Source organism: Mitsuaria sp. WAJ17 (assembly GCF_014174515.1).
Classification (GTDB): domain Bacteria; phylum Pseudomonadota; class Gammaproteobacteria; order Burkholderiales; family Burkholderiaceae_C; genus Roseateles_B.
On the sequence record NZ_JACJUG010000011.1, the window covers coordinates 115,344 to 167,669 of the forward strand.

The window sequence follows — 52,326 nt, forward strand, 5'->3', positions numbered from 1 at the left end:
TGAAAGTCCTCGCCCGGCAGGGTCTCGCCCGGACGCGGCAGACGGCGCGCATGGGCCACCATGTCCATGTTGATGCTGCCGACGACGACGACACGCGCTGTGCTCATGCGCTCTTTCCCGCCTTGGCGGTCTTGGCGGCCAGGGACTTGGCGGCCGGCGCTGCGGTGCTCTCGCGCCGCACCAACTGCGGCTTCATCAGCACCTCGCGCAGGCTGGCCTGCGGCTGCTCGATGCGCGCCAACAGGGCCCGCCCCGCCTCGCGGCCCAGCTCCTTGATGGAGCAGCCCACGGTGGTCAGCGAAGGATAGGCATAGGCCGAGAGCTCGATGTCGTCGAAGCCCACCACAGACAGGCTGGCCGGCACCGGGCGCGCGGCCTCGGCCGAGGCCCGCATGAGGCCCAGGGCCATCAGGTCATTGCTGGCGAAGACGGCACTCAGCTCGGGCGCGGTGGCCAGCAGGCGCTTGCCGGCTTCATAGCCGCCGTGCGAGCTGAAGTCGCTGTGGACCAGCCAATGAGCCTGGGGCTCGATGCCCGCGGCCTCCAGGGTCTCGCGCCAGCCGGCGATGCGCTCCTGCGCCACCTCGAACTCGACGGGCCCGCTGATGCAGCCAATGGCACGATGGCCCAGCTCCAGCAGGTGACGCACCGCGGCGGCGGCGCCCTCGCGGTTGTTGACGCTCACACGGTCGGCTCGGGCGCCCGGCACCAGGCGGTCCACGGTGACCGAGGGCACGCGGGCCATCTGGAACATCTGGGCCAGGGCCTCGTCATCGCCCGCGGAACTCAGCAGCAGGCCGTCGATGCGCTTCTCCAGCAAGGTGCGCATGTACTGCTGCTGGCGCTTGGGGTCGTTGTCGGAGTTGCAGAGGAAGACGGAGTAGCCGGCCAGGCGGCAGGTCTCCTCGACGCCGCAGACCAGCTCCGCGAAGAAGGGGTTCTGCACATTGGGCACGAGCACGCCGATGATGCGAGTCTCGCTCTTGCGCAGGGAGCGAGCCACCGCGCTGGGCAGGTAGCCGATCTCCTCTACTGCGGCCAGCACGCGCCTTCGCGCCTCGGCACTGACCGGGCGCGTTTCGTTCAGGACATGGGAGACGGTGGTGAAGGACACCCCGGCAAGGGCAGCAACGTCTTTGATCGTGCTCACGGTGAGGCAGGTCTTGGCAGGATGGAAGAAGCGGGCAGCCGGACCTTCCACAAGGAGGGAGCTGGACGCTCGCGAAACTGCACTGGGGCAAACGTTTGCCGCAGCATACCCGAAATGGCGCCTCCCGCGGCAGGCGCCACGTCGCCAAGGGCGGTGACGGGCTTCGCCCCCTGCGAACCATGCGGGACCATGAAAAAAGCCGCCGGGGTCTTTCGACCCGGGCGGCTTTCGAGGATCGGCCCAGAGGCCCACCCACGACCGGCCATCAGGCCAGCTTTTCCTTGATTCGAGCGGACTTGCCCGAACGCTGACGCAGGTAGTACAGCTTGGCGCGGCGCACATCGCCACGACGCTTGACTTCGATGGACGAAATCAGCGGGCTGTACAGCTGGAAGGTACGCTCCACGCCTTCGCCGCTCGAAATCTTGCGGACGATGAAGCTGGAGTTCAGGCCGCGGTTGCGCTTGGCAATCACGACGCCTTCATAGGCCTGCACACGCTTGCGGGTACCTTCGACCACGTTCACGCTGACGATCACCGTGTCGCCAGGGGCGAAAGCGGGAATGGTCTTGTTCAGGCGAGCAATTTCTTCTTGCTCAAGGGTTTGGATCAGATTCACATCGATCTCCTGACGATCGTACCGGCGCACCTGAAATTGACTGGAACCGGCCCGAACTGGCCTGCATTCCTGGAGCGGCTGTCAGTCAGACACACTGACGTGACGCTGGGCTCCGCCCGATAGAGGATCGCGAAAAGCCCACGATTGTAGCTGAAAAGCTCAATCAATCAAAGACTTGAGGAAGGCCTCGTCCTTTTTGCTGAGCTTGCCGGCCGCGCGGGCGGCATCGATCAGCTCGGGGCGGCGGCGCCAGGTCAGCGCCAGCGACTGCTCGCGGCGCCAGCGGGCGATCTGGGCATGGTGGCCCGACAGCAGTACCGGCGGCACCGGCAGCGGCGCCGTCTGACCGGGCAGGCCCTCCAACACCTCGGGACGGCTGTAGTGCGGGCAGTCCAGCAGGCCGTCGGAGAAACTGTCCTGCTCGTGCGAGGCGGCATCGTTCAGCACCCCGGGCTGCAGCCGCGCGACGGCGTCGAGCAGGGCCAGCGCCGGCAGTTCGCCGCCACTCAGCACGAAGTCGCCCAGGCTCACCTCCAGGGTGACATGGCGGTCCAGGAAGCGCTGGTCCATGCCCTCGTAGCGGCCGCACAGCAGCACGGCGCCCGGCCCTTGGGCGATCTCCTGCACCAGGGCCTGGTCCATGCGGCGGCCCGTGGGGCTGAAATGGATGATCTGCGGCGCTGCGCCCGCATCGGCGCCACCGGCCTGCCGCGACGCCAGCACCGCCGCCAGTGCGCGCTCCAGGGGCTCGACCAGCATGACCATGCCCGGGCCGCCGCCATAAGGGCGGTCATCGACACGACGGTAGTTGTCCTCGGCATAGTCGCGCAGCTGCCAGAGCTGGACATCCACCTGGCGGCTCTCGAAGGCACGGCGTGTCACACCTACCGACAGATGCGGGGCGAAGAGCTCAGGAAACAGGGTGATGAGGTCGAAGCGCATGCGGCAGGCGCCACGGCAAGGGGGGGACTCAGAAGTCCAGGCCCCAGTCCACCGCGATGCGGCGCTCTTGCAGGCTCACATCATCGACAAAGGCGGAGACAAAGGGAATCAGGCGCTCCTGCTCCGGCTTGACCGGGGCAGTGAGCCCGGCGGGCTGGATGCGCAGCACGGCGTGCGGGCCGGTGTCGAGCAGGCCGATCACCTCGCCAAGCGTCTCGCCTTGGCGGTTCACCACGGTGAGACCCACCAGGTCCACCCAGTAGAACTCGTCCGGATCGGCCTTGGGGAAGTGCGTGCGGGAGACGAAGACGCGGGCCCCGCGCAGGGCCTCGGCCCCGTTGCGGTCAGACACGCCCTCGGCGCTGGCCACCAGGCCATCGCCATGCTCACGCAGGGAAAGAATCTTGAGCAGGCCGGGCACTGCACCCTTGCCTGGGATCGCGTTCTCGGCCGGCTTCAGGAACCAGCGCCGAGTCGCGAAGATCGCCTGGGGATCAGCGGAATGGGCATGGACCTTGAACCAGCCCTTGATGCCCCAGGCATCGGCAATGCGCGCGACTTCGATGGCGTCATCCGGCCAAGCTGCCTCGGCAGCTTCAGCGGGGGAACGGGTCTCAGGGGCAGTCACGCGCAAGGCTCGATATCAGCTGAGCGGATGCTCAGGCAGCCTTCTTGGCCTGATCGACCAGACGGGCCACGGTGGGCGACAGCTGGGCGCCGACGCCGACCCAGTAGGCCACGCGGTCTTGGACCACGCGCAGGCTTTCGGCAGCGCCGGAAGCCACCGGGTTGTAGAAGCCCACACGCTCGATGAAGCGGCCGTCACGACGCTCCTGGCTGTTGGCGACGACGATGTTGTAGAAGGGGCGCTTCTTAGAGCCGCCGCGTGCGAGTCGAATCACGACCATGATGAGTCCTTTGAGTTGAAGCGTTCTACCGCACCAGGAGACACTCAGGGCAAGCAGATCAGTGGGCGCCCCGGCATGCCATCTCCAGGCTTCCAGGGTGCACCGGTTGTTGGTGCCGTAGATACGCCGCGAGTCTCACGCGACCAGCACCAAAACCCGGCATTATAAACTCGTAAATTCAATTGCGACAGTGCGCCGCAGTAGAGAATCTCCAGGCTTCGTTTCAAAACCTTCTTTTCTGCCCTGCTCCGGGGCTTCACCATGTCCCAGAATCCCTCACTGCTGTTGCGTCCGAGCCAGGACGGCGACCTGCCGGCCATTCAGGCCATCTACCAACACGCCGTGCTGCACGGCACCGGCACCTTCGAGACGGACGTGCCCGACCTGGCCGAAATGGCCCGGCGCCGTACCGAGGTGCTGTCGCGCGGCCTGCCCTACCTGGTGGCCCAGCGCGGTGAGCAGATCCTGGGCTACGCCTATGCCAACTATTTTCGTCCCCGCATGGCCTACCGCTTCTGCGTGGAAGACTCGATCTACCTGGCTCCGAGCGCCCAGGGCCAGGGCGTAGGCCGGCTGCTGCTGGCCGAGCTGATCGCCCGCTGCGAGCGCGCGGGGGCGCGCCAGATGCTGGCCGTGATCGGCGACTCCCAGAACCACGGCTCCGTGGGCGTGCACCGCGCCCTGGGCTTCGAGCCCACGGGGCTGCTCAAGTCCTCAGGCTGGAAGTTTGGCCGCTGGCTGGACGTGGTGCTGATGCAGCGCCAGCTCGGCCATGGTGACAACACTCCGGCGGAGAACACATGAACCAGGCCCCTGCCCTCGCCTATCGCTCCAAGACCCTCGCCACCTGGCTGGCTCTGGGCCTGGGCGCCTTCGGCCTGCATCGAGTCTACGTTTACGGCTTCAAGGACAAGCTGGCCTGGCTCTTCCCCTGGCCCAGCCTGGCCGGTCTCTATGGCATCCACCGCATGGACATCCTGGGCCAGGACGACCGCCTGGCCTGGGTGCTGATGCCGCTGCTGGGCCTGATGCTGTCCATCGCCATGCTGCAGGGCATTGTCTGGGGGCTGACGCCGGACGAGCGCTGGAACCAGACCCACAACGGCGGCCGCAGCGGCCGCGCCAGCGGCTGGGGCGCCATCATCGGCGTCGTGGCCTGCCTCATGGTGGGCGGCGCCTGCCTGATGACCACCATCGCCTTCTCGGCTCAGCGCTACTTTGAGAGCCAGACCGAGGCGGCCCAGGAATTGAGCCAGTAAGGCACGCCCATGGCGCCCGCCTCGCCATGCGAGCGCCGGGCCGGCGGCCAGCACTGGTGGCTCGGATCCGCACTCAAGAGACCAAGCCTGGCGCAGACGGCGCCATGCAAAAAAAAAGGCCCGGCTGCTGCGGCAGCCGGGCCTTTGTTCTCGAGAACCTGAAGCGTCGGGCTCAGAACAGCTTGAAGCTCACCCAATAGCACAGGCCTGCCACGAAGGCGGAGGCCGGGATGGTGAAGATCCAGGCCCAGACGATATTGCCCGCCACGCCCCAGCGCACGGCCGATGCCCGCTGCGTGGAGCCCACGCCGACGATGGCACCCGTGATGGTGTGCGTGGTCGAAACCGGCACGCCCAGCGCCGTCGCCAGGAACAGGGTCAGCGCGCCTCCGGTCTCGGCGCAGAAGCCGCCCACCGGCTTGAGCTTGGTGATCTTCTGGCCCATGGTCTGCACGATGCGCCAGCCGCCGAACATGGTGCCGGCGCCGATGGCCAGGTAGCAGACCCAGATGACCCAGGTCGGGGGCAGCTTGGCACCCGCCTCGGCATAGCCCGCCGCCATCAGCAGCATCCAGATGATGCCGATGGTTTTCTGCGCGTCATTGCCCCCATGACCCAGGCTGTACAGGCCAGCAGACACCAGCTGCAAACGGCGGAACCAGTTGTCCACGCGCAGCGGCGAGGAGCGGCGGAACAGCCAGGCCACAGCCACCATGAGCAAGGAACCCAGCACGAAGCCCAGCACCGGCGAGACGAAGATGAACAGCACCGTGATGCCGATCTTCTTGGCCACCAGCCCCTGCACGCCGACCTTGGCGATCACCGCACCCACGATGCCGCCGATCAGCGCATGCGAGGAGCTCGAAGGGATGCCGTAGTACCAGGTGATCAGGTTCCAGGTGATGGCCCCGATCAGCGCGCCGAAGACAATATGGTGGTCCACAACCCCCGGCTCGACGATGCCCTTGCCGATGGTGGCGGCCACATTGAGCTGGAAGAAGGCGATGGCGATGACGTTGAAAAAGGCCGCGAACAGCACCGCCTGCTGCGGCTTCAGCACGCCGGTGGACACCACCGTGGCGATCGAGTTCGCAGCGTCATGAAAACCGTTCATGAAGTCGAACAGCACGGCCAGCACGACCAGCAGCACGACGACCCAGAACGCAACGTTGATGGCTTCCATGAATCGAGGCGCGTCAGGAGTTCTCGAGGACGATGCCCTCGATCAGGTTGGCGACGTCCTCGCAACGGTCGGAGATGGACTCCAGCTGCTCGTAGATGGCTTTGAGCTTGATCAGCTCGCGCACGTCTTCCTGCTCACGGAACAGGCGGGACATGGCCGAGCGCATGACGCGGTCAGCGTCGGACTCGAGCTTGTCGATCTCTTCACAGGTCTTGATCGCGGCCTCGGCCGTCTGCGGCTGGCTCAGCTTGGGCAGCAGGGTCACGGCATGCTGCACACGCTCGCAGCACTTGGCCGAGAGCTCGGCCAGGCGCAGCACGTCCTCGGGAATGGAGCGCACATCGTAGAGCTGCATGGTCTCACTGGAGTCCTGCAGCAGGTCCAGGATGTCGTCCATGGCATTGATCAGGCTGTGGATCTGCTCGCGGTCGATCGGGGTGATGAAGGTGCGGTGCAGCAGGCGGTTCACCTCGGCGGTGACGCGGTCGGCGTGATGCTCATAGGCATCGACTTCCGCCGCGTACTTCTCGCGCAGCGTGATGTCGCTGTAGTTTTCGCACATGGCCATGAAGGCCCGGGCACCTTCGGCGATCTTGGCGCCGTGCTCGTTGAAGAGCTCAAAAAAATTGCCCTCTTTGGGCAGCAGCTTGCCAAACAGCATGGGTTCTCCTGGCAGAAAAGGCAGGCGGGTGAGCCGACCTCCGTCCACAGTGAGTCAATCGGGGTGAAATTTAAAGAAATGGTCATCACCGCGTCACAAGAACGCGGCAAAACCGGGAGTGTAATGGCGAGTAGCGCACGAACTGTGACAGTTCCGTGACGCTTGATGGCGGTCAGCTTGGCGCACAGACGAGCGCACGCTACAGCTCAGGCGCCGCGGAAAATGAAGTAGACAGCCCCCAACAGGCACAGGCCGGCCCAGAGGTAATCGGTCTTGAAGGGCTGCCCCATGAAAAACACCGAGAAGGGCACGAAGACCGCCAGGGTCAGGACTTCCTGTGTGATCTTGAGTTGAGCCAGGCTGATGCCGCCGGCATAGCCGATGCGGTTGGCCGGCACCTGAAGCAGGTACTCAAACAACGCGATGGACCAGCTCACGAGGGCAGCGATCCACCAGGGCCTGGCGGCAAGGTTCTTCAGGTGCCCGTACCAGGCGAAGGTCATGAAGACGTTGGAGAGCAGCAGCAGACCGACGGTCTGCCAGTAAGCGGCGGCAGACGCAGAGCCCGCCCAGCTGAGAAATGGCATGGAAATGCTCCAGGAGTCAGCCGGGGCGCTGTCCGTTCCCAGCCTGGGGCCAGAGGACCCCATCAAAATGCAGGCGCTGCCCGGCCACCGCCGGCAGCTGCGCGTCCAGCCGGCCAATGCCAGGCAGGGACAGGCCCGGGTCCAGCTCCAGCAGGGGCCTGAGCACAAACGCTCGCTGATGCAGGCGCGGATGCGGGAGGCTCAGGCGGGCGTGGGACAAGACCTGACCCTCCATGAGCAGCAAGTCCAGGTCCAGGGTGCGGGGCGCGTGGCGGTAGGGCCGCTCGCGGCCATGGGCCTGCTCGATGGCCTGCAGGGCGTCCAACAGGTCCAGCGGCGCCAGGGCCGTCTCCAGGCAGGCGACTGCATTGAGGAAATCGGGGCCGCCGGCATCGACCGGTGCGCTGCGCCAGCCCGAGGACACCGCGAGCAGGCGCGATTGCGGCAGCGCATCCAGCGCCTGCAGGGCCGCCTGCAAGGTCGCGGACAGGTCACCGAGGTTGGCGCCCAGCCCGATGTAGGCCTTCATGCGGGATTCCGTGGCAGGCGAACGTCAGCCGGCATCGACGGGAGCCGCACCATCAGCGCCTGCGCCACCGCCACCGCCGGTGCGTGGCTTGCGACGGCGACGGCGCTTGCGCGCGGGAGCCGCCGCTGCGCCCTCCTCGTCCGGAGCGTCGCCGCTGTCGGCCCTCTCGTCGCTGTCCTCGTCATGCCCTTCTTCGGCAGGCTTGCGGGCCGCTGCGGCCGGGCGGGCCTCGCCGCTGACGGCGCCCTTGGCCACCTGGCGCACACGACCGCCGCCACCGCTCTTGCGCTGCTGACGCTCGCTCTCGCGGGCCTGCTCGATCAAGGCACGGCGCTCTTCGTCGCTGCCCAGGGCGAAGTCTTCCCACCAGTCGACCAGGGCCATGTCCACGTCGCCCACCTCGGCGCGAAGCAGCAGGAAGTCAAAGCCGGCACGGTAGCGCGGCTGCTCGACCAGGCTGTAGGGGCCATTGCCGCTGCGGCGCTCGAAGCGCGGCTGCATCATCCAGATCTCGCGCATGTCGGCGGCCAGCTTGCCGCGGCCGGAGATGTCACCGACGCGGGCATCAAAGACCAGGTCGATGGCCTGCTGCAGGGCCGGCACGGCCGGCTCGCCGCCATCGCGCAGGCGCTGCCAGCGGCCCTGCACCTCGTGCCACAGCATGCACGCCAGCATGAAGCTGGGCGCCACGCTGCGGCCCTCGGCCACGCGGCGGTCGGTGTCTTCCAGGGCTCGGCGCACGAACTGGCCCCGGGCCTCATCCGGCAGAGCGCCCTTCTCGTCCAGCACCGCATCCAGGATGGAGAACACGCCGCGGCCCAGGCCCTGCTTGCGCAGCTCGTCCAGGCTGGCCAGGGAATGGCCGGTCTGCAGCAGCTTGATCATCTCGTCGAACATGCGCGAGATGGGCACGTTCTGCAGCAGGGGGATCGTGGCCTTGACCGGCGCGCGGGTCTTGGGCTCCAGCTCGAAGCCCAGCTTGGCGGCGAAGCGCACGGCACGCAGGATGCGGACCGGGTCCTCGCGGTAGCGGGTCTCCGGGTCGCCGATCATGCGCAGCACGCGCTTCTTCACATCGGCAAAGCCGCCGTGGTAATCGACCACCAGCTCGCGCTGGGGGTCGTAATACATGGCGTTGATGGTGAAGTCACGGCGGGCGGCATCTTCGACCTGAGGGCCCCAGACGTTGTCGCGCAACACGCGGCCGCTGGCATCGACCACATGGCTCTTGCCGGCCAGCTCGTCCTTGGAGGTCTTCTCATTGCCGCTGACCTGCTCGGCGGCCTCGTTGGCCAGCAGGGCACGGAAGGTGGAAACTTCGATCACCTCGTGCTCACGTCCGCGGCCGTAGACCACATGCACGATGCGGAAACGGCGGCCGATGATGAAGGCGCGGCGGAACAGGGCCTTGACTTGCTCGGGCGTGGCGTTGGTCGCGACATCGAAGTCCTTGGGACGGCGCCCCAGCAGCAGGTCCCGCACGGCGCCGCCGACGATGTAGGCCTCGAAGCCGGCTTCGCTGAGCGTGCGCACCACCTTGACGGCGCGGTCGTCCAGCAGATCGGGGTCGATGCCGTGCTCGGCCACGCCGATCTCGAACCGTTTGCCCAGGGCATGCGCCCCGGACGAGGCCTTGGCCTTGGGCTTGGCATCGGGTTTGCCGGGCTTGCCCAGCAGTTTGTCAATCAGGTTCTTGATCATGCAAAGAGATTCAGGATGGGCCAGCCCCGGGCCTGGGCAATCTGTGCCAGCGCTGCCGACGGGTTGGTCGCGATGGGATGGCTGACTCGCTCCATCAGGGGCAGGTCGTTCACCGAATCGCTGTAGAAATGCACTTGCTCGAAATCCTTCAGCGCCCGCCCCTGCCCGGCCAGCCATTGCTCGACGCGCGTGATCTTGCCGGACTGGAAAGACGGCACGCCATGGATGGCCCCGTTGTAGTGGCCGGTGGCGGCATCACGCTCCAGTTGCACCGCGATCAGATCAGGCACGCCGAAGGCCTCGGCGATGGGAGCAGTCACGAATTCGTTGGTGGCGGTCACGATGGCCACCAGGTCACCGCGCTCCTGGTGCTCGCGCACCAGGGCTCGCGCATTGTCGCGCATCATGGGCAGCATCACCTCGGCCATGAAGCGCTGACGCACCGCCAGAGCCTCGTCCAGGGGACGCGAGCGCCACACCGAGGTCGCGAAGGCGATGTACTCGGGCAGGTTCAGCTGCCCGGCCTGGTATTGGGCAAAGAAGGCATCGTTGCGACGGGACCATTCGCCGCCGTCGGCCCACCCGATCCGGACCATGAAGTCGCCGAAGGCGTGGTCGGAATCACCCGGGATGAGGGTGCCGTCGAGGTCGAAGAGGGTGAGGTTCATCAGCTTCCTTGGTCGAGCAGCATCTGGCGCAGCAGGGGCACCGTCACGGCCCGCTTATTGGCCAGGGCGAATTCATCCAGCCGGTCCAGCAGGCCCATCAGGTGCTTGAGGTCGCGGGCGAAACGGGTAAGAAGATAGTCCATGACCTCGTCACTGAGCACGATACCCCTGCGGTCGGCTTCACGACGCAGGGCGGCGCGCATCTCGCCTTCCGGCAAGGGCTGCAGGGCATAGGTCGGGCCCCAGCCCAAGCGAGTGCGCAGGTCCTCGCGCAGTTCGAGGTCGATGGGCGGCGCCACGCCGGTGGACACCACGGCCAGGCCCAGAGTGGCCGCCTCGACGAAGAGCGTGAAGGCGGCATGCTGCTGGCCGGGATCGAAGCGGTCGCAATCATCCAGCAGCAGCAGGCTCGGATGCGCGGGCAGCTCCCAGGGCAGGGGCGTGTCGGCGTCGTACCAGCCCACCTGGGCACCCGCCGCCTGCCAGGACTGGGCCAGGGCGCGCAGCACATGGGTCTTGCCACAGCCGGCCTGCCCCCACAGGAACACGGGCGGCTCACCCGGCCGCAGGGATTGCAGGTGCGCGAGCGCCGCCTCGTTGGCGCCAGGCAGGAGGTTGTCGAAGGAGTAATGCGGCTCGGGACCGAGCGCCAGCGGGATCTGCTTCAAGAACGGGGACTCTGGTACAGGGCGCTGGTCAGGTAGGCCTCGCGCAGGCGGCGCGCGGCAACCACCCCCAGGGCGGACACGGGCAAGGCGATCAGCACGCCGACAAAGCCGAACAGATGGCCGAAAGCCAGCAGAGCGAAGATCACCATCAGCGGCGACAGGCCGATGCGCTCGCCCACCAGGCGCGGCGTCAGCACAAAGCTCTCCAGCAACTGGCCCAGGCTGAACACCACGGCAACGGCCAGCAGGCCGTACAGATTGGCGAACTGCAGCAGCGCAGCCATCAAGGCCAGCAGCAGGCCCAGGCCGAAGCCCAGGTAGGGAATGAAGACCGCCAGGCCGGTGAAGATGCCCACCGGCAGCGCCAGGTCGAAGCCCGCCAGCAGCAGGGCCAGGCTGTAGTAGACAGCCAGCAGCAGCATCACCAGCAGCTGGCCGCGTAGGTACTGACCCAGCATGGTGTCGCACTCCCTCAGGAAGTGCCCCACCGGCGGGCGCAGGCGCGGCGGCACCAGCTCCCAGGCTCGGCCGAGCAGGAGGTGCCAGTCATGCAGCAGGTAGAACAGGACCACCGGCAGCAGCACGGCATTGCCTACGATGGCCAGCACAAAGCTGCCGCCGATGCGCGCCGAGCTCAAGGCCGTGGCCAACCAGTCCTCGATGTTGGCATCCAGGTACTTGAGCACGAAGGCCTTGATGCTGGCCGTATCCAGGGCCACGTTCAGGCCATGCTGGGAGAGCCAGGGCGCAACATGCTTGTTCAGGGCATTGGCCAGCACGGGGATCTGCTCGCGCAGCTGTGGCAGCTCGCGACTGAGGATGGGCAACAGGAGCAGGAACAGTGACAGCAGGGCCACAACCGCCGCCAACTCCACCAGGACCACGGCCAGCAGGCGGGGCACGCGACGCCGCGTGAGCGCATCCACCGCCGGACTCAGGGCATAGGCCAGGATGCCAGCCGTGAGGAATGGCGCCAGCACGGGCGAGAGCAGCCACACCAGGCCCAGGCACAGCAGAGCCAGGGCCGTCCAGGCCAGCGCGTAGCGTTGGGTCTTGCTCAGGGTCATGCGGATGTGTTGCAGATGAAGGCCGGCGGGAGCACTGCGCGGCATGCGAGGCCGCGGGAAGCAGGCCCGGATTCTAGGGTCTGTTGCAGGGCCCTGCCGCAGGTCCGGAGCCGGCCGGACGCCCGCCGCTCAATGCAACAGACGCCCGCCCGGCGACTGGCGCAGCTGTTCCAGCCGCTCCCGGGCCTGCTGGGCCAGCTCCACGGGGGGATGCAGGCTCAGCAACTGCTCGTAATCCGCCACGGCTTCGGGCCATTGCATCAGGCGCTCCAGGGTATGGGCGCGGTCCAGCAACTCCTCGGCATCCCCCGGCAGCAGGATCAGCAGTCGGTGCTGGACCTGCAGCAGCAAAGCCCAGGCGGCGGCCCGCCGGTGGATCTCCTTCAGGTTGCGCAACATGCGCGCCAGCCACTGCCGCGGACTGCAGGGCTGCAGGAAGAGCTCCAGGGGCAGGTCCGCCGGGTCACTGACGCCGGCCCGCTCGCGCAAGGGATGCAGCAACTCCTCCAGGGCATCGCGCGAGAGAGAGCGGCCGTGAAAGACATCCATCACCACCTCGCCCGCCGGCAACTTCAGGCAGACCAGGAAATGGCCCGGAAAGGAAATGCCCCGAGCCCTCAAGCCCAGTTGCAGGGCCAGCTCGGCATACAGCAGGCTCAGGCTGATGGGGATGCCGCGCCGGGTCTTCATCACCTCGTGCAGGTAGGAATTGCCGGAGGCGTAGTAGTCATTGACATTGCCCGCGAACCCCAACTCCTGGAAGAAGTACTGATTCAGCAGCCGCAGACGCTGGCTGGCCACGGCATCGGCCGGCACGCGGCGCTTGAGTCGCAGGGCCAGTTCATCGACATCCGCCAGTAGCTGCTGCACATCGAGCTGCGGCCATTCGTCCTGGGCCAGCGTGGCGGCAGCCTCCAGGAGATTCAGGCTGTCGTCCTCGGCCACCAGGCGGGCGAAATAGTCCAGCGGGTCCACCGCTGCGAGGTCCAGAAAGGCGCTCATGGGTACATCATCCACGCCTCAATGGCGGCGCGCAAATTCACGCAGCTTCAGGCCCGACAGCAGCAACACGGCGAAATACACCACCGCCGATCCGGTCAGGCTCAGGGCCATCCAGGCCGCACGCTGGAGTTCATGGCGCCCCAGGGCGACCCAGTCCAGCGCCTGGGCCAACCACCACTGCAACGCCCCCATGGTCAGGCAGGCCAGCAGCACACGCACCGTGAAGGCCGTCCAGCCCGGGGCCGGGGTGTAGGCACCGCGCTGGCGCAGGCCGCGCAGCAGCACCGCGGCATTGACCAGGGCCGCCAGCCCGATGGACAGCGCCAGCCCCGCCACCCCGATGGTGGGCACGAGGAAGAGGTTGAATACCTGGGTCAGCAGCAGGACAGCGATGGCGATGCGAGCCGGGGTGGCGCTGTCCTGCCGGGCATAGAAACCTGGCGCCAGCACCTTGATCGCCACCAGGCCCAGCAGGCCGACGCCCCAGCCCATGACAGCCTGCGCGGTCCGCGTGACGTCGCCAGCGTGAAAGGCGCCGCGGTGGTAGAGCGTCGCCACCAGGGGTTCGGCAAAGACCAGCAGGGCCACGGCGCACGGCAGGGCCAGCAGCATCACCATGCGCAGCCCCCAGTCCAGCAGGGCCGAGTAGCGCTCACCCTCGTCGCTCGCCTGTGCCGCAGCCAGCTGCGGCGTCAGCACGGCGCTGAGGGCCACGCCAAGCAGGCCGATGGGGAATTCCATCAGCCGGTCCGCGTAATTGAGCCAGGAGGTCGCACCCTCGGCAATGTGGCTGGAGATCTGGGTATTGATCAGCAAGGAGACCTGGGACACACCCACGCCCAGCAGCGCAGGTCCCATCTGCTTGAGGATCTGCAGCACGCCCCCGTGATGACGCGCCCGCCGCAAGGCCTCCCAGCTCATGCCGATGCGCGGCAGCATGCCGATGCGGCGCAGCGCTGGCACCTGCACCGCCAGTTGCAGCAAGCCCCCCACCATCACGCCCAGTGCCATCGAATAGATGCCCGGATAACCCCAGAGCGGCAGTTGCTTCGCCAGCAGATAGCCCACAACGATGCAGCTGAGGTTCAGCAGCACCGGTGTCACGGCCGGCACCATGAAGCGCTTCCAGGTATTGAGCACGCCGGCCGACAGTGCCACCAGCGACATGCAGCCGATGTAGGGGAAGGTCCAGCGCGTCATCACGACCGCCGCCTCATGCCCTTCTCTAGGCATGCCAGAGCCCAGGGCCCAGACCAGCAGCGGCGCGGCCACCACGCCCAGCACGCAGGTTGCCAGCAGGGCCCAGGTGAGCACGGTGGCCACGGCGTCCACCAGCTCACGGGTGGCCTCGTCGCCATGCTTGGCCCGCGTCGCCGCCAGGGCCGGCACGAAGGCTTGTGAAAAAGCACCTTCGGCGAACAGGCGACGCAGGAGATTGGGGATGCGGAAGGACACCAGGAAGGCGTCGGTCATGGCATTCGCGCCGAACAAGCCGGCCACCATCTGCTCCCGCACAAGCCCCGTCACACGAGAAGCCAGGGTCAGCACGGAGATCAGGGACGCGGAACGCAGCAGGCTCATCGGGAATATCGGCTTTCTTGTCTCTCGACGCCTGGCCGGGACGGCGTTGGCCCGCCCCTCCAGGGGCAGGCCCGCCCAGTCAATCCACAGCAGACGGCCGGCGATTATGAGCGAAGGCCTTGCCCTAGAATCCGGCTCTTCGTCCGCGAGAGGGCCTAATTTGCATGCCGGGCCTATGAAACTCCATTTGCAAGTGCTATACTCGCGGTCTTTGCACCAACTGGATTAACAAAGAACATGGCAAGCTCTTCCAAAGCCAAGAAGAAAACCGTCCGTTTGGCATCGGGCCGCAAGCGCGCTCGCCAGGACGTCAAGCTGAACGCCGCCAACACGGCTCTGCGCTCCAAATTCCGCACGGTCGTCAAGAACGTGCAAAAGGCCGTGGTCGCTGGCGACAAGACCAAGGCTGCTGAACTGTTCAAGACTGCCCAGGCCGTGATCGATTCGGTCGCCGACAAGGGCATCTTCCACAAGAACAAGGCTGCTCGCCACAAGAGCCGCCTGTCCGCCAAGATCAAGGCCCTGGCTGCCTGAAACACCAGTCCTGGTGCAAAGAAATGAAAGGCCCGCCTCTGGCGGGCCTTTTTCATGGGCCGCCGGGTCCTTCGCGTCTTTGTCCAGGATGGATAGACACAGGCCGGCAGCCGGCTCCGCAGCTTCGGGCCGGGTCAGGCCTGGTGCAAAGGCACCGTTTCCAGGTCCACGGGCGGCGTACTCGCGCTGCTCATCAGCTCGCGCTTGGCCAGCCAGTCACTCACGGCACGCACCACCCAGTCAGGGTCATCCAGCGGGATGTCGTGCCCGGCCCGGGTGTGCATGCGCAGGGGCAGCCCCCAGCCGCGGCTCACCGCCTGGGAGCAGCGCCAATCCACCAGCATGTCGCCCTGCCCGCACAGCAGCAGCATGGGTACCCGCGGCCGCGCACGGCTGGCCCGGTAGTTCATGGCCGCCCACAGCTGGCGCAGCACATTCAAGCCGCTGACCGGGTGCCGCCGGTGCAGCGCCACCCAGGCGTCCAGCACCTCCTGCGAGTGGCACATCAGCTGAGAGGTCAGCTGCAGCACATGGCGTTCGCGCCAGCCCGCCGCAAAGCGCGCCAGACTCATGGCGACCAGGGTCAGGTAGTTCGTCGGCCGCAGGCGCCTGAAGAAGGGGCTGAAGGGCTTCATGCTGGTGCTCACCAGCACGGCGGCCGCCAGCTCCTCGGGATGGCGTTGAGCCCACTCGGCCGCCACCATGCCGCCCAGGCTGAGGGCCAGCAAATGGACCGGCCCTTGAACGCCCGCCTGGCGCAGCTGCTCACGCAGGTCTTCCACCATCGTAGCGATGTCGGTGGGGCTTCTTTCACGAAACCTGTTGCCATTGCCGGCCAGGTCCAGCGTCAGCACGCGGACCGAGCCCTGCGTGCCTCGCAGGCCCTGGGCCATCTGCAGGGGGAAGCCGCCCCAATGGCCGGACTCGCGCGTCAGGCCGCGCAGCAGTACCCAGGTCGCCCCGACTTCCGCGCTCATGCCCGCACCCCGCGATACCAGCGATCCAGCGCACGCTCCTGCGCCCGCACCCGCCCTACCCCGGTCGGCAACCAGCGCGGCAGGCTGAAGGCGGCCCGAGCACAGAAATCCAGCCAACCCAGGTGGCGCCGCAGCACCCGCTGCTGGCGATGGCTCACCTTGGGATTGAAGATGCCGTCCCGAGAAAAGAGCTGGCGGGGATTCTTCTTGACCCACATCCAGGAGCCCATCTCCAAGGTCAGCGGAAGAAAAACGCGATCGGGCATGTGAGAGGATTCCAGGTACAGGTAATCCCACAGGTCCCCATGTGTCAGGTATTGCCGGCTCTGCGGCTCAAACACATAGCGGTGCTGGGCGTGGGTCTGGTCCAGCAATTCACTGAGCGCCAGCATCTCCGGCAGATGCATGATGGGCTTTGTGCTGCAAGCGAACGGAAACCAGATTCTGTCATCCAGGCCGAAGCCTGAATGGCAGTCAATGGACAGCGCGGCGCGATGACACAACAGTTCGTCACACACCACCTGACAAAGGGCTTGCGCTTCGGGCTGCATCTTGGCACCCGCCCGCCCCCGATACCAAGGCAGGCTGGCGCTGAGGCGCTGGCCTCCCACCAGAAAGGGCACCGGGCGTTCAGCCTCCACCGGCGCATTGCGCATCAGGTCCACCCCCGCCGGATTGGCCCGCGTGCCCAGCAGCAGGCCGCCCGGATTCACCAGCGGCATGAACACCATGCGCAGGCCCTGCAGTTGCTGGTGCAGCAGCTCGTCCCAGCGCAGCCGTGCCACCAGGCTGGCCAGATAGGACAGCACCACCTGGCTGCCGATGCGCTCCAGCCCATGCACACCGCCGAAGAAGCCGATGGCCGGCACCTCAGGCGCCTGGCTGCCCAGGCTCAGCACCGGCACAGGCAAGGACTGCCCGGCCACCTCCACCACGGCCACGTCACGGCGCTCCAGGAGGCCGCGGGACTGCGATTGCAGCCTGTCGAGCAGGGTCAGGGATTCCAGCAAGGGTGTCGGGCGGCAGGCGTGCAGCAGGCCTGAGCAGGCCGGCGGATCCCCTGGCGGGGCCAGAGTCGTGGCATCGGCCGGGGCTGGCAGGACAAGCGGTCAGCATAGCCAGCACAGGCGACGCCCGCCATGCGCCAAACGGACCAGACAGCCGCCACGCCATCGTCATGGCTGGCAGCTAGGCTGACGGGCATCTCAAGCGACGACGCCCCGGAAGGCGGCTGCCCCATGGACCACGCTCCGCACAAGGCCTCCCTGCGACTCGGGCAACGCCTGAGAGTTGCCGCCAGCCTGATTCTCTGGGGTGGCGCCGAATGCGTGGCCCTGTGGCGCAGCCGGCGCAGGCGGCTGCAGGGCAGCTGAAGGCTGGACGATGCCGGCGGGGGATGCGCTCTGCTCAGCGCTCGCCGCGCTCGGGCAGCAGGCAGGCCTCGGCGACCTGCAGGTGGTTGTCACGGGCGAAGTTCATGACGAAATCCCAGGCCATGGGCTCCACGGACTTCAGTTCCTCGTTGACGATCACGCACTTGATGCCGTTGATCACCCGGGGCACGCAGTAGGGCGAGTAGCCGATGTGCGCCCCGATGCCAGCCTTGGCGCCGCCCGGGCGGAAGCAGGACATGGCCCCCGCCAGCCGCTCCGCCCAGTCGCTGGGACGGAAGGTGCGCCCTTCCAGGGTGACACCTTGGATGAACACTTCACGGGGCTTGGGGACTTGGGTCATGGATGGAAACGGCGGCCGCCCGGACAACGGAATGAACGGCAAACCGATATTGTGCCTTGGATGTGTTGCGCCGCAGCACGGCTGAGTTACAAGGGTTCATTTTTTGCCTGGCACTTCTTGGCGAAAACCCGCAGCTGCCCAGGGCGCAACCTTAGAATCATCGGCTCCCGGCCTGACGCTGGATTGACGCAGCACAGGGGCCGGACTGCTTTTCCCCACCCATCCGACATGGAGAGTTGATGAACGCCTCTGCGCCTTCCGTCCCGTCCGAACCGCATGTGATGCAAACCTATGGCCGCCTGCCGATCGCGCTGTCGCACGGCCAGGGCGTCTGGGTCTGGGACGTGAACGGGCGACGATACCTGGATGCGCTGGGCGGCATCGCTGTGAACACCCTGGGTCATGCACACCCCAAGCTGGTCCCTGCCCTGCAGGAACAGATCGGCAAGATGATCCACTGCAGCAACTACTACCACGTGCCGCTGCAGGAAGAGCTGGCGGCGAAGCTCGTTGAGCTCTCGGGCCTGACCAACGCCTTCTTCTGCAACTCGGGCCTGGAGGCCAACGAGGCCGCGATCAAGATCGCCCGCAAGTTCGGCACCGACCGCGGCAACAACAGTCCCGAGATCCTGGTCTTCGAGGGCGCCTTTCATGGCCGCTCGCTGGCGACGCTGTCGGCCACGGCCAATCCCAAGATCCACGCCGGCTTCGGCCCGCTGGTGCCAGGTTTTGTCCGCGTGCCGCTGAACGACATCGCGGCGGTCGAGCAGGCCCTGGACGCCCACCCCAACATCACCGCCATCTTCCTGGAGACCATCCAGGGCGAAGGCGGCGTGAACCCAGCCCGCATCGACTTCCTCCAGCAACTGCGCGCGACCTGTGATCGCCGTGACCTGCTGCTGATGCTGGACGAGGTGCAGTGCGGCATCGGCCGCACGGGCAAGTGGTTCGCGCACCAGTGGGCAGGCATCCTGCCCGACGTCATGCCTCTGGCCAAGGGCCTGGGCTCAGGCGTGCCGGTGGGCGCGGTGGTCTGTGGTCCACGTGCGGCCAAGGTCATGCAGCCGGGCAACCACGGCACCACCTTCGGCGGCAATCCGCTGGCCATGCGCGCAGGCGTGGAAACCCTGCGCCTGATGGTCGAGGAAGACCTGCTGGCCAACGCGGCCCAGGTGGGCGCCGAGCTGAAGGCCGGCCTGGAGCGCGAGCTGGCCGGCGTGGCCGGCGTGCGCGAGGTGCGTGGCCAGGGCCTGATGCTGGGCATCGAGCTGGACCGCCCCGCCGGCGCCCTGCTGGGCCGCTGCGCCGAGGCCGGCCTGATGATCAGCGTTACCGCCGATCGCGTGATCCGCCTGGTGCCCGCCCTCATCCTTTCCAGCGACGAGGCCGCGCAGGTCGTGAACCGGCTCGTGCCCGTGGTCAAGCAATTCCTCTCGGAGACCCAGGCATGAAGCCCGGGGACAGCCTCATGCGCCATTACCTTCAGTTCAAGGACTTCCGCGCCGAAGAGTACGCCCACCTGTTCGAGCGGGCCTCCATCATCAAGCGCCGCTTCAAGAACTACGAGAAATACCAGCCCCTGCAGGACCGCACCCTGGCCATGATCTTCGAGAAGGCCAGCACCCGCACCCGTGTGAGCTTCGAGGCCGGCATGTATCAGATGGGCGGCTCCGTGGTGCACCTCACCACCGGCGACAGCCAGTTGGGCCGCGCCGAGCCCGTGGAGGACAGCGCCCGCGTCATCAGCCGCATGGTCGATCTGGTGATGATCCGCACCTTCGAGCAAAGCAAGATCGAACGCTTCGCCGCGCACTCGCGCGTGCCGGTGATCAACGGTCTGACCAACGAGTTCCACCCCTGCCAGATCGTCGCGGACCTCTTCACCTTCCTCGAAGCCCGCGGCATGGACCGCCGTGGCGGCATCGACATGGACTGCCTCAAGGGCCGCGTGGTGGCCTGGGTGGGCGACGGCAACAACATGGCCAACACCTGGCTGCAAGCCGCCGAGATCCTGGGCTTCACCGTGCACGTGAGCACGCCCAGCGGCTATGAGATCGACCCCAAGGTGGCGGGCATCAGCAATCCCGGGTGCTACAAGGTCTTCGCCGACCCCATGGAAGCCTGCCGCGACGCCGACCTGGTCACGACCGACGTCTGGACCAGCATGGGCTACGAAGCCGAAAACGAGGCCCGCCGCACCGCCTTCGCCGACTGGTGCGTGGACGCAGAGATGATGGCCGCCGCCAAGCCCGACGCCCTCTTCATGCACTGCCTCCCCGCCCACCGCGGCGAGGAGGTCTCGGCCGAGGTGATCGACGGGCCGCAGTCCGTGGTCTGGGACGAGGCGGAGAACCGCATGCACGTGCAGAAGGCGCTGATGGAGTACCTGCTGCTGGGCCGCATCGGATGAAGCTCGCACCTGGCCCTCGCAAGGGCTGAGGGGCGCCGAGGGCCCAGGGCCGGGTCTTGCCTCCCGGCGCGGGGCCTGGCGATGAAACCACAGTTGCCGCCACCTGGCGCCATCCGTGACACCTCTGCCCCCCGCTGCCCAGGTTGACGAGTGTTCGATCCAGATGCTTAGCGCATGGATTGCCGAGCAAGGTGTTCACTGCAGGCTGAACACTGGCTTCCTTGATGGACAGGGCCATCAAGAGGCCGGTGCCCGGGGGTCTTCCTCGCCGGCATGGTCCGGCTTATCGGCAATACCTGGGCGCAGGAGGGTGGCATACCCGCCGCTGAAACAGTAGCCGCCATGATGGCAACCCTCAACAGCGAACTGGATCAGCCGACGTCAGGCGTCGTGGGCGAGTTTCATCCCGGCCACGCCTGAGGCCCACATGGGCCGTGTGGGCACCTGGCCGCCGGACCGCGATGTCGATGCGGGGTGTGCCATTCACCGCTCGCGGGCAGCCGTTCCTGGCTGGCGCTCCATCAAGCCAGGACTGCAGTTGATCGCATTCGCCGGACTGGATGCACGCGATCGACGACAGTCCGGGGACGCCCACATCCCACGGAAAACCTCACGATGACGCCAGACAAGTGCGAGCGCTCCAGGGTTCAGAGCACGTCCGGCCTCTTGCCGGCCGGCAAGCCATGCATCAAGTTCCTTGCCCACTCACTGCTCGCGTTTGCGTGCGCGCTGCCAGTGGCAGCCTCGGCCCAGCTGGCGCCAGACACTGCACGCGCAATCGACGCCATCGTTGCCAGGGCCTTGGATGATCGATCGGTCCCCAGCATTTCGATTGCCATAGTTCAGGGCGGCAAGCTGGCCTACGCCCAGGCCTATGGATTGGCGCGCATCGCCCCGGCAGTCCGGGCCACGCCGCAGATGCGCTACAAGATCGGCTCCAACACCAAGCAGTTTGTGGCCGCCTCGATCCTGCTGTTGGCCGAGGATGGCAGGCTCTCGCTCGACGACAAAGTCAGCCGCTTCCTGCCGGCCCTGACGAGAGCGGATCAGATCACGATACGTCAGCTGCTCGCGCATACGTCTGGCTATCCCGACTACTACCCGCTCGACTACGTGGCGCCGTTCATGGAGGCGCCGACGACCGTCGATGCCATCATCGACGGCTGGGGGACCCAGCCGCTCAGCTTCGAGCCTGGATCGAGATGGGAGTACAGCAACACCGGCTACGTGATCGCCGGTCGAATCATCGAACGGGTCAGCGGGGTTTCCCTCGGCGCCTTCATCCGCAGTCGAATCACGGACAAGCTTGGCATGCGCTCCACGATGGACACCAACGAGTCCGCCTGGGACGCCAGAGATCCCATCGGGTATGAAGTGACCGCACTCGGCCCGCCGCGACCTGCCAAGCCTGAAGGCAGGTACTGGATCTGGGCTGCAGGCAACCTGGCCATGACGGCCAGCGATTTGGCGCGCTGGGACATCGCGCTGATGCATGACAGCGTCCTCAGCGGAGCCTCCCGCAGGATCATGGCCACCGAGCACTTGCTGAACGGCGGCACGGGCACGAACTATGCCTTGGGACTGTTCGTGCGGATGACGCCCGAGGGGCGGCTGCGGTGGGACCATGGCGGCGAGACCTCGGGCTTTCGCTCGCAGAACTCGGTGTTCCCCGACGATGACACGGCCATCGTCGTGCTGACGAACGGCGGCGGCGCGGCCAGCGACAAGGTCAGCACCGAGATCGAGGCGCTGCTGTTCGCGCCTGCGGCGGATGACTCTGCTGCTCAGGCGCTGAGCCAGGTCCGCGCGCTCTTCACACAATTGCAGGCCGGCGCACCCGACCGCGGCCTGATGAGCGAAGGATTGAGCGCCCATTTCGACCGCCAGGCCGTCGCCGACTTCGCTGAATCGATGGGCCCGCTGGGCAAGCTGGAAAGCTTGGCCCAGATGCGCTCCGAGCGCCGGGGTGGTTTGGTTCGCCGCATGTTCCGGGCCAAGCTGGCCGGAAGAAGCGTGCGCGTTTCGACCTACTTTACCCCGGACGGTAAGGTGGACCAGTTGATCGTCTATCCGTGAGCGCGGCGCTGCGCCGGCACCAGGCGGGCGTTTGCGGATGACAGGCCAGCGTTGCTCAGTCCAGAAACTGCCAGCTCTGCGCCCCGTCAAACCGCCTCACCACCACCGACTCCAGCAGCCGGGGATCGAAGTTGCGCAGATTCACGCCGTGCCGGGCGCCGTGCTCGCCCTCCAGCGGTTCCCAGTGGGTGGCGACGCCGCATGTCCGGCAGCGCAGGTTCCTCAGGGTGCGATCGCCCCAGATGTAGGACTCCGTGTGCTCCGGGTGCCCCTCGATCGCGACGGACCCGAGGGCATAGAAGGCCCAGATCCCGCCGGTGCGGCGGCAGAGGGAGCAGTTGCAGCTCGTGGCCGTCTCCGGCGTATAAGGCAGGGTCAGGCGCACGGCACCGCAATGGCAGGCGCCCCGGAGCATCGCTGGGCTGGCGGGATCACTCATCTGATTTCGCGGGTTGGCCCGCCCTCCTCTTCAGTACTTGGGCCTCAGGCTGCCTTCCATGCTGCCGGCCGGATAGAACTGCTTGAACAGCTTCCAGACCAGGCCGCTGCGGGCGGCCTTGTCCAGGGACTCCTGCAGATGGCGCCTGTCGGCTTCGCTCAGCGCCGCGCGGGAGAGGTAGATGCCGCTGTCATTCCAGCCCAGTTCCTCGACGGCATCCAGGCGCAAGCGGCCCAGCAGATGGCTGACACGCTCGTCCGAATGAAGGGCACTGACCAGGATGGAGGGCGCCATCAGGGTCAGGTCAGCACCACCCGCATCCAGCACGCGCGCGACGGAGACGGGATCCACCTCCAGGCGCAGGCGGCCCTGCCGCCCGAGTTCCCTGAGCAGCCCCTGGTAGGCGTCCCCGTAGTCAAAGCCGCGGACCAGGGCCACGCGCAAATCGCTGGCCTGCGCGAGCGCCCGAAGGCTGGCCGGCAGGGGGCGGTCCGAGCGCAATGAGATCAGCATGGCCCGGGCCTGGATCAGGGGCACGAAATCGCCGAATTCATCGCGCCGCGACGTGCGGCTGGCCGGCACCAGGACATCGCCGCGGCCGCTCTCGAACATCAGCTCCTGCCGCGCCCGAGGCACTGCGTTCATCACGAAGAGGCAGCCCTCGGCCTCGCCCACCTGACGCAGCAGTTCCGGATAGACCCCCGTTGCCGCCCCCTGCGGCGGCAGCAGCACGCTGAGGCCTACCGGCGCCAGCGGCACCTGGATGGGTCGGCTGCAGGCGGCCTGCGCAAGGCCTGCCGTGATACTGCCCAGGGCCAGAACCCCCATCCGCATCCAACACCCGACGACCATCCGTGATACTCCTAGCCAGGGACATCGAGCATGCCATGAAAGCATCAGCATGCCGTCAGAGTCCCAGGAGAAACTCCCGATATGAAGCTTGCCCTGATTTCCGACCTGCATGCCAATCGCGAGGCCTTCAGCGCCGTGCTCGACCATGCACGAATCAACGGCGCAGGGGAATTTGCGCTGCTGGGCGACCTCGTCGGCTACGGCGGCGACCCGGCCTGGGTGGTCGACCAAGTGCGGGAATTGGTCAGCCAGGGCGCCATCGCTGTCATGGGCAACCATGACAGCGCCATCGTCACCGGTCCCCTGTCCACCATGCGCGAGGACGCACGCGACGCCATTCTCTGGACCCGAGCGCAGCTGGATGATTCGCAGCTGGATTTCCTCGCCCGGCTGCCCATGCACCTTGAGCGCGACGACTGCCTCTTCGTCCACGCCAACGCCTTCGACCCGGCGGGCTACGAATACATCCAGGGCCGCCTGGAAGCCATGCGCAGCCTGCACGCCACCCATTGCCGCTACACCTTCTGCGGCCATATGCACGAGCCCAAGCTCTACCACCTGTCCAGCACCGGCAAGGCCGGCGAGTTCGTGCCCTCGCCGGGCGTGGACATCCCCCTGCTGCCCAACCGGCAGTGGCTGGTCATCCCTGGTTCCTGTGGCCAGCCGCGCGATGCAAACCCGGCCGCCTGCTACGCATTGTTTGACATGGCCACGGGTCTGCTGAGCTTCCAGCGCGTACCGTACGACGTGGACGCTGCGGCTGCGCGCGTCCGTCAATCCGGCCTCAACGCTGCGGTCGCCGAGCGGCTGGCGCAGCGTCTGCTGCTGGGAGAATGAGCATCGCCACCAGCCCCGGGACCCAGCCATGCGAGTGACCGCCGCCCGACAAGACAGCCCCAGCGCCAGGGTCGATGCCGCCCTGCCCCCGCCCACGGTCGGCTCGCTGGAGCCCGGCATGGTGCTGGACGGCTTCCGGCTGGAGGAGCGCCTGCACCAGGGCGGCATGGCCAATCTGTGGCGGGTCACCCGGCTGGACCCCCGGCCCGGCGAGGATTTCCCGCTGCTGATGAAGGTGCCGCGCATCAAGGGCGGCGAGGACCCGGCCACCATCGTGGGCTTCGAGGTCGAGCAGATGCTGATGCCCGCGCTCAAGGGCCCGCACGTGCCCCGCTACGTGGCACGCGGCGACTGGACCCGCCAGGCCTACATCGTGATGGAGCACATCCAGGGTCAGTCCTTGCGCCCCCGGCTGGACGAGGCCCCGCTGCCGCTGGACGAGGTCGTCGAGATCGGCAGCCGCGTCGCCACTGCGCTGCAGGACCTGCACCGCCAGCACGTGGTCCATCTCGACATCAAGCCCAGCAACATCATGTTCCGGCCGGACGGCAGTGCAGTGCTGATCGACTTCGGCCTCTCGCGCCATGACCATCTCCCCGACCTGCTCGAGGAGGAGTTCAGCCTGCCCATGGGCACGGGGCCCTACATGTCCCCCGAGCAGGTGCAGTTCGTGCGCAACGACCCGCGCAGCGACCTTTTCGCGCTGGGCGTCATGCTCTATCACCTGGCCACCGGCGAACGGCCCTTCGGCCAGCCCTCCTCGGTGCGCGGCCTGCGCCGTCGGCTCTATGTGGAGCCTGTGCCGCCGCGCGCCATCAATCCCGACGTCCCGCCCTGGATGCAGGAGGTGATCCTGCATTGCCTGGAGGTAAAGGCCGAGCGGCGCTACCAGAGCGCTGCCCAGTTGGCCCTGGACCTGCAGCGCCCCGAAGGCATCACGCTGACGCGGCGCGCCGAGCGCATGAGCAAGAGCGGCGCCATCAAGGAGCTCAAGCGCTGGTTCTTCGCGCTGGGCTCCGAGCCGGTGCTGCAGCCCAGTGTGGCTGAGCAGGTGGCCCGCAGCCCCATCATCATGGCCGCCGTGGATATCGAGAACGCCACACCGGGCCTGTTGGAGCAACTGCGCGAGACCGTGCGCCGCATCGTGCAGACCGAGCCCGGCGCCCGCCTGGCCTGCGTCAGCGTGATGCGCACCGCGCGTATCGGCATGGACGTGCTGACCGACAAGGACGGCAAGAGCGTGCACGTCAAGCAGTTGGTCGCGCTCAAGCATTGGGCCCGGCCCATCAGCCGCGCGCTGAGCCTGGAGGATGGGCGCCTCACCTTCCACGTGCTGGAGGCGCCGGATCCGGCCTCGGCCATCATCGATTTCGCCGCCCGCAACGGGGCCGACCACATCGTGATGGGCGCCCGGGGCAACTCGGCCCTGCGGCGCTACCTGGGCAGCGTGTCGGCCCAGGTCGTGGCGGAGTCGGACTGCAGCGTCACCGTGGTCCGCGAGGCAGCCTCGGGCCACAAGGCCGTGCAGCCGCCCGGTCCAGCGGAGCCTGCGGAGGTTGCCGCGCCCCTGCAGGCGCGACCGCACTGAGCCTGCGGGCGCGCCGCTGCCGGGCCCTACACTGGCCGCCATGAGCACCGACAACCCCTGCCTGCGCTGCGGCGCCTGCTGCGCCAGCTTCCGCGTCGATTTCGCCCGTGAGGAACTGCAGAGCGAGGGTGGTACTGTGCCCGACGGCCTCGGCGTGGACCTCACCAACAGCCTGTGCCGCATGAGGGGCACCGATCACGCGCGACCGCGCTGCGCGGCGCTGGTGGGCCAGGTGGGTGTCGATGCCAGCTGCGGCATCTACGAATGGCGGCCCTCGCCCTGCCGGGAATTCGGCCTGCGCGCGCCGCTGGGGCTGGGCGACGAGGCCTGCGCCAGGGCCCGCCAGCGGCACGGCCTGCCGCCCCTCTGAAGAAGGGCCAGGGAGCCGGCGGGCTCAGGGCTGCGGCGCGCGAGCCTGCTGCAACAGCTTCTTCTTGGCGCTCAGCTCGCGCCGCTGGCCGTCGTTGTCGCTGTACTGCAGCGCCAGCCGCAGCGCGTCCTGGGCCTCGCTGTATCGTCCCAGCCGCGCATAGCTGGTGGCCAGCATCTGCTCGATGCGGGCGTCGTCGCCGGTCACCTCGCGCTGCCGCAGGAAGGCGGCCAGTGCCGCCTCGGCATCGCCCTGGGCCAGTGCGGCCTGGCCGGCGTCCAGGTCCGCAAAGGGCGCGCGCGGCTGCACGGCGGCCAGGCGCTCACGCAGCTGCGGCAGCTCGGCCTGTGCCGCCGGCCCGCCCAGCTGCTCCAGCAAGGCCAACAGATTGCTGAGCGCGGCCACGCCCTCGGGTGCCAGCGCCAGGCTCTGGCGCAGGGCCAGTTCGGCCTTGTCCGTCGCGCCGCGCCGCTGCAGCACCAGGGCCAGGGTGTTGTAGGCCTCGGGGAGGGCAGGATCCTTCAGCAAGGCCTGCTTCACGAGTTGGTAGGACTGGTCGTAGCGGCCGCCGTCCATGGCCTCCGAGGCCAGGTTGTTCAGGTACATAGCCAGCACAGTGGCCTCGGAAATCTCCTTGACGATCTCGCGGATGCGCCGGTTGGGCGGCACGAAGTCCACCGTCAGGCCCTGACTGCCCGGGGCGGCCAGCACCGAGCCATCGGAGCCATCACCGACCAGGGTGACGTTGACATGCCGGACCAGAAAGTTCAGCCGCTCGCCGCGGCTCCAGAGATTGGGCGTACGGATGAGGTGGAAATGCGGCTCGACCCCCAGGCGCCGCGCATAGGCCGCCGTCATGAGAGCCAGGGACAGGCAGTTGCCGCGCCGCGCGGACCAGGCCTCGCTGGCATTGCGCGTGTAGTCCGAGCTGTACTCGACGACCACCCGCCCCCGCTCGAACAGCGCCGAGAACAGCGCCTGTGGCCCGCCGATGCGCGAGGCCATGGGCACCAGGGAGCGCTGGGCGAACTGTTCCATGTCCTCGCTGAGCGCCAGGGCCAGCTCGCCCTTCAATTGCGCGCCACCGTCCTCGGCAAAGCGTTCGTCGGCCCAGAAGGCGGGCAGGCGCTCGCCCAGCGCCGCTGCTGGCCGAGCCGCGGGAGCCGTGGCGCAGCCACCCAGGCCCAGCGCCATCAGCAGCAACAGGGCCGACAGGGCCTTGCTGCCAGGGGTCCGGTCACTCATTGCATCCGCTCCTTTGATCGTGCATGGGTCTGCAGCCAGTGCAGCTTGGCTTCGTAGATGCGCTGCTGCCCGGGCGTCGGGCTGGTCTGCGCGGCCAGCGCAAGGTGCCGGGCGGCGCGCTCCTGCTGCCCGAGGGCGAGCTTGGCCAGGGCCGCCCAGAAATGCAATTCGTGATTGTTCGCAGATCGGGCCAGTTCCTGCGCGAACAGGGCATCGGCAGCACGGAAGTCCTGCCGCTTCATCGCCTCCCGGCCATCGTCGAAATACTTGAAGGGCGGCACGGGCCGCAGGGCCGCCAGCCGCTGCTCATAGCGGGCCAGGTCTTCGGTCCGACGGGCCTCGCGCAGCACGACCACCATATTGGCCAAGGCGACTTCATTGGCGGCTTCCTGAGCCAGCACCAGCTCCAGCACGCGCTCGGCGAGGTCCAGCCGCCCCTGCCGCCGGTACAGAACGGCCAGGGTGTTGAAGCCTGCACTGAAGCGCGGGTCGGCCATCACCGCGGCGCGCGCCCACCAGTAGGCCGCGCGGACGTCGCCGGCATTGAGCTGCTCGGCCGCGCGGTTGTTGTAGAACATGGCGGTGATGGTGGCGGAGCTGACTTCCACCGCCCGGCTGCTGCGCGGCCCTTCCTCGGGCAGGAAGTCCACGATCACGGGCGCCTCCACCGTGCCCACAAAGGCCCGCTCCTGCAGCCGTGTGCCCAGGCCCAGGTTCACGTGGCCGGACTGGAAGATGAGGCTGTCGCTGCGCGTCCACTGCGGATCGACCAGCACGGAACGGAAGTAGACCGGCAGCTGCAGCTCCTGGGCAAAGGCCGCTGTCATCAGTACCAGGGACAGGCAGTTGCCACGGCCATCGGCAAAGGTCTCGGCAGCAGTGCGGGTCTTCTCGGCGTCGTATTGCAGGCGCAACTGCCCTTCGCGGTAGAGCGCCTTCAGCAGACCCTCCTTGCTGCCATGGGTTCGGACTTTGGGCTGTATGGCCTGCTCCATGAAGTCGCGCATGGCCGGCGACAGCGCCAGCAGCTCCTGGCTGCTCGGCAGGACGGGCGCCGGCGCGAAGGCCTCGTCCATCAGGGGCGGCGCGGGCAGTGCCGGCCGCGGGGTCGTCGCACAGGCCTGCAAGAGACTCAGGACCAGGGCCATGCCGGCCAGACGCAAACGGGCGGACAGTCGGTGCTGAGACATGATGCGGGCCTCGCATGGCTGGGTTGCCAGCCCATGATGAGCGCCTGCCGCCCGGCTGGCAAGCCATGCCGGAACTCATGCTGCCGCTGCCGCCCCGGGCGGCGATCGATCCGCCTGAGACGCCTCAGCGCACGAACACCGCCGCCGACCAGGCCGGCACGCGCAGCTCGCCCCGCGCGGCGTCCATGCGGGCGGTTTGCCGCAGCGCCGCATCCGCCGCTTCGACCCGCGCCAGCACCGGATGCAGGCGCCAGCCCCTGCCCGCTTCGGCCCAGCGCCATCGTGCCGATTCGCGGCCCGCGTTGAAAACAATCAACAGCTCGCGGAAGCCCGCGCCGGGCAGCCCCTGCCCTTGCAGCCGCGCCACCAGCACGGTGGGCGGGGCGCCCTGGGGAAGACGCGGGAAGCTGAGGCGCCGCTGCACCTCCTCCGCGCTGCGCAGGTGAAAGAGGCTGGAGCTGGCGCGCACGCGCAGTTGGTCCAGGAACATGTCCCGGGCCAGGCGGATGTCCTGGGGGCGCGGCTTGATCCCGGGATCCGCCAGCAGCCCGCGGTACAGGGGCCAGGCGCCGGCGTTGTCGGCCGCGGGCGGCAGGCCCGCGCCGAAGCCGTTGTCCTGCAGACTCCAGTCAAGGCGGTTGAACCAGTCACCCGAATCGAAGCTGTTGCGGTCAAGAGACTTGGACCGCAGGATCTCCATGCCCGCATGGAAGTAGGCCACGCCCTGGCTGTAGGCCGTTACCGCTGTGGCCAGCAGTTGCGCCCTCACCCGCTCCTCCCGCGAGACCTGGCGGGGCAGGCGCAATGCATGGTTGTCGAACAGGGTGTGGTTGTCGTGGTTCTCGGCGTAGTTGACGACCTCGGCCGGCTCGCTGGCATAGCCGGCCGGCTGGTCCCCGTAGGCGATGTCAGACAGGGAGCGCGTCACACCGTGCCAGTCCCTCAGGCGGTAGCTGCGCAGGCTGCCGGCCAGGCCCACGCGGACCAGGTCGGCCGCCTCCTGCAGCGAGGCCAGGTTGGCCGGCTCCGCCACGCCATTGGGCGCGCTGAAGAGGCCATTGCCCCAGCCCTGGCGCACCAGGCCGGCCGCCGAGCCGTCACCCGGCGAGCCGCCGCGCAGGGCGTCCCGCGCCCTGTCGCTGAAGGTGCCGATCCCGCTGCCGTTGAGCGACAGCTGGCTGGCCTGCACGAAGCGCGCACCATGGGCCACCTCGCCGAAGTTCCAGCCCTCGCCAATCAGCGGCACGGCATGCCCCAGCTGCTGGCGCAGGCGCGCGGCAATGGCCTCCATCACCGCTCGCGGCTGGTGGCCCATGAGGTCGAAACGGAAGGAGTCGATGCCATGCTTTTTCGCCCACAGCAGCACGGAGTCGCTCATCAGCTTGGCCATCATCCGGTGCTCGGTGGCGGTGTTGTCGCAGCAGGTGGAGCGCTCGACGCGGCCCTCGGCGTCCAGGCGCTGGTAGTAGCCCGGCACCACGCGGTCCAGCACCGAATGCAGATGCTGGCCAGACGCCGGCGTGTGGTTGTAGACCACGTCCATGCCCACCCGCAGGCCCAGTCCGTGCAGGGCCATGACCATCTGGCGGAACTCCAGCAGGCGCTGCCCGCCGGCATTGGCATCGCTGGCATAGCTGCCTTCCGGCGCGCTGTAGTGCAGCGGGTCGTAGCCCCAGTTGTAGCAGTCACGCGAGGCCAGCGCGGTGACGGCGGCCTGCTGGGCCTCGCTGTCGGGTGCGGAGGCAGGCACGGCTGGCTGGGTGCAGTCGCGCTCGGGGATGCTGGCGATGTCGAAAACAGGCAGCAGGTGGACATCCGTCATGCCCGCCCGCGCAAGCCGGCGCAGGTGCTGCACCCCCAGGGATCCGGACTGCGCAAAGGCCCCGTACCGGCCACGAAGGGCCGGCGGCTGGCTGGCGTCATGCCAGGAGAAGTCGCGCACGTGGAGCTCGTAGATGCTCATATCCGTGGGGGCGGCCGGGGGAGGCGGTCGGCGGTGCGCCAGCCAGCCCGGCGGCATCCAGGCCGCGTCATCCAGGTCGGCGATGAAGCTGCGGCGGGAATCGGCATTGAGGCTCACCGCCTGTGGGTCCGTCACCCGCTGGCGCAGCAGGCCCTGGCCAGGCACCAGCACGTCCACGAGGAAACGGTAGTACTGACCGCGCAGGTCTTCGTGGGTGGACAGCATCCAGCTGCCACTGGCCGGCTCCCACACCATGGGCAGCATGCGCGCGGCGGGCGACTCGGCATCGGGATACAGGCACAGCTGCACCTGATGCGCCGTCGGGGCCCAAAGGCGCAGTCCGCTGGCCTGGCTGCCTGGAGTGAACAGCGGACCATAGGCCAGGTGCTCGGCCGCCTCGGCATAGCGCGCGTCCAGCGCGCCGGGCAGTTGCAGGCGGCTGGCCTCCAGCACGCGCCCCTGACCGTCCTCGCGCAGCAGCAGCAGCTCGGCGCGCAGCCAGCGTTCATCCAGGCCCAGGTCGGGCGGCAGCTCCAGCACGCCGCCCTGGCGCAAGTGCGGGAAGCGCCGGGCCAGCGACTGCGCAAGCGCCGTGCCGCGCCGAACCGGCAGGCTGGCATCGACGCCCTGCACAGGCGCCCCGGCCACCGCCTTCAGCCCGCCTCGCCAGGCGGCCACGAGGCGCAGTGCCCCCTCCGCCGGGAGGCCGGGCCACTGGAGATGCTGCAGGTCCAGCGCATGGGCCCGCGCCGGCCATTCGGGCGCGCCAGGCGCCGGAGCGCGCAGCACGGAGGCCAGCCCCGGCTCGTCGCAGACCCCCGACCCCTCACCCTGGGGCGCCGGCTCGACGGCCTGCACGGCCGCAGCCAGCAGGCCCAGCAGAAAACCCGCCCCCGCACGGGCCAGGCGATGGGACGCAGCAGTTGCGGAAGACGGGCGAATGGCCATGTTGACGATGCGGTGGGAGTCCGGGATTCCTGACGGTGGCAGATCAGGTAGCGCGTCAAATAGTAGCAAAACTACATACAAAGAAAACCAGGGTTTTCAGGATTTTGGTTTGCAACTATGCTGTCTTCCAGTAATTCATCCGAATCACTGCCGCCCATCATGTATTTCAACTACAAACTTGTCATGAGCAGCTGGCTGGGCTGCCTGAGCTTTTGCGCTGCGGCTGCTCCCCAGGACGCCCCGCCGCCAGACTGGTCACAGGGCGTGTTCATGGAAGTCTTCGTGCGGGGCTACCAGGACAGCGATGGAGACGGCATCGGCGACCTGCGCGGCCTCACCCGGCGCCTGGACTACCTCCAGCGCCTGGGTGTCACCGGCCTCTGGCTGATGCCCATCACCCGCAGCGCGGACCATGACCACGGCTACGCCATCACCGATTTCCGCGGCATCGAGCCCGACTATGGCAGCCAGGCCGACTTCGACGAGCTGCTGCGCCAGGCGCACCGCCGTGGCATCGGCGTGGTGATGGACTACATCCTCAATCACAGCGCCCGCGAGCACCCGAATTTCCAGGACAGCCTGCGTCACCCGCAGTCGCCCTACCGCGACTGGTACGTCTGGCAAGACCCGGCCCCCGTCGATCTGAAGGACTGGGACATCTGGGGCCACACACCCTGGTATGCCGACCCGGACCAGGCCCAGGCTGGTGCGCGCTACTTTGCCACCTTCGGCCCGCACATGCCGGACTTCAACCTGCGCAACCCGGCCGTCATCGACTATCACCGCGACAGCCTGCGCTTCTGGCTGGACCGCGGCCTGGATGGCTTCCGGCTCGACGCCGTGCCGCATCTCATCGAGAACAGCGCCAGGGACTGGAACGATCAGCCCGAAAGCCGCGCACTCACCGCCGAGTACACGCGGCTGATCCGCAGCTACCCCGGGCGCTTCACCGTTTGCGAGGCCACCGCCAGCCCCACGGCCTATGCCAGCCCCGAGGTCTGCGGCAGCGCCTTCGACTTCGGCCTTGAGAAGCTGATCCTGGGCGCGGTCCGCGGCGAGGCCGAGGCCCTGGCGCCGCTGGCCAGGCATTTCGAGACCACCCCGCTGAACATGGCCACCATGCTGGCCAACCACGACATCTTCGCCGGCGCCCGCGTCTGGGACCAACTGGGCGGCGACGAGGCTCGCTACCGCCTGGCCGCCGCGACCTACCTGCTGCTGCCGGGCATTCCCTTCCTCTACTACGGCGAGGAGATCGGCATGGCGGGCATCGAAGGCCCGGGCGACGTGCCCCTGCGCGCGCCCATGAGCTGGAGCGCCGACGCCCGCGGCTTCACGCAGGGCCGGCCCTTCCGCGCCGTCTCGCCCAATGCGGCCACGCACAATGCGCAGGCCCAGGCACGCGATCCTGCCTCGCTGCTGAACCACTACCGCGCCCTGATCGGCCTGCGGCGGGCGCAGCCGGCGCTCAAGCGGGGCGACTACGTCCAGGCCTTCCAGGACGGCAGCGTCATCGGCTTCCAGCGCCGTGCCGAGGGCCAGACCCTGCTGGTGCTGATCAACTACGGCATGCAGGCCTGGCAGGGCCTGCCCGCAGGCATCAGTGCCGACCAGCGCCTGCGCCCGCTGCTGCGCAGCGCAGCCCAGGCGCGGCTTGCGGCAGCCCGGCACCGCCGCCCTGCCGCCCTCCTGCGCACGGACCAGCTCCGACTGCCGCCGCAGTCCTTCGCCGTCTACAGCCTGCAATGAGAATGGTGCGACCATGCCCCTGCGTTCCGTCCTGAGCCGCCAGCCCTGGCTGCGCGCCGTGTTCCTGACCACCATCCTCTTCAGCAGTGCACATGCCATGACCCTGGATCACATCGAGCCCCGCTCCTGGTGGGTGGGCATGAAGCAGAGCAGCCTGCAGCTGATGCTGCATGGCAAGGACATCGGCCGATTGCAGGCCCGCGTCGCCCACCCCGGCGTACGCCTGCTGCGCCAGCAAGGCCTGGAGAGCCCCAACTACCTGGTGCTGGACCTGGACATCAGCCCTCAGGCAAGACCTGGCACCATGGCCATCGAGCTGCGCGAGGGCGAGCGCCTGGTGCTGAGCCATTCCTACCCGCTTCAGGCACGCGCGCCGGGCTCGGCCCAGCGCGAGGGCTTCGGGCCGCGGGATGCCATCTACCTCATCGTGCCCGACCGCTTCGCCAAGGGCCTCCCCGCACCAGAAGCCGCCGGCATGGCCGAAGGCGAGCGGCGCGAGCTGCCCGGCGGCCGCCACGGTGGCAACCTGACCGGCATGCGCCAGCACCTGGACTATGTGGCCGCCATGGGCTTCACCCAGGTCTGGCCCACGCCGCTGACCGAGAACGACAGCCGCGAGTACAGCTACCACGGCTACGCCAGCACGGACTTCTACCGCATCGACCCGCGCTTCGGCAGCAACGAGGACTTTCGCGCCTTCGCCGCCGAAGCCCGCGAGCGCGGCCTGGGGGTGATCCAGGACATCGTGCTCAACCACATCGGCGCCCGGCACTGGTGGATGCAGGACCTGCCCACGCGGGACTGGGTCAACCAGTGGCCGCGCTACACCGAGACCAGCCATTTCCGCATGTCCATCCAGGACCCCTACGGCACCGAGAGCGACCGCCGCGCCTTCAGCGACGGCTGGTTCACGCCCAATATGCCGGACCTCAACCAGCGCCAGCCCGTGCTGGCCAACTACCTGATCCAGATGAGCCTCTGGTGGATCGAGTACGCCGGCCTCAGCGGCGTGCGCACCGACACCTACTCCTACTCCGACAAGGCCTTCCTGGCCCGCTGGAGCGCGCGGCTGCTGGAGGAATACCCGCGGCTGAACATGGTCGGCGAGGAGTGGAGCCCGCATCCTGCGGTGGTGGCCTACTGGCAGCGCGGTAAGCACAACCACGACGGCTATGTGTCCCACATGCCGAGCATGATGGACTTCCCCCTGCATGGCGCCTTGCTGGCCTCGCTGACGGAGCCGGAGGGTCACGACAGCGGCTTCACCAAGCTCTACGAGGCCCTGGCTCACGACTTCGTCTATGCCGATCCGGCGCGCCTGGTCGTCTTTGACGGCAACCACGACACCCCGCGCGTCATCGCGGCCCTGCACGAGGACCTGGCCCTGTACAAGATGGCCACAGCCTACCTGGCCATGACGCGGCGCATCCCGCAGTTCTTCTATGGCTCCGAGGTGCTGCTGAGCAGTCCGCGCGAGCGCGACGACGGCCTGGTGCGCAGCGACTTCCCCGGCGGCTGGGCCGGCGACGCGGCCAATGCCTTTACAGGCACGGGCCTGGACACCCGCCAGCGCGAAGCCCAGGACTGGCTGCGCCGCCTGCTGAACTGGCGCAAGCAGCAGCCCGCCATCCACGAGGGCCGGCTGGTCCACTACAGCCCGCGCGACGGCGTCTACGTGCTGTTCAGGCAGCTGGGGCGGCAGACCCTGATGCTGGTGCTGCACAAGGGCCAAACCGAGGCGCAACTGGACACCGCCCGCTTCCCCGAGATGCTGAAGCCGGGCCAGGCCTGGCGCGAGATCATGAGCGGCCGCCAAGGCCGCCTCGCAGGCCTCTTGCCCCTGCCCGCGCGCTCAGCCCAGATCTTCGAGCTGGGCGACTGAGCCCGTCCGCCAGCCCGGAATCATCCACGGCGCCAGGCGGGCAGCACCGCGGCCACTGTCGATTCAGACGATGGACGGCCGGCCTTGGCGCCTCCATACTGCGCGACAGAGGGGCCGGCGCCCAGCCACGGGATCCAGTGGCAAGACCTGCCCCCACCCCAGGGAGCCTTCGCCGCCGTGTCCACCGAACTGAGTCCGCGCGAACCATCGTCCGCCAGGCGGTTGCACCTGGCGGTCCTCTTCAGCGACCTCAGCGACTCCAGCCCTCTGGCCGCCCACCTGGAAGCCGAGGACTACCTGGAGCTGCTGGCCCGCGTGCGCGACTGCTGCCGCAGTGCCGTCGAGAAGCATCTGGGCCTGGTCGTGCGAATGCAGGGTGACGGGTTGCTGGCGGTCTTCGGCTATCCGCAGGGCGGCGAAGACACCGCCCGCCGCGCCACCGAGGCCGCCCTGGAGCTGCATGCCGCCGTCGCCCGCCTGCAAGCAGCCGAGGGCCAGCGCCTGACGCCCCTTCAGATGCACAGCGGCATCCACGCCGGGCTGACCCTGGTGATCGAGGGCGACTTCGAACGCGGCCGCCTGGACCTGCTCGGCGAGCCGCCCAATATCGCCGCCCGCCTGTGCGAGCAGGCCGAGGCCGGCGAGGTCTGGGTGAGCCAGGCCGCCCTGGGTCCCGAGCTGCACCAGTTCGAGCACCGCCCCGTCCAGCGCCTGCCCCTGCGCGGCCTGGCCGAACCGCTGCCGGCGGTCTGCATCACCCGGCGCGGCCAGGTGCTGACCCGGCTGGCCGCCCGCGAGCGCCAGGGGGCACTGCCCTTCATTGGCCGCGAGGACGAACTCCAGGACCTGCGCCATTTGCTGGCCCAGGCCGCGGCCGGCCGGGCCCGGACCGCCCTGGTGCACGGCTCGCCCGGCCTGGGCAAGACGCGGCTGTGCGAGGCGCTGATCGCAGAGGCCCGGCAGCAGGGCTGGCGCATCCATCGCGGCTATTGCGACGGGCATCTGCACGGCGAGCTCATGCAGCCCTGGATGCAGCTGCTTCGAGCCTGCTTCGGCCAGCCCGAGCTCAGCCCTCAGGACCAGCTGCCGACCGCCCCGGATCTCGCCGCCCTGCTGCAGGCCCTGCCGCCCGAGCTGCAGGTCGATGCCGCTGAGTGGCTGGAGGCCCTGCGCCCGCAGGCCCGGCCCCCCGGCACCGAGCAGTCGTGGCGGGACTGGCTGCCCCGCCTGCCCGCGCTGCTGAGGGCGCTGGGGCGGCAGCAGCCGCAGCTGGTGTTCCTTGACGACTGGCAGTGGGCGGACCAGGCCAGCCAGCAGATCCTCGAGCACCTGCTGCGCCAGGACGAAATGCCGCTGATGATCCTGCTCACCAACCGGGAGGCCGAGCTGGGGCCCGTGCAAAACCGCGGCGACTTCCACGCACTCGCGCTGGGCCCGCTGTCGCTGCAGGACTGCCGCGGCGCCATCGCCCAGTTGCTGCCGGGGCTGGACCCCTTCCTGGTCGAGCGGATCCATGTCCAGGGCGGCGGCAATCCGCTGTACATCGAGGAGCTGTGCCACTGTGCCGCCCAGCTGCCCCGCGGCCAGTTGGCCCAGCGCCTGGAGGAGCCGCGGCCGACCCATGGCTCCTGGACCGCCCAGGAGCTGCCCTGGCTGCGCGGCCTGGTCGAGGCCCGCCTTGAGCGCCTGCCGGCCGAGCACCTGGCGCTGCTGAAGACGGCGGCGGTGATCGGCCCCCATCTGCCCCTGTGGCTGCTGCGGCGCCTGTGCGCCGGGGACACAGCGGACACCGAGGCCGCGCTGGCCAATCTGGCCCGCCACGACCTGCTCTATCCAACGCAGACGCCCGGCCAGTTGCGCTTCAAGCATGGCATCACGCGGGAGATCGTCTACCAGCTGGTGGGCGCGCCGCAGCGCCGGGAGCTGCACCGCCGCATCGCCGAGCGCCTGGCCGATGCCCAGGCCGAGGCGCAGGCGGCCGAACCCGCCGGGGAGTCCGCTGGCTGGCAGTCCGCCCTGGCCTACCACCACGCCCATGCCGGCGACTGGCCCGAAGCCGCGCTGCATGCCGAGCAGGCCGGCGAGCGCGCCGAGCAGAGCGCCGCCCCCGATCGCGCCCGGCACTTCTACCGCCTGGCCCTGGACGCCCTCGCGCAGTGCCCGCCCAGCGCCGAGAGCTATGCGGCGCAGGTGCGCTTGCTGCAGCGCCTGGGCCTGACCTGCGTCTTCGACCCTTCACCCGAGGACCTGCCCTATTTCGACCGCGGCTCGGTGCTGGCCCGGCGCAGAAACGACCCGGCCACCATGACGCTGACCGTCTTCTGGCGCGGCTATGTGGCATACGCGCTGGGCATGACTCAGGCCGCCGTGGTCCATCTGCGCGAGGCGCTGCAGGGTCTTGAGCAGCTCAGCGCTGCGCCCGCGCAGGAGGGCCGTGCCAATGCCTGGCTCCCCATGCTGGTCCAGGCCCAGGCCACGCTGGGCCAGGCCCTGGCGGCAGCAGGCGAGTACGAGGCCGCGCTGAACCTGATGGACAGCGCCATTGCCATCAAGCGCCAGCACCGCAGCGGCGCCAGGCCGGCCGTGGGATCCGCCTACGCCCTGGCCTGCAAGGCCGCCGTGCTGGGCGACTGGGGCACTTTCGACGAGGCGGCCGAGTGCTTTGCGGAGGCCCGCCAAGCCATCTACGGCGCCGGCCATGAGGTCGAGGGCTCGGTGCTGTGCCTGCTGGCCCTGGTTCAGCTGTGGCAGGGCCGCTGGGCCGAGGCGCAGCAGTCGGCCAGCCAGGCGCTGCAGATCGCCCAGCGGGTGCGCAACCTCTACGTCTTCGGCATGAGCCGGGCCCTGCTGAGCCGCGCGCAATGGCGCCAGGGCGCGCCCGGCAGCGCCAGCGCCCAGCGTGCGCTGCAGGCGCTGGAGGACGCACAGCAGTGGCTGCAGTCACGCCGCAAGCGCCTGTTCGGCTCTCTGCTGCATGGCTGGCTTGCCGAGGCCTACATGGTCCAGGACAGGCCCGCCGAGATGCGCCACCAGGCCGCCCAGGCCTTGCGCCGGGCCCGCGAGGGCGACCTGCTGGGCGGCCCCACCGCCCTGCGCGCGCTGGCCCTGGCCGCCGCGCGCGGCTATCTGCTGAATCCGCCCGAACGCTACCTGGCCCAGGCCCAGGCCCTGGCCAGGCGCCGCGGATCCCTGCACGAGACGGCGCTCAATCGCCTGTGCCAGGCGGAGGTCCTGGCTCTGCAGGGCGACAGGCCCGCCGCGCTGGAGCAGCTGGAGGCCGCCGAGCCGCCCCTGCGCCGACTGGGCATGGACTGGCACCTGACGCAGCTGCAGCAGCTGCGCACCCGCTGCCAGGGCCAGGCTGAGGGCGCTGGCTGAGCGCCCTCAGTCCAACGCTGCCGGCGGTGCCAGCATCCACAGGAGCTGCGCCTGCGGGCCGACCTGCAGCCCCGCCCCCAGCAGCCCGGCGCTCATGCCCAGCAGCAGGCCCAGGGCCGCCTCGTAGCCTGGGCAGGCATGCAGGGGGTGCGTGGCGCCGTCCTGCCGCCGCCCTCCGAAGACCAGGCTGAGGTCGGCGGGGCAGGCCTGCGCCGTTGTGCCGCCGGCCTCGCGCGCCAGCCACTGAACCTGGGTGCCGCTCATCAGGCCCAGCACGACGCGCCGCCCCTCGGCGACCTCAGCGACGGGGCCCAGGGCATGCGCTTGGCGGACCGTGCGCCAGATAGCGTCCGGCACGGGATGGCGCAGCAGGGCCTGCTCCAGCCAGGGGCGCAGCAGGGGCTCGACCTGGGCCAGGCCCTGCTGCGCGGGTGCACCCAGGGCCAGCAGGGCGGCTCGCGCCAGCCACAGCCGCTCGTCGTTGCGGCTGTCCATCAGGGCGCGGCGCCAGCAGCCGTCCACCGTGGGCAGGAAGCCCATCAGCACGCCGATGCAGATGCTGGCCAGGGCCGCATCGCTTTCCCCCGCCAGGGCGGCAAACAGGCGCCGGCTGAGCTGCCCCTGCAGCGAGGCTGGATCTGCCCGGCCACGCGCCACCCAGGCTGTCACGGCAGTCAGCAGCTGGCGGCCATGACGCTGCCCCAGCTCCTCGGCCACCGTCCGCTCGGGCAGGGGCTGGAAGAAGTAGCGAGAGGGCGTGTCGAAGTGCCCGGGACAGCGCGGCAACGCGCTGCTGTCCGCCTGCCAGGCCCAGTCGCGCGTGGCGGCCTGGACATGCAGCCCGTCCGGCAGCCCGAACCAGTGCCTGGCCAGGCGGGCCAGCACCTCGTCGCTGAGCCGCTTGAGGTCCACGGGCATGCGCTGCGGCCGGCTCGCCGGGGGCTCGCCCGCCCCTTCGTTCCACCATTGCCGCAGGACCTCAACAACGGCGCGCCGGCTCAGCCCAAAAGCCTCGTCCCGGCTGACTCCGGCGATCAGGGCATTGACCGGGGCAGCCAGGCGCTCGTAGTCCGGCCCCGCATCCAGCCCCAGAAAGATGGGGCCGATGGACTGGCGCATGCGGGCCTGGTAGCCACTGACGGTGTAGTGCCCTGCCTCGTCCTGCAGGACCCGGTGCAGCAGCTCCGGCGAGCCGACCAGCACGCCGTAGTCGGTGCCGGTATCCAGGGCGCCACCATGCAGCTCCCGCACGGCGGCCCAGAGCTTCTCCGGCACGCCCTGCCTGCGCGCCACCAGGTCCTCCAGGCACTGTTTCCAGCCCGCGGCGCCCAGGGCCTTGAGCGGGCCCTGCAGCTGGCGAATGAGGGCCTCGCCCTCGCGGGCAGCCTCGGAGGGCTCCGGGGCCTGCACCGCGTCGGCCAGCAGATGGCGCAGTGCGGGCAGGCTGGGCATGAAGGCGTACAGCCCCCACTCCAGCTGGACGAAGGGCTGCGGCTGCAGGGACTGCGGGCTGCCGTCAGGCTCCTCGTCCAGGAAGACGCGGATCACCTGCAGCTGCCCGTCCGGCAGCTCGCGGGCGAAGCGGAAGCTGCGGCGCTCCCACAGGCTGGGCACGCCCAGCAGCGGGTCCGCCTGAGCCGAGCCCAGGCCGCTGGCATTGCCACCACTGATCCAGCGCTGCACCACCTCGAACTGCTCGGCAATGCTGGCGACGCAGGCCATGAAGACCAGACCGCGTTCCTGCGCCGGCAGCGTCCCGCCCAGCTCCTGCGGCCGTAGGTCAGGCCCGTAGGACATGCCCCGGCGCAGCAGGCGCGGCACGGGCTCCCGGCCGCCCATCGCATGGGGATTGGGCGCTCCCTCACGCGGGTTGGCACGCCGAATGTGCGAGGCCAGCGGGCAGCGCAGGCCTTCGGGGTCGGCGCGGTAGTCGAAGTCATTGGGACCCGGCCCCTCCGGCGTCACCAGGGGCTCGCCGGAGGGCTTGCGGCCCATCATGGCGGTCTTGAGTTCGTCCACGCTGACGCGGATGCCCTGCCCCGCCAGGCGCGCCGCCTCGGCGGTCAGGCGCCGTTGCAACCGTTCCGGGAACTGGCGCAGCTTGCGGATCACGAGAAAGCTGCCATCGGCCAGCACAGGGTCCTCGGCCAGGGCTGAATCCGCGTCGCCCCGGTCATTGGCATGACCGAGCAGCAGCTCGCCCAGGGCCAGCTCGTCACGCGGACGCGGCGCCGGGCGGGTACTGAAGACGGGCTGGCTCAGCCCGTCGGCAAAGCCGAAGTGCTCCACCACCCCTTGACCCTCGGGCCGCCGTGTGCCCAGGGTCTGGCGGCGCAAGGGCTCGGCGGCGAGCACCGTCAGGCCGGGCGCCGACTCCGCGGCCTGCAGCTGGGTGATCAGCGGATGTCCGGGGCACAGCCGGTGATCCTCGGGCGTGCCCGGCGCCATCACGCGCCACTGCAGGATGAGGTCCACCTCGGCGAGCTCGATGCGGGCGGCCAGACTCGCGTCCCCTGGCGGCACCGCTGCGCCATGGCGCAGCGGGCGCCGCCACTGGGTGGGGTGATTGCCACGCAGGTCGCCCAGCAGGTCGGCCCGGGCCTCCATGCCCTCGCAGAACTCGCGCGGCAGGCGCGCCAGTGTCTCGGCCCCCGGGCCCAGCTTGCGCAGGCCGGCCTCGGTCAGGGCCAGGTTCAGCACGGGCTGTTCCGGCGTCGCAGCCTGGCGTTCCAGGGCCGGCAGCTGCGAGACCAGCCAGCGCCGGGCGGTCTCAGGTGCGCTGAACTTCAGGAGCAGCAGCAGGCCGTGGCTGGCATCGGGATCCGGCCGCAGCAGGCCGGCCTGCAGCTGCTCGGGCGCGGGCGGTTCGCGCGGGGGCCTGCACGGACGCAGCGAGCGCGGCGGCGGCTGGAAGAACCAGGCCAGCTCGGTCCGGTACTGCGCCTGCAGGCCGGCATCCTGAGCCAGCAGACCGCGCAGCTCGGGCTCGCGCAATTCCACCAGCAGGTCCTGGGCCGCGCGCAGCAGCACGAGGTGGTCACGGTCTTGCGGATCGGGCGTGACGGCGAAGAGGTCCGTCAGCGCATACAGGCCGGCCAGCGCCTCCAGGCCGCGGGCCAGGGCCATGCCGGGCATCAGGCGGGCCTGCTGCCGGGCCGTCTGGCTGGGATGCGGCAGACGCAGCCGGGCAATGGCCTGCTCCGCCACCTGCTGGGCCGGGCAGGACTGGCGAGCGCCGGCACCCTCGCGCTGCAGGCGCTCGACGTCGGCCAGGTAGCGCAGGTCCCCGACGGTCAAACCGGAGGCGATGTAGAAGAAGCCGGCCTGCACCTGGCTGGCGCGTATCCAGGCCATATAGGTCTCGGAGCGGCTGTCCGCGGCCAAGGGGTAGCCCTCGCAATGGCAGAAGATCACGTCCAGCAGCGGTCCCAGATCACGCCAGACTTTGCGGATGTAGGGCTCCCAGCCACTGTCGAAGGTGACGGCCAGCAGCAGCTGCTGGCTGGGCTCGAGGATGGCCAGGCGGAAGCTGTGGATGGTCTGGACGCGGGCCACCACGTCCGTGAAGGCCGAGCCCTGCTCCTGTTCCCGGGCCCGGGAGCGCGCGGCCATCAGTGTGGCGAAGAGCAGGCGCAGGCGGGAGGCGTAGCTGCAGGTGTCACCGCTGGGCACGAAGCCGCGCTTGAGCGGAGCCAGCAGGGTCAACTCCGTCATGCCCTGCAGGTGCAGGCTGCTCGCGATGGCTGCGGTCATGGCGGACTCCGGGGTGCATGGCGCTGATCAGGACCATAGCAGCGCAAGCACGCGTCCACCTGCCGTGTTCATGGGACGTACATACCCCAGCAAACGGCCCTGCAGGTCCAGGCACAGGGCGCCGCCCGCCATGGCGGCGGGGCTGGCGTCATGGCACCACATCTTGTCCTGCCGCTGCAGCAGGGCCAGGCACAGCTGGGGCGGCCACCCGGGATCGGCGCCCAGCAGCAGCACCGGGCCCGCCTGCGCCTGGCCCAGCAATGCCCGGTCCAGCAGGGGCGCTGCGGGTCCTGCCTGCAGCAGCATGGCCGGCTCGGATGATTGCGGTGCGCCGCCAGGCCGCGGCAGGGTCTGGCCTTCGGCACAGCGCAGACCCCGCCAGGCCTCGCTCTTCAAGGCCTGGAAGCGGGCCTCGGCACGCGAGGGCTCGTCCGCGACATGCCGAGGCAGGGGGCCCAGCAGCCAAGGCACGGCAGGATCGATGGCCTCATCCAGCGACACCAGCTGCCCCCCGCCGAGGTCCAGGACCAGGCCGCAGGGCACCCAGGACGACCCGCTCGGGCCCGCGCCTGCCGGCACGGCCCGCCAAAGGCATAGCAGGCGTCGAGCCCAGGCTTCCAGGGCCACCGTGGGAGAGGACGCCGCCGGCCCCGCACCACCGGCTGCGCCGCGCCAGAATGGCAAGCCCTGTGCTGGCGAGTCCAGGCCCGTCCAGTGCCGCCAGCCGGGGCTGCATTGCAGGCGCTCGCGGCTATCGACGCAGAGGCCGAGCTCGCGGCCCAGCGCGTGCAGCGTCACGTCCTGGGACCGCAGACGCAGCTGTCGCAGCAGCCAGGGCAAGACCTGACCCTCAGCCTCCGCCAGCTCGATCCAGGCTTCCGGCGGGCTGCAGGGCGGCAGGTGGGCCAGGCCCTCGGGCAGGCTGGCCGCCAGCAGGCCTTCGGCTTCCAGCTGGCGCAAGACCTGGCCCCATTGGCTGCGCTGGCGCCCGGTCAGATCCAGCGTCCCTGGCCTCAGCCCTTGCATGCCCCCACCTTCGCCACGAAGTGCACCACCTGCCCCTCCTGCGCCTGCCCGGCCAGCCGCGAACCACCGCCCCAGGGCCATCCGCCGCGGAATTCTAGGAAGGCGAGTGCTTGGACAGCTTCGGCCCATCCACCCGCTTGAGGATGCGCTTCCCATCTTGCCAACAGCCACAAGTTGGCCCCCCTGCGTGCCAAGACGGCCGCCATGGTGTAGAACGTCAGCCAGCGTCCGTCCACCCAAGGAGCCCTCCGTGAGCATCCCCGCCGCCCGCAAAATCCTCGTCGCCCAAGGGGGCGGCCCGACAGCCGTGATCAACCAGTCCCTGGTCGGCGTGGTGCTGGAGGCGCGGCGGCACCGGGGCATCGACCTCGTCTATGGTGCGCGCCACGGCGTGCGGGGCATCCTCAACGAGGACTTCGTCGATCTCACCCAGGAGACCAGTCACAACCTGGAGCTGGTGGCCGGCACCCCCGCCTCGGCCCTGGGCTCCACACGCGACAAGCCCGACCTCGCCTACTGCCAGAAGATCTTCGAGGTGCTGCGCGCGCACGGCATCGGCTACTTCTTCTACATCGGCGGCAATGACAGCTCGGACACCGTGCGCATCGTGGCCGAGGAGGCGCGCCAGGCGGGCTATCCGCTGCGTTGCATCCACATTCCCAAGACCATTGACAACGACCTGGTCGGCAGCGACCACACGCCCGGCTTCCCCTCGGCCGCCCGCTTCGTGGCTCAGGCCTTCGCAGGCGCCAACCTGGACAACGCCGCTCTGCCCGGTGTCTACGTGGGCGTGGTGATGGGCCGCCATGCCGGCTTCCTGACCGCGGCCTCGGCCCTGGGCAAGAAGTTCGACGACGACGGCCCCCACCTCATCTACCTGCCCGAGCGCGTCTTCGAGATCGAGCGCTTCCTGGCCGATGTGAAGGCGATCCACGAGCGCCATGGCCGCTGCGTGATAGCCGTCAGCGAGGGCATCCACGACGCCAGCGGGCAGCCCATCGCCGCCCGGCTCGCCAAGGACCTGGAGCACGATGCCCACGGCAATGTGCAGCTCTCGGGCTCCGGCGCCCTGGCAGACCTGCTGTGCGAGGAGATCAAGACCCGCCTGAAGATCAAGCGCGTGCGCGGCGACACCTTCGGCTACCTGCAGCGCAGCTTCGTGGGCTGTGTGTCCGACGTGGACCAGCGCGAAGCCCGCGAGGTGGGCGAGAAGGCCGTGCAGTACGCCATGTGGGGCGATCGCGACGGCTCGGTGTCCATCCGCCGCAATGGCTACTACTCGGTGGACTACGAGCTCCTGCCCCTGGAGGCGGTGGCCGGCAAAACCCGGGTGATGGAAGACCACTTCATCAGCGACAGCGGCACCGACGTCACCGACGCCTTCCGCCTCTACCTGCGCCCCCTGCTGGGCTCGGGCATGCCTGATGCGTTCAGGCTGCGGCCGAATCCGGTGGCAAGGGTGCTGAAGCCCTGAGGCTGCCGTGCTTGCGCTTCAGCGCCTTCAGCGGCCCTCTTGCGGCGCGGGTCTCCTCGGAGCGCTGCTCGCGGCACAGCCATCAGCCCCCCGAGACCCGGGCGACAAGGGCCGCGGTGAGAGGGACGCCCTGCGTCGAATGCATGGGCTTCGGCATTCTTGAGAAGCCTGCGCGATCGACCTAGGCGCAGAGCTGCCTGTACTTGCTTGCAAGACAGATGAGACCGGCAGTGATCGATCGCCAGGCCCCTGCCTCCGATGGAAAGTAGGCCGAGGCAGCCGCGCAAACCGTTCTCCCGAAGTGCAAGCGCCGCCGGCCACCTGTCCGCGCGATGCTCTTGAGTGAGGCCTGCATTCTGGCGGAAATCCAGGAACCCCATGCCGGGGCCCGACCGGCCGCTCAGCCCTGGCGCAGCGCACCCGAGGCGGTGCAGATCCGCTCGACGGCGTACTCGTCCCTCTCCCACTCATCCGCGGGTTCCCACAGATCGCTCGCCAGCTCGAAGATCGGATCCGGCACCACCATGGAGAAGGTCGCCCCCTGCTCCACATTGCGCCGCTGGACGCGAGCCCGGCGCAGGTCCCGGGGCGCATCCAGCTCATACATCACGAGCTCGATGCCTGCGTCCAGCACCTGTCGGCAGAAGGCCCTGCGCGTCTGACGCTGGATGAGGCCCAACTCCAGGATGACATCCACCCCCGAGGCCAGCACGGCGTGGCTATGCGCCCAGATCAGCGCCAGCAGCCGCTCCTTGCGCTCCACGTACCAGGAGATGAAGTCGCCGGCCGGGCGGTCCGGGCTGAACAGCCGGGCGAACCAGGCATCCAGCGCGATGTGCACGCCGCCGCTCCGTGCGGCCATGGCGGCGGCAAAGGTCGACTTCCCTGCCCCCACGGGGCCTTCGATCAAGCGGACGATGGGCATGGCCTTGATCCTCTGGATGGCTAACCACTTTTCTGAGCGCCACGAATCTAGCATGACCGGAAGCGCCAACCCGCCCACGCGCTCCTGCCTCCCAGCCGGCCACACGGCAAGACCTGACCCTCAGGCCCCAGGCCGAGGTGCCGTCATTCGCGAGCCTCACCTCCACCGGGCCGGCATGTGCCAGCAAATCGGAGGCACCGGGCGTCGATCTCGGCAGGGCAAGGCGAATATCGGACGCGACCTCTCGCCGGGAAACCGCCCGGCGGCACGCGCTCCATCCACACCCCAACCAGAAGACCTGCCAAAGGACGAGCCAGAAGGCGAGCCGGGGATCATGCTCGAACGGCGCTCCTGCCGGTCTGTGAGGCGGAGAAAGCAAGCCGGCCTCACGCCGAGGATACGGCCGCCCGCTTCAGGAAACAGGGCTGGCTGACCAGGCAGCGCAGCCCTCGTTCCGGGTTGCGGACGGCCGCGCCGGCCGCAGCGGTGCCCGTCGTCAGCGCCGACGCTCAGCACGGGCTCAAAGCAGGATCAACGCACGCTCAGCGCCAGGGCCGGCGCGGCTTGGCCATAGCCGTCGTCCAGGAACAGGCCCAGCAGGTAGTCACCTGAGGGCAGGTCGCCCAGGGCCTGGCTGCCGGCCGGTGCGCTCACGTAGTTCCACTTGAGCGAGGAGGTGCTGCCCGGCGTGTCGCCCTTGCGGTAGGCGCCGATCCAGTGCCTGGCTCCGGCGGGCAGCCCGGTCCAGCCGAGGGTGACGCTCTCGCCCACGCGGCATTGCGTGGCGCTTGCGGTGAAGCGGGGCGCAGCCGGCAGGCCTGGCAGTGCGGGCGAGGCTTGGGCGACGGCCTGACCGCTGAGCACGGGATCGCTGAAGTCCAGGCCGGCGCCTTCGAGGTGGCCCGCGAAGCGTCGCCAGTAGCGCGCGTCACCCTCGACCGTCAGCCCCAGGTCATACCAGCCGCGGCTGTTGGACAGCGGCCGGGTGAACTCGCGCGCCTGCCCGGGGGCCAGGTCCACGCTCAGCACGGCTGCATCGCCATAGGCCATGTCCTTGAGCTGCAGGCGCAGGGCCTGGCTGCCGGCATTGGAAAGGCGCAGGCGCACGCTGGCGTTGGCTGCGTCCTCCTCCAGGCTGAGCTCGGCCCGGGTCGTGCCGGCACCCAGGGCACCTGCGAACTCGCGAAGGAAGCCGTTGGCACCCTGCACCCGCAGGTGGTAGGCCGGGCCGGACCAGTTCCACACCTCCAGGTCCACCCGCTTGCCGGCTTCCACGGTGTAGTGCCAGGGCCCATCGCCGCGCAACTGGGATTGGACGATGAAGCTGGCCCCCACGCTGCCGTGGTTGGCAAAGCTCAGGCCGAACTGGCGGGCGTCGCCCTGCACGGCACCGCTCACCACGGAGCGGTAGGGCAGGGGGCAGGCAGGCCGTGGCGGGCCGGACAGCACCTCCTGGGCAGGCAAGGGCTGCAGCGCTGCCGGCAGGGCCTCGCGCGAGCCCCAGTTTCGCGGGTAGCTGGCGCTCAGCGGCACGCTGGCCGGCCAGCGGGCATCCGCGGTGCCCAGCTGCAGGGCACTCAGGAGATCGCCGCACACCGCGCGGCGCCAGGGGCTGATATGAGGGCACTGGACGCGCTCGCGCGGCAGCCCCCGCCCCTGGACCAGCCACTCCTCAAGCAGGCGGATCAGGGAGGTGTGGTCCGCCAGCTGCGAGTTGACGCGGCCGCCCTTGGTGAAGGGAGAGACCAGCAGCATGGGCACGCGCGGGCCCAGGCCGATGGGCTCGCTGCCATAAGTCTCGCCGGCCGTGCTGACGGTGCTGCGCCCCTGCTGCGCGCTGAGGGGCGGCACGGGGGCGGGCATGTGATCGAAGAAGCCGTCGTTCTCGTCATAGGTCAGCACCAGAAGGGTCTTGGCCCAGACCTGGGGCTGGTCCACCAGCGCAGCCAGCAGGCGGGCGCTGAAGTGCTCGCCTGCATTGGGCGTCTGCTCCGGGTGCTCGCAGTACTCGGTGGGGGCACAGATCCATGAGACCGCCGGCAGCCGTCCTTCCCTCACATCCTTGGCGAAGGCATCGATGAGGAACTGCCCGCTGGTGCTGCCCACGCCGCCCGGGCCCGAGCCCGGCGCCATGGCCCGTGCCCGCTGGTACAGGGGCGAGGCCGGCGCCAGCTTCGCGCCGCTGGCGTCCACGCGGTAGCGGCGGAAGTACTGGAGGTAGTTGTCGCCGTAGTTGTCCCATTCCTGGTAGACCTTCCAGCTGACACCCAGGCCGTCCAGTTGCTCGGCATAGCTGGGCCAGCTGATGCCGGTGGCGGCGCTGTTGTCGTTGGCGATGTCGGCGTTGTAGATGCCGCCGTTGACGTTGTAAAGCCTTGAGTCGCCGATGCCCGTCACCACCCCGCCGCTGTGGCCACTGAGGGCGTAGAAGCGATTGGGGTCCGTGGGGCCGAAGATGGAGCAGTGGTAGGCGTCGCAGACGGTGAAGGCATCGGCCAGGGCGTAGTAAAACGGCAGATCCTGGCGGTTGAAGAAGCCCATGCAGCGCGCGCCCTTCCTCGGCACCCAGGCGTTCCAGTCCTTCCAGGTAGCCTGGCTGCCCTTCCAGGAATGGTCCAGGCCCACGCGCAGCGCGTTGGTGTTGCGCACGTCGAAATGGTAGGGCACGACGTCCGCCGTGCCGTTGGGCTGCTGCCAGACGGGCTTGCCCGAGGGCAGCGACACTGCCCGTGGATCACTGAAGCCGCGCACGCCGCCCAGGCTGCCGAAGTAGTGGTCGAAGGAGCGGTTCTCCTGCATCAGGAAGACCACATGCTCGATGTCCGCCAGGCTGCCGCTCAAGCGCTGCGCAGGCACGGCCAGGGCGCGGGCAATGGTCTGGGCAAAGCCGGGGGCGGATGACAGGGCCGCCGCGGCCCCCAGCAGCAGGCCGCGGCGCGAGGGGTTCACCCCTTCGTCGGGCGAGATCGAGGAATCGAGGGAATCGGGGGCCATGCTGTCTCCTGGCGGTCTGCTGCCGCAAAAAAGCAGGAAGTCTGTGCGGCGACCGAGGCCGGCGCATGAAGGCGCCATTGGTCCCTTCGGTCCATCACCCCCCTGGACCGATCAGAGCAGCCGCGCCAGCAGCCCACCTTCGGCAGGCAGGCCCAGCGGCACCCAGACGCGCACCGGATCGCCCGGGGCCACCTGCACGGGCTCGCCGTCCATGTTCTGCATCTGCGTCAGCTCGACAATGCGGTTGCCGCTGGGGTGCAGCAACTCCACGCGGTCGCCCACGGCGAAGCGGTTCTTGGCCTGCACCTGGACCCAGCCGTCCTCGCGAACGCCGGTCACCTCGCCCACGAAATGGCTGCGGTGCAACTCGCTGTGGCCGCTGATGTAGTTCTGGTAGTCCTGGGCCGGGCGGCGCTCCAGCAGGCCGCCGGTGTAGCCGCGGTTGGCCAGGCCTTCCAGCTCCAGCAGCAGCCCGGGATTGAAGGGGCGGCCGGCCACGGCGTCGTCGATGGCACGGCGGTAGACCTGGGCCGTGCGGGCCACGTAGTAGAGGCTCTTGGTGCGGCCTTCGATCTTCAGCGAATCCACGCCGATGCGCGCCAGGCGCTCGACGTGCTCGACGGCGCGCAGGTCCTTGCTGTTCAGGATGTAAGTGCCGTGCTCGTCTTCCATGATGGGCATGAGCTCGCCGGGGCGGCCCTTCTCCTCCAAGAAGTAGACCTTGTCCGCCGCCGGGTGGCGCTGGCCGCCGCCGCAGGTGGAGAAACTGCTCTCGGCCTCGGCCTGGGCCTCGGCGAAATTGAAGTCGGCGTCGAGCGTGCCCACGGGGACGGCCTCGCCGGAAGCCGAGTCCTCGCGGGCCGGCTGCGTGCCGTACTCCCAGCGGCAGGCGTTGGTACAGGTGCCCTGGTTGGGGTCGCGCCGGTTGAAGTACCCCGACAGCAGGCAGCGGCCCGAATAGGCGATGCACAGGGCGCCGTGCACAAAGACCTCCAGCTCCATGTCCGGGCATTCGTTGCGGATGGCCTCGACCTCGTCCAGGCTCAGCTCGCGCGAGAGGATGATGCGCTGCACCCCGGCCTTCTGCCAGAACTTCACTGCGGCCCAGTTGGTGGTGTTGGCCTGCACGGAAAGGTGGATGGGCACCTTGGGGAACAGGCCCTTCTCCATCTGGTCCAGCACCTGCATGATCAGGCCGGCGTCGGCCATGATCAGCGCATCGGGCTTGAGCTCCACCACGGGCTGGATGTCGCGCAGATAGGTGCGGACCTTGTCGTTGTGGGCGATCAGGTTGCTGGTGACGAAGAACTTCTTGCCGCGCTGATGGGCCTCTTCGATGCCCTGGGCAATCTGCTCCAGGCGGAATTCGTTGTTGCGCGCGCGCAGGGAGTAGCGCGGCTGGCCGGCATAGACAGCGTCGGCGCCGAAGTCATAGGCGGCGCGCATCTTGGCCAGGGAACCGGCCGGGAGAAGGAGTTCGGGGGCTTTGAGGCTCATGACGCTATTGTCCCTGCCCAGCCCGGCCATCGATAGGCTTCAAATTTCTGTATTGACAGAAATTGCCGACGAATTAGACTGAGGGCCATGGAACTCAGCAGCAGCGCACGTCGATTCATCATCCACTGGGGAGAAATGGGCACCGCCTGGGGGGTCAACCGGACCGTGGCCCAGATCCACGCCCTGCTCTTCTTCCACGGCCGGCCGCTCAACGCCGAGGAGATCGCCGACACCCTCAACGTCGCCCGCTCCAACGTCAGCACCAGCCTCAAGGAGTTGCAGAACTGGAAGCTGATCCGGGTGACCCACCAGTTGGGCGACCGGCGCGATTTCTTCGAGACCTCGGTCGATGTCTGGGAGCTGTTCCGCACCATTGTGCGCGAGCGCAAGGAACGGGAGTTCGACCCCACCGTGCGGGTGCTGGGCGAGATCGTCGCCGACCCCTCCTTTGCCGGCGAAAGCCCCGACGCCCAGGATCGCGTGCGCGAGGCCCTGCGCTTCATGGACACCCTGGGGGCCTGGTCCGAGGAGATGCTGCGCCTCTCCCCCAACACCCTGGAGAAAGTGCTCAAGATGGGCGCCAGCGTGCAGAAGTTTGTGCGCGGCGAGGGCAAGCCGGGTGGCACGGCCTGAGGCGCTCGGCCTGATCTCGCTGGCTGCATTTTTGCCTTTCAATTTCTGTTACTACCGAAATGTCAGACAAATGAATACTCAAAACATCAGGGACGCGGCCCTCTACCCGCTGACGATCTACTTCGACGGCTCCTGCCAGCTCTGCAGCGCCGAGATCCGCAACCTTCGGCTTCGCGACACCCACGGCCGACTGCGCTTCGTAGACTGCAGTCCTGCTGACTTCGTCTCCCCGGTGCCGGGCGCCGACCGCTCGGCGCTGATGAATGCCATCCACGGCGTTGGCGCACAGGGTCAGGTCTTGCGCGCGGTGGCCGTCTTCGACGCTGCCTACCGCGCCGTGGGCCTGCCCTGGGTGAGCCGGCTGCTGAGCCTGCCGATGATCCGCACGCTCGCCAACCGGGCCTACCCCTGGTTGGTGCGCAATCGCTACCGAGTGCCGCGCCCGCTGATCGCGGCCTTGTTCGAGCGCGCGGCACGCCGGGCCGCGGCCCGGGCGGCCTGCAGGAGCGGCAGTTGCGAGCTTCCGCCGGAGGCCCGGACATGAGCCCGCGTCCTCGCACGGTCCTGGTCTGCGGCGCCCAGGGCTTCATCGGCCGGCACATCGTCGCCCGGCTGCAGGCGGCTGGCTTCCTGGTGCGTGCCGGCATTCGGGAAGGGTCCACCAGGGCCCTGCCGGCCGGCGTCGAATCCTGCCCCATGGACTTCGCCCGCGACACCCAGCCCGAGACCTGGCATGCCCGCTTGGCTGACTGCGAGGCCGTGATCAATGCCGTGGGCGTGCTGCGCGAGCCACGCGGGCAGGCGATGGACGACATCCACCACACCGTGCCTGCCGCCCTCTTCAGCGCCTGCGCCAACACGGGCGTGCGCCGCGTGCTGCAGGTCTCGGCCCTGATGCCGCCCGACAGCCGCACGCGCTATGCCCAGAGCAAGCGCCAGGCCGAAACCACGCTGCTGGCCCTGCGCGCTGAAGGACGCCTGGATGCCTGCGTGCTGCGCCCCAGCGTCGTCTTCGGCGAGGGCGGCGCGAGCACGGCGCTGTTCCAGCGCCTGGCCCGCCTGCCCTGGCTGCCCTGGCCAGCGCAGGCGGTGAGCCCGCGCATCCAGCCCATCCGCGTAGAGGACCTGGCCCAGGCCTGCGCCCGCCTGCTGGACGCCCAAGGGCCGCTGCCCGCCACGCTGGACCTGGTCGGCCCCGAGCGCTACGCCCTGCCTGCCTTCATCGCCGCGCTGCGGCAGCAGCAGGGCGGCAGGCCGGCGCATCTGCTGGTGCTGCCCGCCGGCCTGGGCGCGGCCTCGGCCTGGCTGGGCGACCTCTTGCCTCGCC

Annotated in this window: 46 protein-coding genes (1 of these 46 cut by a window edge); 17 read left to right on the forward strand and 29 right to left on the reverse strand. The window is 68.9% G+C overall.

Annotated features, from left to right (window positions below; all coding sequences use genetic code 11):
- The 6 genes from rbsK to rpsP form a co-directional block, all read right to left on the reverse strand.
- On the reverse strand, positions 1-107 hold the beginning of the coding sequence (rbsK, locus tag H5407_RS11105) for a ribokinase (RefSeq protein WP_183104514.1). Its footprint begins 835 nt before the window's first position; only the first 107 of its 942 coding nucleotides appear in the window; it begins with the start codon at positions 105-107; its stop codon lies beyond the left edge, outside the window.
- Positions 104-1,150 carry a LacI family DNA-binding transcriptional regulator gene (locus H5407_RS11110; RefSeq protein ID WP_183104515.1) on the reverse strand — a complete coding sequence of 349 codons (1,047 nt, stop codon included), beginning with the start codon at positions 1,148-1,150 and terminating at the stop codon, positions 104-106. Before H5407_RS11110 ends, rbsK begins: the two co-directional genes overlap by 4 nt.
- 265 nt (positions 1,151-1,415) lie before the next feature.
- The gene (gene rplS, locus H5407_RS11115) at positions 1,416-1,769 is read right to left on the reverse strand and encodes a 50S ribosomal protein L19 (protein ID WP_183104516.1); all 354 of its coding nucleotides are present in this window, start codon (positions 1,767-1,769) and stop codon (positions 1,416-1,418) included.
- A gap of 159 nt (positions 1,770-1,928) precedes the next feature.
- The gene (gene trmD / locus H5407_RS11120; RefSeq protein ID WP_183104517.1) at positions 1,929-2,711 is read right to left on the reverse strand and encodes a tRNA (guanosine(37)-N1)-methyltransferase TrmD; all 783 of its coding nucleotides are present in this window, start codon (positions 2,709-2,711) and stop codon (positions 1,929-1,931) included.
- A gap of 28 nt (positions 2,712-2,739) precedes the next feature.
- Positions 2,740-3,339, reverse strand: coding sequence for a ribosome maturation factor RimM (gene rimM, locus H5407_RS11125; protein WP_183104518.1), 600 nt, complete (start codon positions 3,337-3,339; stop codon positions 2,740-2,742).
- A 31-nt stretch (positions 3,340-3,370) separates the two neighbouring features.
- Positions 3,371-3,619 (reverse strand): 30S ribosomal protein S16, encoded by a 249-nt coding sequence (gene rpsP, locus H5407_RS11130; RefSeq protein ID WP_183104519.1) that lies wholly within the window; start codon positions 3,617-3,619, stop codon positions 3,371-3,373.
- Between the two features lie 261 nt (positions 3,620-3,880).
- On the opposite strand from rpsP, the gene H5407_RS11135 reads away from it, so the two are divergent.
- Both H5407_RS11135 and H5407_RS11140 read left to right on the forward strand, forming a co-directional pair.
- Entirely contained in the window at positions 3,881-4,423 is a 543-nt protein-coding gene (locus tag H5407_RS11135) for a GNAT family N-acetyltransferase (RefSeq protein ID WP_183104520.1), read from the forward strand.
- The gene (locus tag H5407_RS11140) at positions 4,420-4,878 is read left to right on the forward strand and encodes a hypothetical protein (RefSeq protein WP_183104521.1); all 459 of its coding nucleotides are present in this window, start codon (positions 4,420-4,422) and stop codon (positions 4,876-4,878) included. Before H5407_RS11135 ends, H5407_RS11140 begins: the two co-directional genes overlap by 4 nt.
- Positions 4,879-5,050: 172 nt before the next feature.
- Here H5407_RS11140 and H5407_RS11145 read toward each other — a convergent pair whose 3' ends face one another.
- The 10 genes from H5407_RS11145 to murJ all read right to left on the reverse strand — a co-directional run bounded on the left by H5407_RS11145 (position 5,051) and on the right by murJ (position 14,525).
- Positions 5,051-6,061: an inorganic phosphate transporter gene (locus tag H5407_RS11145; protein ID WP_183104522.1), complete on the reverse strand. Its 1,011-nt coding sequence runs from the start codon at positions 6,059-6,061 to the stop codon at positions 5,051-5,053.
- Positions 6,062-6,074: 13 nt separating this feature from the next.
- On the reverse strand, positions 6,075-6,722 hold the full coding sequence (locus H5407_RS11150) for a DUF47 domain-containing protein (RefSeq protein WP_183104523.1): 648 nt from the start codon (positions 6,720-6,722) through the stop codon (positions 6,075-6,077).
- 206 nt (positions 6,723-6,928) lie between these two features.
- Complete coding sequence (locus H5407_RS11155) at positions 6,929-7,309, reverse strand: DMT family protein (RefSeq protein ID WP_183104524.1); 381 nt, start codon at positions 7,307-7,309, stop codon at positions 6,929-6,931.
- Between the two features lie 16 nt (positions 7,310-7,325).
- On the reverse strand, positions 7,326-7,838 hold the full coding sequence (gene folK, locus H5407_RS11160; RefSeq protein WP_183104525.1) for a 2-amino-4-hydroxy-6-hydroxymethyldihydropteridine diphosphokinase: 513 nt from the start codon (positions 7,836-7,838) through the stop codon (positions 7,326-7,328).
- Between the two features lie 24 nt (positions 7,839-7,862).
- Complete coding sequence (gene pcnB, locus H5407_RS11165) at positions 7,863-9,539, reverse strand: polynucleotide adenylyltransferase PcnB (protein ID WP_183104526.1); 1,677 nt, start codon at positions 9,537-9,539, stop codon at positions 7,863-7,865.
- A complete protein-coding gene (locus tag H5407_RS11170; RefSeq protein WP_183104527.1) occupies positions 9,536-10,207 on the reverse strand; it encodes an HAD family phosphatase in 672 nt (223 codons plus the stop codon). Before H5407_RS11170 ends, pcnB begins: the two co-directional genes overlap by 4 nt.
- Entirely contained in the window at positions 10,207-10,875 is a 669-nt protein-coding gene (locus H5407_RS11175; RefSeq protein WP_183104528.1) for an HdaA/DnaA family protein, read from the reverse strand. Before H5407_RS11175 ends, H5407_RS11170 begins: the two co-directional genes overlap by 1 nt.
- Positions 10,872-11,942, reverse strand: coding sequence for an AI-2E family transporter (locus H5407_RS11180; protein WP_183104529.1), 1,071 nt, complete (start codon positions 11,940-11,942; stop codon positions 10,872-10,874). The genes H5407_RS11175 and H5407_RS11180 overlap by 4 nt, the downstream gene beginning before the upstream one ends.
- Positions 11,943-12,071: 129 nt before the next feature.
- Complete coding sequence (locus H5407_RS11185) at positions 12,072-12,944, reverse strand: SirB1 family protein (RefSeq protein ID WP_183104530.1); 873 nt, start codon at positions 12,942-12,944, stop codon at positions 12,072-12,074.
- An 18-nt stretch (positions 12,945-12,962) separates the two neighbouring features.
- Positions 12,963-14,525: a murein biosynthesis integral membrane protein MurJ gene (murJ, locus tag H5407_RS11190; RefSeq protein WP_183104531.1), complete on the reverse strand. Its 1,563-nt coding sequence runs from the start codon at positions 14,523-14,525 to the stop codon at positions 12,963-12,965.
- A gap of 237 nt (positions 14,526-14,762) precedes the next feature.
- On the opposite strand from murJ, the gene rpsT reads away from it, so the two are divergent.
- On the forward strand, positions 14,763-15,059 hold the full coding sequence (rpsT, locus tag H5407_RS11195; RefSeq protein ID WP_183104532.1) for a 30S ribosomal protein S20: 297 nt from the start codon (positions 14,763-14,765) through the stop codon (positions 15,057-15,059).
- A 134-nt stretch (positions 15,060-15,193) separates the two neighbouring features.
- On the opposite strand, the gene H5407_RS11200 is transcribed toward rpsT, so the two are convergent.
- The 3 genes from H5407_RS11200 to H5407_RS11210 all read right to left on the reverse strand — a co-directional run bounded on the left by H5407_RS11200 (position 15,194) and on the right by H5407_RS11210 (position 17,770).
- On the reverse strand, positions 15,194-16,036 hold the full coding sequence (locus H5407_RS11200) for an alpha/beta fold hydrolase (RefSeq protein ID WP_183104533.1): 843 nt from the start codon (positions 16,034-16,036) through the stop codon (positions 15,194-15,196).
- Positions 16,033-17,046 (reverse strand): M14 family zinc carboxypeptidase, encoded by a 1,014-nt coding sequence (locus H5407_RS11205; RefSeq protein ID WP_183104534.1) that lies wholly within the window; start codon positions 17,044-17,046, stop codon positions 16,033-16,035. The genes H5407_RS11200 and H5407_RS11205 overlap by 4 nt, the downstream gene beginning before the upstream one ends.
- Positions 17,047-17,443: 397 nt before the next feature.
- Positions 17,444-17,770: a DUF3579 domain-containing protein gene (locus tag H5407_RS11210; RefSeq protein ID WP_183104535.1), complete on the reverse strand. Its 327-nt coding sequence runs from the start codon at positions 17,768-17,770 to the stop codon at positions 17,444-17,446.
- A gap of 239 nt (positions 17,771-18,009) precedes the next feature.
- Between H5407_RS11210 and H5407_RS11215 the strand changes: the two genes are divergently transcribed.
- The 4 genes from H5407_RS11215 to H5407_RS11230 all read left to right on the forward strand — a co-directional run bounded on the left by H5407_RS11215 (position 18,010) and on the right by H5407_RS11230 (position 22,256).
- Entirely contained in the window at positions 18,010-19,221 is a 1,212-nt protein-coding gene (locus tag H5407_RS11215; protein ID WP_183104536.1) for an aspartate aminotransferase family protein, read from the forward strand.
- Complete coding sequence (gene argF / locus H5407_RS11220; protein WP_183104537.1) at positions 19,218-20,180, forward strand: ornithine carbamoyltransferase; 963 nt, start codon at positions 19,218-19,220, stop codon at positions 20,178-20,180. Before H5407_RS11215 ends, argF begins: the two co-directional genes overlap by 4 nt.
- Before the next feature lie 115 nt (positions 20,181-20,295).
- A complete protein-coding gene (locus H5407_RS24860) occupies positions 20,296-20,517 on the forward strand; it encodes a DUF5076 domain-containing protein (RefSeq protein WP_183104538.1) in 222 nt (73 codons plus the stop codon).
- A 278-nt stretch (positions 20,518-20,795) separates the two neighbouring features.
- Complete coding sequence (locus tag H5407_RS11230; protein ID WP_183104539.1) at positions 20,796-22,256, forward strand: serine hydrolase; 1,461 nt, start codon at positions 20,796-20,798, stop codon at positions 22,254-22,256.
- Positions 22,257-22,311: 55 nt separating this feature from the next.
- Here the strand turns inward: H5407_RS11230 and H5407_RS11235 are convergent, their stop codons facing one another.
- Positions 22,312-22,695: a GFA family protein gene (locus H5407_RS11235; protein WP_220800560.1), complete on the reverse strand. Its 384-nt coding sequence runs from the start codon at positions 22,693-22,695 to the stop codon at positions 22,312-22,314.
- 30 nt (positions 22,696-22,725) lie between these two features.
- Positions 22,726-23,523 (reverse strand): ABC transporter substrate-binding protein, encoded by a 798-nt coding sequence (locus tag H5407_RS11240; protein WP_183104540.1) that lies wholly within the window; start codon positions 23,521-23,523, stop codon positions 22,726-22,728.
- Positions 23,524-23,628: 105 nt separating this feature from the next.
- On the opposite strand from H5407_RS11240, the gene H5407_RS11245 reads away from it, so the two are divergent.
- From H5407_RS11245 to H5407_RS11255, 3 genes are read left to right on the forward strand one after another with little or no spacing between them, the layout of a single operon-like run.
- Complete coding sequence (locus H5407_RS11245; protein ID WP_183104541.1) at positions 23,629-24,384, forward strand: metallophosphoesterase; 756 nt, start codon at positions 23,629-23,631, stop codon at positions 24,382-24,384.
- Positions 24,385-24,412: 28 nt separating this feature from the next.
- Positions 24,413-25,972, forward strand: a complete 1,560-nt coding sequence (locus H5407_RS11250; RefSeq protein ID WP_183104542.1) for a bifunctional serine/threonine-protein kinase/universal stress protein — start codon at positions 24,413-24,415, stop codon at positions 25,970-25,972.
- Positions 25,973-26,012: 40 nt separating this feature from the next.
- Positions 26,013-26,342: a YkgJ family cysteine cluster protein gene (locus H5407_RS11255; RefSeq protein WP_183104543.1), complete on the forward strand. Its 330-nt coding sequence runs from the start codon at positions 26,013-26,015 to the stop codon at positions 26,340-26,342.
- 24 nt (positions 26,343-26,366) lie between these two features.
- Here the strand turns inward: H5407_RS11255 and H5407_RS11260 are convergent, their stop codons facing one another.
- The 3 genes from H5407_RS11260 to H5407_RS11270 form a co-directional block, all read right to left on the reverse strand.
- Positions 26,367-27,587, reverse strand: a complete 1,221-nt coding sequence (locus H5407_RS11260; protein ID WP_183104544.1) for a hypothetical protein — start codon at positions 27,585-27,587, stop codon at positions 26,367-26,369.
- Positions 27,584-28,777: a lipopolysaccharide assembly protein LapB gene (locus H5407_RS11265; RefSeq protein WP_183104545.1), complete on the reverse strand. Its 1,194-nt coding sequence runs from the start codon at positions 28,775-28,777 to the stop codon at positions 27,584-27,586. The genes H5407_RS11260 and H5407_RS11265 overlap by 4 nt, the downstream gene beginning before the upstream one ends.
- 124 nt (positions 28,778-28,901) lie before the next feature.
- Positions 28,902-31,688 carry an alpha-1,6-glucosidase domain-containing protein gene (locus tag H5407_RS11270; RefSeq protein WP_183104546.1) on the reverse strand — a complete coding sequence of 929 codons (2,787 nt, stop codon included), beginning with the start codon at positions 31,686-31,688 and terminating at the stop codon, positions 28,902-28,904.
- Positions 31,689-31,871: 183 nt separating this feature from the next.
- Between H5407_RS11270 and H5407_RS11275 the strand changes: the two genes are divergently transcribed.
- The 3 genes from H5407_RS11275 to H5407_RS11285 all read left to right on the forward strand — a co-directional run bounded on the left by H5407_RS11275 (position 31,872) and on the right by H5407_RS11285 (position 38,697).
- Positions 31,872-33,437: an alpha-amylase family glycosyl hydrolase gene (locus H5407_RS11275; RefSeq protein WP_183104547.1), complete on the forward strand. Its 1,566-nt coding sequence runs from the start codon at positions 31,872-31,874 to the stop codon at positions 33,435-33,437.
- A gap of 13 nt (positions 33,438-33,450) precedes the next feature.
- Complete coding sequence (locus H5407_RS11280; RefSeq protein WP_183104548.1) at positions 33,451-35,319, forward strand: glycoside hydrolase family 13 protein; 1,869 nt, start codon at positions 33,451-33,453, stop codon at positions 35,317-35,319.
- A 177-nt stretch (positions 35,320-35,496) separates the two neighbouring features.
- On the forward strand, positions 35,497-38,697 hold the full coding sequence (locus H5407_RS11285) for an AAA family ATPase (RefSeq protein WP_183104549.1): 3,201 nt from the start codon (positions 35,497-35,499) through the stop codon (positions 38,695-38,697).
- A gap of 6 nt (positions 38,698-38,703) precedes the next feature.
- On the opposite strand, the gene H5407_RS11290 is transcribed toward H5407_RS11285, so the two are convergent.
- Entirely contained in the window at positions 38,704-42,450 is a 3,747-nt protein-coding gene (locus H5407_RS11290) for a hypothetical protein (protein WP_183104550.1), read from the reverse strand.
- A gap of 27 nt (positions 42,451-42,477) precedes the next feature.
- Entirely contained in the window at positions 42,478-43,476 is a 999-nt protein-coding gene (locus H5407_RS11295) for a hypothetical protein (protein WP_183104551.1), read from the reverse strand.
- Between the two features lie 250 nt (positions 43,477-43,726).
- Here H5407_RS11295 and H5407_RS11300 point away from each other — a divergent pair, with 250 nt between their 5' ends.
- Positions 43,727-44,950 (forward strand): 6-phosphofructokinase, encoded by a 1,224-nt coding sequence (locus H5407_RS11300; protein WP_404935620.1) that lies wholly within the window; start codon positions 43,727-43,729, stop codon positions 44,948-44,950.
- Between the two features lie 400 nt (positions 44,951-45,350).
- Here the strand turns inward: H5407_RS11300 and H5407_RS11305 are convergent, their stop codons facing one another.
- The 3 genes from H5407_RS11305 to yegQ form a co-directional block, all read right to left on the reverse strand.
- The gene (locus H5407_RS11305) at positions 45,351-45,875 is read right to left on the reverse strand and encodes an ATP-binding protein (protein WP_183104552.1); all 525 of its coding nucleotides are present in this window, start codon (positions 45,873-45,875) and stop codon (positions 45,351-45,353) included.
- Between the two features lie 531 nt (positions 45,876-46,406).
- Entirely contained in the window at positions 46,407-48,869 is a 2,463-nt protein-coding gene (locus tag H5407_RS11310) for a phosphocholine-specific phospholipase C (RefSeq protein ID WP_183104553.1), read from the reverse strand.
- A gap of 111 nt (positions 48,870-48,980) precedes the next feature.
- Positions 48,981-50,366, reverse strand: coding sequence for a tRNA 5-hydroxyuridine modification protein YegQ (yegQ, locus tag H5407_RS11315; protein WP_183104554.1), 1,386 nt, complete (start codon positions 50,364-50,366; stop codon positions 48,981-48,983).
- A gap of 87 nt (positions 50,367-50,453) precedes the next feature.
- On the opposite strand from yegQ, the gene H5407_RS11320 reads away from it, so the two are divergent.
- The 3 genes from H5407_RS11320 to H5407_RS11330 all read left to right on the forward strand — a co-directional run.
- Positions 50,454-50,999 carry a GbsR/MarR family transcriptional regulator gene (locus H5407_RS11320; protein ID WP_183104555.1) on the forward strand — a complete coding sequence of 182 codons (546 nt, stop codon included), beginning with the start codon at positions 50,454-50,456 and terminating at the stop codon, positions 50,997-50,999.
- A gap of 70 nt (positions 51,000-51,069) precedes the next feature.
- The gene (locus H5407_RS11325) at positions 51,070-51,543 is read left to right on the forward strand and encodes a thiol-disulfide oxidoreductase DCC family protein (RefSeq protein WP_183104556.1); all 474 of its coding nucleotides are present in this window, start codon (positions 51,070-51,072) and stop codon (positions 51,541-51,543) included.
- Positions 51,540-52,326: NAD-dependent epimerase/dehydratase family protein (locus H5407_RS11330; protein WP_183104557.1), on the forward strand; the 787-nt coding region annotated here is incomplete at its 3' end. The genes H5407_RS11325 and H5407_RS11330, both read left to right, overlap by 4 nt.

Excerpts from the sequence above, each read along its gene's own strand:
- H5407_RS11280 (WP_183104548.1), top strand. The coding sequence starts at position 33,451 with ATGCCCCTGCGTTCCGTCCTGAGCCGCCAGCCCTGGCTGCGCGCCGTG.
- pcnB (WP_183104526.1), bottom strand. The coding sequence starts at position 9,539 with ATGATCAAGAACCTGATTGACAAACTGCTGGGCAAGCCCGGCAAACCC.
- H5407_RS11135 (WP_183104520.1), top strand. The coding sequence starts at position 3,881 with ATGTCCCAGAATCCCTCACTGCTGTTGCGTCCGAGCCAGGACGGCGAC.
- H5407_RS11240 (WP_183104540.1), bottom strand. The coding sequence starts at position 23,523 with ATGGGGGTTCTGGCCCTGGGCAGTATCACGGCAGGCCTTGCGCAGGCC.
- H5407_RS11155 (WP_183104524.1), bottom strand. The coding sequence starts at position 7,309 with ATGCCATTTCTCAGCTGGGCGGGCTCTGCGTCTGCCGCCGCTTACTGG.
- H5407_RS11310 (WP_183104553.1), bottom strand. The coding sequence starts at position 48,869 with ATGGCCCCCGATTCCCTCGATTCCTCGATCTCGCCCGACGAAGGGGTG.
- folK (WP_183104525.1), bottom strand. The coding sequence starts at position 7,838 with ATGAAGGCCTACATCGGGCTGGGCGCCAACCTCGGTGACCTGTCCGCG.
- H5407_RS11245 (WP_183104541.1), top strand. The coding sequence starts at position 23,629 with ATGAAGCTTGCCCTGATTTCCGACCTGCATGCCAATCGCGAGGCCTTC.
- trmD (WP_183104517.1), bottom strand. The coding sequence starts at position 2,711 with ATGCGCTTCGACCTCATCACCCTGTTTCCTGAGCTCTTCGCCCCGCAT.
- H5407_RS11210 (WP_183104535.1), bottom strand. The coding sequence starts at position 17,770 with ATGACCCAAGTCCCCAAGCCCCGTGAAGTGTTCATCCAAGGTGTCACC.
- H5407_RS11295 (WP_183104551.1), bottom strand. The coding sequence starts at position 43,476 with ATGCAAGGGCTGAGGCCAGGGACGCTGGATCTGACCGGGCGCCAGCGC.
- rpsT (WP_183104532.1), top strand. The coding sequence starts at position 14,763 with ATGGCAAGCTCTTCCAAAGCCAAGAAGAAAACCGTCCGTTTGGCATCG.
- H5407_RS11185 (WP_183104530.1), bottom strand. The coding sequence starts at position 12,944 with ATGAGCGCCTTTCTGGACCTCGCAGCGGTGGACCCGCTGGACTATTTC.
- H5407_RS11200 (WP_183104533.1), bottom strand. The coding sequence starts at position 16,036 with ATGAGCGCGGAAGTCGGGGCGACCTGGGTACTGCTGCGCGGCCTGACG.
- H5407_RS11255 (WP_183104543.1), top strand. The coding sequence starts at position 26,013 with ATGAGCACCGACAACCCCTGCCTGCGCTGCGGCGCCTGCTGCGCCAGC.
- H5407_RS11235 (WP_220800560.1), bottom strand. The coding sequence starts at position 22,695 with ATGAGTGATCCCGCCAGCCCAGCGATGCTCCGGGGCGCCTGCCATTGC.
- H5407_RS11325 (WP_183104556.1), top strand. The coding sequence starts at position 51,070 with ATGAATACTCAAAACATCAGGGACGCGGCCCTCTACCCGCTGACGATC.
- H5407_RS11270 (WP_183104546.1), bottom strand. The coding sequence starts at position 31,688 with ATGGCCATTCGCCCGTCTTCCGCAACTGCTGCGTCCCATCGCCTGGCC.
- H5407_RS11170 (WP_183104527.1), bottom strand. The coding sequence starts at position 10,207 with ATGAACCTCACCCTCTTCGACCTCGACGGCACCCTCATCCCGGGTGAT.
- H5407_RS11260 (WP_183104544.1), bottom strand. The coding sequence starts at position 27,587 with ATGAGTGACCGGACCCCTGGCAGCAAGGCCCTGTCGGCCCTGTTGCTG.
- rpsP (WP_183104519.1), bottom strand. The coding sequence starts at position 3,619 with ATGGTCGTGATTCGACTCGCACGCGGCGGCTCTAAGAAGCGCCCCTTC.
- H5407_RS11140 (WP_183104521.1), top strand. The coding sequence starts at position 4,420 with ATGAACCAGGCCCCTGCCCTCGCCTATCGCTCCAAGACCCTCGCCACC.
- H5407_RS11290 (WP_183104550.1), bottom strand. The coding sequence starts at position 42,450 with ATGACCGCAGCCATCGCGAGCAGCCTGCACCTGCAGGGCATGACGGAG.
- H5407_RS11150 (WP_183104523.1), bottom strand. The coding sequence starts at position 6,722 with ATGCTGTTTGGCAAGCTGCTGCCCAAAGAGGGCAATTTTTTTGAGCTC.
- argF (WP_183104537.1), top strand. The coding sequence starts at position 19,218 with ATGAAGCCCGGGGACAGCCTCATGCGCCATTACCTTCAGTTCAAGGAC.
- H5407_RS11320 (WP_183104555.1), top strand. The coding sequence starts at position 50,454 with ATGGAACTCAGCAGCAGCGCACGTCGATTCATCATCCACTGGGGAGAA.
- yegQ (WP_183104554.1), bottom strand. The coding sequence starts at position 50,366 with ATGAGCCTCAAAGCCCCCGAACTCCTTCTCCCGGCCGGTTCCCTGGCC.
- H5407_RS11145 (WP_183104522.1), bottom strand. The coding sequence starts at position 6,061 with ATGGAAGCCATCAACGTTGCGTTCTGGGTCGTCGTGCTGCTGGTCGTG.
- H5407_RS11265 (WP_183104545.1), bottom strand. The coding sequence starts at position 28,777 with ATGTCTCAGCACCGACTGTCCGCCCGTTTGCGTCTGGCCGGCATGGCC.
- H5407_RS11305 (WP_183104552.1), bottom strand. The coding sequence starts at position 45,875 with ATGCCCATCGTCCGCTTGATCGAAGGCCCCGTGGGGGCAGGGAAGTCG.
- H5407_RS11230 (WP_183104539.1), top strand. The coding sequence starts at position 20,796 with ATGACGCCAGACAAGTGCGAGCGCTCCAGGGTTCAGAGCACGTCCGGC.
- murJ (WP_183104531.1), bottom strand. The coding sequence starts at position 14,525 with ATGAGCCTGCTGCGTTCCGCGTCCCTGATCTCCGTGCTGACCCTGGCT.
- H5407_RS11250 (WP_183104542.1), top strand. The coding sequence starts at position 24,413 with ATGCGAGTGACCGCCGCCCGACAAGACAGCCCCAGCGCCAGGGTCGAT.
- H5407_RS11180 (WP_183104529.1), bottom strand. The coding sequence starts at position 11,942 with ATGACCCTGAGCAAGACCCAACGCTACGCGCTGGCCTGGACGGCCCTG.
- H5407_RS11215 (WP_183104536.1), top strand. The coding sequence starts at position 18,010 with ATGAACGCCTCTGCGCCTTCCGTCCCGTCCGAACCGCATGTGATGCAA.
- H5407_RS11275 (WP_183104547.1), top strand. The coding sequence starts at position 31,872 with ATGAGCAGCTGGCTGGGCTGCCTGAGCTTTTGCGCTGCGGCTGCTCCC.